The following is a 57,671-nucleotide window of genomic DNA, read 5'->3' on the forward strand; positions in this document are numbered from 1 at the left end:
GAGAGTGATTGAACACACGGTGAGCCAGGACGCCGGGGCCATGATCCGTGATGGCATCAAAACGCTCGCGAAACAAGGGGTGTGCACGGAAAAGCTCTGGCCTTACGACATAAGCCAGTTTGCCAATAAGCCTACACCGGCCTGCTACAAGGAAGCCTTGAACTACCAGATCCAGTCCTACCAGAGGATCGACACTGTCGATGAGATGCGCTCCTGCCTCGCTGACGGCTTCCCGTTCGTATTCGGTTTCACCGTGTATACGAGCTTTGAATCACAACAGGTCGCAAGCACCGGCGTGGTAAACATGCCGGGGCCGGATGAACAGACAATAGGCGGACATGCAGTCGTCGGAGTTGGTTACGACGATTCTCAGAAACGGTTCATTGTAAGAAACTCATGGAGCGACACTTGGGGCATGAAGGGTTACTTCACGATCCCCTACGACTACCTGGGGAACAGAAATCTTGCGGACGACTTCTGGACGATCCGCGCGGGAGAGCAGATGTAGACGGGTAGCCAGAGCTGCATCTACGCGAAAAAGGTCCGGGTCGCTGATCATTTTTGAGCAGGGGGGTATTATGGGAACAGCCGGACAACAGAATCAGATCGCGGGCACGATCAAGCATGTCTTCGTGCTGATGATGGAGAACCGATCTTTCGATCATCTGCTGGGGTTTGCCGGCCTGGCAGGCCCGGACGCAACAACGGGCCAGCCGACACGCGCGGATGATCTCGTGAGTAATCCCCGCTATAATGTCGATCCGGCTGATCCCGCCACGCAGGTCTTCGCTGCAACGCCTGCGGAGTTTAAAATCTATCCACCTGATCCGGACCCGGGCCACGAGTTCAAGAATGCTCTCATACAGCTGTGCGGCGCCAATGCTGTCTACCCCGACCCCGCCACCAAAAAATATCCCGCGATCGACAACAGCGGATTTATAGCGAGTTATCGGGTAAGCGGCGCACCACAGCCGGCCAAGATCATGAAATGCTTCTCTCCGGAGCAGGTGCCCGTCATCACCACACTGGCTCGTGAATTTGCGACCTGCGATCGCTGGTTCGCATCCATTCCGGGCCCGACGTGGCCTAATCGTTTTTTTGTTCACGCTGCTTCCTCCGGAGGTCTTGACGACAGCCCGTCCAGTTTCCACGATCTGACATCAACGCTGCTTTACGGTTACACGTTTCAGAATGGCACGATCTACGAACGACTCAATGCCAAAGGCCTCGACTGGAACGTCTTTATGGGTGATGAGCTGCCGCAGGTGTTTGCTATCCACGGCATGCATGAGGCAAGACTTGAGGGGCATTTCAAGAAGTTTGATCACTTCGAAAAAGCTGTAAACGACCCGCATTTCTCGCCCTCGTATGTTTTCATCGAGCCGAGTTACGGGAATATTCTGCCCATGACTCCCGGCGATTACACATGCGGAAGCTCACAGCACCCGCTCGATGACGTCACCCGAGGGGAGAAGCTTATTAAGAAGGTATACGAAACGATCAGGAATTCTCCGCACTGGAATGAAAGCCTTCTGCTGATCACCTATGATGAACATGGCGGCTTTTACGATCACGCCGCACCACCGTCAACAGTAAGCCCCGGTGACCGGATCATGGATGACGATAATAATCAAAATAACTTCGATTTTACACAGCTCGGTATCCGGGTGCCGGCTATTGCGGTTTCACCTTTGATTCCGCGAGCTACGATCGATCACACGGTGTACGATCATTCCTCTGTTCTTGCGACAATCGAAACCATTTTCGGCATCGTTCCCCTGACGAATCGCGACAGTCAAGCTCATTCTGTGAACCACTTGCTTTCGCTTGCCTCTCCACGGACCGACGCACCCGTCAGCCTTCCTGACCCTCCTGATTCCGGCTTTCGCTGCGAGGAGGATACTGAAGATACATCGGTCGCGGTTGACCATATGATGAGGGCCGGTCGTGGCCCTGCGAAACCGGGCCCCATGGAGCCGACGCTTCGCGGTTGGGCCCATATCGCCTTTCTGAGACACAGCCAGCTCATGCCGGAGCCCAACAGGGAAGCGCTCGCCCGGGATTTTCTGAAAATCAGCGATCGGGCCGATGCGCTCAAGTACATGAAGGAAGTCAGCGCCACTATACGGATGCTGAAGAGGTAGTGCGCGATGTAGGTACTCGTCCAAGCAAGAGGAGGTGTCGATGGCCACACAACGGGTACGGACGGTCGGTGAACTGGCTGAGCGAATTGCACGCGATCCGGAATTGGAAAGAAAAGTCAAGGAAGACCCCATCAAGATCATAGCCGCGCTCGCAGCCCCACCTCAAACCGATGTCTGGGTTTATCGTATAGTTGTCATTGCCCTTGGCCTGATTGTGCTCGGCGCTATGACCGGAGGTATTGTCATGGCGGCGCGCGGATCAGATCTTCCACAGTTCATCGTTGCGGTCGGATCGGCTGCGGTTGGGGCCCTTACGGGACTGCTAGCGCCTTCTCCTGCCGTTACCGTAGAGAGGCACAGGTAGTTGAGGGCTGGAGTTGAGGTTGACGCCTATTTTACCAGGAACCCAATCAAAGGGAGTGACCCATGCCTAAGAAAAAAATGTCCGACCAAGAACAGGCACTATTTAACTTGCTTGCTGATCTGTCCGGTCATCTGGAAACAACGTCCCGTCATGATGAACGTGCCGTCCGTTCACTCCAGGAGGCCCTGGCCCAGACGCTTTCCGACGAGACAATCACCGCGATAAAAAACAGTTCCTTCTCTATCGAGCAGTCAGATCTTTTCTTCACTGATGCCATTGCGGAACATGAAGCGACGCGTCTGAAGGCTCTGGCTGCCAGGACCGTGAAAGAAGCCGGCAAGGAGAAGCTGCGGGTCTTCGTGCGGGATGTGCCGGTACGCAGCACACAGATTGCAGGTTCTGTTCCCTTGTGGGCCGGTGGCGCAGCCGTCGATAAAACCCTGGGCCCCTTCCTCAACAAGGACGGACGAAAGCTCTGGTTCGACTTTTACAAGATTGAGGTGCTGGTCGCGCTCTACATTGCAGGGCAAGCTGATCCGGCAATCCTCTTTGATGTTTCTGTGCGCAAGAAGATCATCAATAAGACATTACCCCCGGTCGTCAACCCGGCGGCGAAATACAAACTGGTACCCGACAGCGTCTGGATCAATTCCCGGATATTCGCCGCCAACGCACCTGCCGGATTCTTCACACCGTTGCGCATCAAGGGCGGCGAACTTGCCTTGAGCGTGCCGCCGCAGATCGTGAACGGCAAACTGACGATTGCTCCCACAACGGTCGTGACGGTGAAACTGGACCTGAACCAGCCTGCAGTGACAGACGCAGACCCTTCGAGCCCTTACGGTCAGGACGCGCGCAACGAGATTCTCAATCTGCCGACGCACATCTCTTTTCATTTTTCCGGAAGCGCAAGCAGTATCGATGCAATTGCTGATAACCCGCACTGGAGTGTCTACGGTCATCTTGCTGATTTTAAATGGAACAAGAAGGGCGCATCCACGTACGATCCGGTATTGAACCGCGTTCTTCTTCCTTTCACCTGCTCCAGGAAGACATTTGCCATTCGCGATTGCCGCTCACCCTTCACCACGTTTGCCGGTGAAGCCGACATCCAGTGGGCAGCGTGGGCATTGCCCTGCGCGCAGGTCGACGTGACTAAGCCAGCGCCGGCAGCAGGCATCGGCGGCATGGCCATCGGTTGTGCACAAGGCGTAACCGTGCAATGGACCGGTCTCCAGGGCGGTGACATCAACCTCACCAAGCCGTATGTGCTCGCCGACGTGGGAAGAATCAACGTGACCGATCTCTCCGCGGGCAATCTCTTCTGTACGCAGGAATACAAGCTCTGGAAGGATGACGTCAATCCCTTCGGCTCCACCATCGATCTGCAGTACACCAATCTCTTCCCCTTTGTCTTTAACACATTCGCGAATGGCAACGAAGCCCTGCTCGCGCTCGTCAACACGAATCCTTTACTGGACAGGCCTGTGACCGTAACCGGGCAGCCGTTTGATATCCACTCGAAAAAGTCGGTGCTGGTCCTGGCTGTCAACAAGGCATTCAAGCTGATCTACCTCTACGATGATAACATACTCTTTGATAATTACGATCCCGGCAAACTGAAAGAGACGTTGCCGCAGCCCGTTGCTGTGGCGCTGCAGAATGCATTGTTCAAAGTGAGCCCTGTCAATGGCTGCCTGCTCTTCGGGTTCCTGGCCGATGATATGGTGCAGGTCGAGAGAGGAATTCTATTCCTCACGTTCGGCATGTACGCGTATCTGCCAACGCTGCCTGACCCGTATGCGGCGAACCTGAACAGGTTGAAGTACCAGTTCGGCAGGCGCGCAGTCATCGGAAACACCGTGCTCACCGGGCAGACGATATGGCTCTGGCTGGTCTGCCAGATCGCGTGGCAGCCGGCATCACCCGATACAGATACGGTTGATGTCTCCTTCCATTTCGCGCCGCTGGAGAATCAGTTCCAGGTGAGCACGCCGGCGGGAGGCCCTGTGCAGCCTGTCACGCAGCCAACCCGTGCGCCCTTTATCCGGACGGACCTCAGCAATCATCCTTTCGTGCGACTCTTCAGTGTGCAGGCAATCGACGCGCCAACGCAGGCTACAGAGCAGTCGGCGCAGGCTGCGGCCTCAGCAGGCGACGTAAAGCCGATGATGTTCTTACCGGGCCTGCCCGATTACCAGGCCATTTGGGATCGGCAGTTCTCCTTTCTCGAGGGGGATGTCTTTGCGCTGCTGGATGTGAGCAGTAATGCCGACCAGATGGGCGTCAGCTTCGCATGGTTCGGCGACAAACGGATGGCTATGCTGCAGACGTTCGCTGTGGTCACGAACGAAGCTGCCTCGGCAGCGCCCGCTGAGTTCCCGGTGCAGGTGAAAGGCCTCGATGTGGTGGCGCGGGGTTACTTCGTGCGTGCCTTTACTGTGCCGCTCATTTCGTGGGAGCCGATTCTCAATCTGACGGCACCGGAAAAACCCGGCGATCCGCCTGTGCCGCTCAACTACTATCCGGATGATGGCGGGCCCACGAAGATCATGAACAACAGCGCGCAATTCGTGCCCATAGCGCCTATCCCTGTGTCCGACTTTCTCATCCAGGCCTACAAGACAGAGCCGAATAATATCACAGCCGCGTATTCCACCCTGCCATTCGGGCTTAGGACACTCGCTTTTCTCTACAAGACCAATAAGAGCCAGTCGCAAAAACCTGACCTTCAGCCTGCACAGCCGTCGTTTGCTGATGATCTGAAAGGCGGAATCCAGTTTCAACTGACTGCAGGCTCCGGTTTCAACAGCGACGAAGACAACATGTTCCGCGGCTACACCCTGCAGACCAATAATGTGCTCGACTCGAGCGGACAAAAGACCGATGCGAGCACGCTGGGCTACGATGTCTCGGTCATATTCAACGGAGAATTTTTCGAGCCGGTGCAAGCGACGCTGGATGACCAGCGGGGCGTGCCCGTCACACGCATGGATGTGAGCGGCTACGGCGGCAGCATCATCAGCAACTGGGTCAATACCAAAGCGCAGTTCGCCAGCACAAGCCAGGCAAAGTTCGACGTGTTCGTGGGCAGGTGCAGCCACGAAGTCATACAGGTAAAAAGTATCCTCTACCCGTGGGGTATTAGGGTTGTGCGCACGATCACCCTGTTCCGTGTGGGTAGCGGTTACGTCTACCGCTATGACAGCGGCTGGAGAGCGGAAAGCGACGGAAAGTTCGACTTCACGTTCCAATATCATACCAACCCGAGCGACCCCAACGACACCCCGAAAACAGCCATGCCATACAGCATACATCCGGGTGTGGTACAGGGGCTCTTCAACGTACAGAACATACGGTCGGCGGTAAAGGACGTCGCGCCCTTTCTCTTCACCATGGACATCACCGGTTTTTATCAGGTGGACCCGGCGACCAACCGGATCGAACCGTACGTCAACGCGCCCACGCCGGTCGATGTTAACCTTCAGTCTGTCTATTTCGACGCAGACCTCCAGGTTGAAAATGTGGTGCAAGGACAGTCCGGCGGCCTTGTGCCCGGGAAGAAGATTCTCGGATTTGTCCAACTCGCTCCGCGCGGCATACCGCTTACACCTCAGGGCTTCCAGGCTCTGCTTGCGCGCCAGTTCGGTTCCATCGGAGGGCCAATCGACTGTATCGTCGACATCGGCAAGAACGGACAAAAAATGCGTATCAACTGGGTCGACGTGAACAATTCGACTGACGCAACCAACACGAAACCCGTATTTGCCGCGGCGATCCGCGGTAACGTGATTCTGCCCAAGGACGGATCGTGGAGCATGGTGACGCATGCGCAGGCTACAGGAGATGTGACGCCGCTGCCGGACGCCGTGACTGTGCCGCTTATCCGCATAGGCGAACTGGCCGCGGACCTGACGTATCCGGATACGGATCTTTTGCGTATCGCCAACCCCACGGAACTGCTGCGCGCACCGATGAATGACACGGTCAACTTCGGCTTCCTGCAAAGCACCAATACGCAGAAAGTGCTCTTCCTTACGCCCTCTTTCGCGAAGCAATTGACGGACACAGTCCCTGGCAAGCTCCTGAGTAAGACGCCGCCGCTCTTTGCCGATGCCTATCGGATCATCAGTTCTAAAGGCATCTTTCCCAATATCGGCGATGCGTTGAGCAACTTCGGTGATGCAATTGCTTTGACCAAGGATTTCGTGAAGAATCCTTTGACGGATGGCGGTACGCAGGTGCTGGAGCTGATGGGCATTAACACACCCGATGGTGTAACGAGGCTGCAGCAGGACGGTTACAAGCTGCTCAATGCTGCAAAAAACTTCGACCTGCCCAGCACAGCCTGGTACCTGATTAACGAAGACTATTTAAAAGTCTATGTAGAGTACAAGGCAGACACACAGAACAGGGACGGCTCAACACAGGCGAGGACGGGCAGTCTCAATTACGACGTGGACTCGTTTGCATCGAGCGTGGCAGACCGTTGGAAGAGCCGCCTCGACAATCTCGCGATGGTGGTCGATCTCGGGCCGTTCAGCCGTCTCATGCTCGTGAAAGGGAACTTTAATGCTAATGACGGTGCGGAAGCAAGCTACGAAGGCGATGCAAGTGATGCTGATTTTCCTTCGCCCCAGCTTTCGTTCAGCAAAGACCTTCAGCCGGTCATTGATATCCTTCAGATACTTGAGGATCTGCAGGGCGAGAACTATGCCGACGCGATCAAGAAGGGCCTCAAGATAGCCATGAGCAATGACGCGGACAGCTGGGAGTACAAATTCGAAGCGTCAAAAGAGATACCCGTGGTGAAATTCCCGGTTCCTGACGCTGTCTATAACGATCCCAACACGCCTTTCAAACTGGAAGCATCGCTCAAGGTAAGCATGTATTTCAATGCGGCGCTCTCCACCGCCGCGATTGGAGACCCGAAGAAACTGCTGCCGACCGCAGGCGCTTCCCTCGATTTCTACGGACGCCTCTCGGTCATGTGTGTATCGCTCAGCGTGGCGACGATCTATGCCGTAGGGCAGGTTAACCTGGGCATTGCCGCAGACACGAAGGTTGGTCCGTCGCTCACGATGAAATTCGGCTTTGGCGCGCAGATCGTGGTTGGCCTGCCGGTTGTCGGAAATGTGAGCGTGCTCTATATGGCAGGTGTCGAGATCTACGCTGACTCGACAAAGCTGAACGTCTCCGCATTCCTCCTGTTCCAGGGCCAGGCAGAGCTGCTCGGAGGCCTTGTCGGCGTCACCATCACCATTGAAGCGAAAGGAACGATCTCGAGAAGCAGCGACAGGACCGATTGCGCGGCACAGGTTACGTTCGGATTGGATATCAGCATCTTCCTCGTGATCGACATCAGTTTCAGCACGTCCTGGCAGGAACAGAGGCAGATAGCATGATGGAGCGAAGGAAACAGTTAGCAGTGAGCAGTCTTTATTTTCGGATGCTTCGCTCTTTCAGATCCAGGACCCGTGTCCGGGTACCCGCATGCGGGTGTTCCCATGACCCTATCTTTTCAAGGAGCTACTCATGGAACCGAACAGAAGATTTGCCATACTGACCTTTCCCCAGTTCTTTGACGGCAGCGTACTGAACGTCAACATTGTCTTCCTTCCCCGTAACCAGAACCCGGTGACCGCCGCCATTACGGCGGCGGCTCCCATGCCCGATGCGCCGGCATTTGCCGACGCAAAGCTCTCGTTCGTGGCGAAGATCATCACGGGGCTTTCAGGATTGCCGGGCACTGTGCCCAGCCTTCCTCCCGTTGCATTGTCAACAGCGCAGCCTGCCCAGGCAAGGCCTATCTTCCAGGCGCTCGCCGATCAGTTTCAGATCAGTAACCTGGGTGTGCAGAACACGAACCTCAACATCAACGCTTTCCCCGGGAAAGCGCCTGACCCGGTTGATCAGGATCATTCCGTCAAGAAATACCTGCCCCTCTCGTACCGCCAATCTTTCAACTTCGTCGCCCCAAGGACCCGCAACGCGCTCATCGATGACACGTACCATTGCGCAGTGCGCGGCGCCGGACCCAGCCCGGGTTTTACGCAATCACCGGAGGCGATAAGCTGGGGACAGGTCTTCGCGCATATCATGCGGCAGCCCCTCCTTGCAGAATCGGTCGGCATGATCTATCACGCGCAGCTCGCGATCGACGCAAGCTATTTCCCGAAAGGCGGATGGCTTTACATCGACCTCGCCGATTCCAGCGACTACAGGGCGCAGCAGAAGGTGGATGATACCTTCATCAGAAAATACGCGGCTCGTATCCCTGCGCTGACGATTGGCGTCGAGCGGAGCGTCTTCGCAGCCGTGCTCTTTCCGGTGCTGCCGGTTCCCGCTCCGGGCAATTACGATCAACTTTTCATAGAAGCCGGAGAGTATGACGACGGGTTCGCGAAGATCGTCCACGGCTTCCAGCCGGTGAGCGACAACCTGCTTCTGGAGGAGAGCGACGGTTTTCATCCCACCAAGGAGATAGGCATACGCCTCGGCTGGGATGACGAACAGATCCTGATCTGGTACATGCGCCAGCTCATGGAAGATCCGAGCGTGGGCCCGAACCAGCGGATCGACGCCCCGATCGGCGCATCAGGCTACAGGATCGATGTGAGGGAACAACCTGTACCGCCTGCACCTGCCGACCCCTGGCAATCATTGAATGAAGTGAGCAGCAAGGCGCCCCTCGTCGTTGCCGATCCGGTGACGAACAATGTTGTCACGCTCGGCGATTTCACTGATAAGGAGATCAACTATCAGGTATATCCCATCCAGCTGGATGGCGACACGACAAAGAACTATTGGCTCCCCATGTATTTTGCCAACTGGAACGGCAAATCAATGGTGCTGCCTGATGGCGATGCAGCAGCCATCTACCAGAACCAGGACGTAAAACCTGATCCGTCCACGAATGTAAAAGGCGGACCAGCCAACAACCTGAACAAGCTATATACGGCGGCACCCATCACGACGCCGCTCCAATACGGAAACATCTATCAGTTCCGCGTGCGCATGGGCGACATGAGCGGCGGCGGGCCCGCATCCGATAAGGACCCGGCGTACCAGAGCGTATCGCAGATAGCGACCGTACATTTCAAGCGCTTTGTCGCACCGACCACAATACAGATCGACAACCTGCCCGTGAATACGGATCAGCAGTACTACTCCGGTGGAAGTCTGGCCATCAAGAGGCCGCTCCTCGGCTACCCCGCGGTTGTCTTCACCGGCAAGTACGTTGACCCTGTCAGCCTGCTGAAGCAGGCCTCCATCGATATGGCAGGCAAGGAAGCCTTCGGCATTCCAGATCCTGATGTGGGGAGCGTTGAGATCACCGTAGAGCTTCAGACCCTGAAAATGGACAACCTGATGAGTGTGTCAGGCAAAGAAGCCTACATAAAGTTCTATACAACCACCAGGAAATTTCCGAACCTGTCGCCCACGTTCGACGATCAACTGATTATTTCTCTCGACTATAGAGATTGTCATGTGCTCAATTTCGGTGACCCGACCGACCTGGGTGATCTGGGAGTAACACAGGCCCAGATAGATGCCATGGATGGGCTGCCCCTGCCGACTGCCAGAACCATACGCCTGACCATACGCGCGCTCTGCGACGAGAGGGCCGGCTACTATGGGCTCGAAGAGCCCGATCCCGACTTCAATACCCGTTACGGCAGGACGATTGAGTTCCAGCTCTACAAGGAATCGACCGATGAAAGGGCGTTGTTCCTCAATACCGGCGCAGCAGCGCAGACTCAGGGAATCTATCTGCAGCCCGATCCGCCCGCAGTCTTCAACGGCAACCTTGCAAGCATCCTCTTCGGCAATGAAGTGGCCAAGCCACCGGATATGATCCAGCGTTTAGCGCAGCAGTTGGGCGTTGAAAACAACGGGCTGACGCTGGTCGGCAAGAAAGGCACACGCGTGCAGTTCGGCTGCTCGCAAAGGGTCCGCCACACACTCTCTCCTGATAATTCATCCATCACCTTTGCCAGCAAAGGAGATCTCGCAAACCACTGGCTCTCCTGCATCACTCTGGAACTGGACAGGGACTGGACCTGGGATGCACTGGAAGACTATAGCCTCGTCATCCAGAGGAAGAAACGCTTCAGGGATGATCCTGTGAGTGATACGGAAATTCTTGAAGTCGGTGCTGTGGAAATCAAGAGGACAGCATCACTCAATGCGCTGCAGGCGGCTGACCGCAGCAGCACCTTCATAATCTTCATCGATGCCGTGGAACCGAAGAGTACACTCATGCAGCCAGCCCCGCATGGTCATGATCCGCGCTTTCCTGACCTGATCGAACTGGAGTATACAATCCAGGTCCAGTTCAAGCAGAACCATGGCTCAGAAAATGATGGTGACCTGGTGCTGCCTCTGGAGTTGCCGATAACGCTTCCGCCGTCGCAGGTACCGAAGATCGTTTCTGCGGGCATTGCACTCTCTCCGTACACGCGCAATCGGAAATACTCTACGACCCAGCCTCGCAGAAGATTTCTCTGGATCGAGTTCGATTCTCCGGTGAATGACCCGAAAGATACGTACTTTGCGAGGGTGCTCGCTTATGCGCCGGATCAACTGCTCAGCAATAATGATCCTTCCCTGCTTGTGGTGCCTGACGAGCCCGCGCTGCCCGTCGATCCTGAATATATCCGGGTGATCACACCCGGTCAGTCGAATGACGACGCAGGGCTTGATGCGATGCAGCCAATGGAGAAGGCCACTGATTCAGATACCTATTACCTGCTGCCCCTTCCGCCGGGCCTCAATGCAGAATCGCCGGAGATGTTTGGCTTCTTCACGTACGAGGTGCGAGTGGGGCACTATCAGTACGCGGATACGAGTGGCGGCCACACCGACGGGGAAAGCGTGTGGACAACCGCGCAGGGGCGCTTTGGAAGGCCGCTCCGGGCAACGGGCATCCAGCATCCTGCGCCGACGCTCACCTGCACGGTGAACCGTGATGAAGAGAAAGTATACGTAACCGCGCCCTATGCAGTTGCGGTGCAGAACGGGAAGAGCGTCACGGCTGACCCGCCAAGGACCCAGCTCTGGGCTCTTCTCTATGCGCAGGTAAAGCAGGCGGACAACAAGGATTTCCGCAATATTCTTTTGGATGACAAGCTGCTGCACGCGAATCTACGGGTGGAGTATCAGGCGAATGTGAACTGGAATTTCACGCACAGTGATGTGCAGCTTGCCGAGCTGAAGCGCGTCGTGATCCAGGGCTGGAAAACGGAAACAGATATCGGCCGGCTCGCGCATCTTTACAAGCTGGCGAGCCCTGCCGGCATCAACGTGGATGCGACAAAGTACGGCACAGCGATCTGGACCAACATTGACGTCAGCGATCTCCTGGCCTTATACGGCTTACCCGCCGACTCTTCATTGAGCGTGCTGGTCGTAGAGATATTGCCGCACATCACGAATATCTATGAACACGTGAGCGGGCTTGATCGCCAGGACATAAGGAACAACCTGAGGAGCACGGTATCGAACGTGGAGTTTCCATCGGACGCGATGCTCCAGGAAGGCTTCGCAGCGCGCACTCTGGCCGCGCAATCGGTGAGCTTCTATGAGGACAGGCCGCTCAGCGATCAACTGGGCCAGTATCGCATCCTGCGAACGTCTCCACTTGCCGAAGTACCGTTCGTCTGCGTGACATAAAAAGGGCAGGTCCAATCCCCTGCAACTCCGGGTCGTGAGGCGGTGGCGCTATCCACCGACGATCACGACCCGTTTGCACCGCTTTCAGCACCGGACAGCTATTCTGCAGATCCTTTCGAGATTTCCCTCTTCAACCCACACCACGACCGTCAGCCGTTCTTTGCAGGCGCGCAACACAAGTTCGCCGATGCCTCTCTCTCGGCTCCTGAAAACATGCTCTTTACAGCATGAAGAGAGAACAAAACCTTCGAAGTCACCAAAGCAGTCGTAGAGCACTTCGCAGACTTTGCCGGTCAGTTCGCGCTTCTCCTCACGCACGCCTTTGACCGGAACCCCTTGCAGCGAAGGCTGGATCTCTTCAGAATTCCCGCCCAGTCCGTCGACTCGCGCGCTGATGTAAGAGATGTACCGTTTCAGCACTGGATACCATCTGCTTGTCGGGGAAATGGCCTGAAGCCTCCACTTCAGAATCGCGAGAGTAGTCTCCTCAGGGTACAGCATGACCTCTTTCGTGGTCACCGGTATCTTCACCTGGAAGGTCCCAACGACATATCTCCAGTTTCTCATCCACTTTCGATTGGATGCGGCCGCCTCTTTGAGCACGTTGACGACCTGGACCTCTCTGCCCGTCTGCCTCGTGGTAATGCGCCTGATCAGGATATTGTACTCCTGCCCCTTCTTCACCGTGGGAGGAAGATCGACGGTCAGCAGCCCTGCAAAATTCTGCCCGGAACCGGCTGGAATCGGAACATAGGTCACCCCCTTGGTGACTTTGCACTCAACGGTATTGTGGTCAGGCGCCGAGAGCAGATGCGTGTTATATAACTGCGACGCAAGCTTCAGGACCTGAGTTGTGTCCACTTGCGGCCAGTAGATACGCGCCGTGCTGCCAACGGGCGTACTCCCCCAATCAATCATCAGCTCGTCCGGGTAGTTGAGCAGAGCCCCGGCACTCTTCGAAACAGGAAGGCTCGGACGCGTGTCGAACGTTTGAGGTATACGATGCGTTGCTTCAACGCCGGGATTTGCGGAATACGTGATCTGAAGGTTGCGCTGGGCCAGTTTGTCGCTGTTTTCCGGACTCATGGTCACGCCGTTGGCATTGATGATCGGTGCGTCATCGTACGCGATCTGGGCCACAACGCAATGGTGCGTGCCGTTCAGCAACGCGGGTACCGGTGAACCATTGACGATGTCGCCCGAGTCGAATACGTTCAGAAAGCAGCCGAAATAGGCCCACGCGCCGTCGCCCGATGTTATTTGGATGGTCCGGTTGTTGATACCGCTCGATCCGTACTCAGGATTATTCGGATCGGTTAAATCCGGGCCGTTCCCTGTCGCGAAAAAGGGGATCGTATGGCCGTCGGTCGCGGGCAAGGGCGAGGCGGGCAGGTTCCGTGAATCGAGGTTGCTCAGATACGTGGAGCCAGGCTGATAATCGGTATCTGCCGATTGTGTGCTCCATAACCGGAAAAAGACTTTCACGTTCTCGGCTTTCGAACCTGACGTGCCGCGCAGCCGCACTCTTGCAATGGCGAAGTTGTAATTGTTGGCCAGGACCGGTGGGAAGAATGATTTCCATCGCAAGGGCGTTACCGATGAATCACCGGTCAGAGCGCCCGATTGGCCGGGAAGGACAGAATTGAAAGGATCGGCACCGGAAGGATTGGCGTACGTCGTATTGAGGTAGCTCAAGAGATTCTGGGCATAATCGTACGCCCCGGCGATGCTGTCCGTAGCGAACGTCGGGCCTCCGGCCACCGGTATACTATTTACCGCAGGGGCCGCGGAGAAGACGCGCAGATCCTGGCTCAGATAGAAAACGTTCTCCTGCGTGGGATCGACATTCGTGAAATAGGGATCCGCACCGGCAACGAGTTCGAAGAGCGTTGCCGCGGCCGTCGCGCTGCCGCCAATGGTCATCGAGGCGTCCAGCACTTCCTGTGCAGGAGGATCGCCTGAGTTGGGAAAGGAAGCGAGAGCTGCGCTCGTGAACTGAATGTCAAACGGGAAGCGGATTCTCTGGGGCGTGTAGAGATCGCCGGGAAGCTCATAGTCAGGGCCCGAAGCGTTCGGGCTTATGGTAACCCCGCTCAACGTGTTGAAGTGTCCCGCGAGCAGCGGTGTGAGCGGGCTTGGCTGATCAATAGACAGCTGATCGACCGTGAACCCTTCCAGGACGACCCAGAATGCATTGAAGAATTTGCCTCCGCCTGTCGCGATCACGTCATTCACTTCATCCTTGCCGAAAGTGCTCTTGTCGTTGACGAAGTACATGTCCTGCGTGATGTTCCTGTAGCAGAGATAGACGTCTCCGCCGGGCGAATCATCGCTGACAATGACACAATGCTGGCCGTTGTCTGTGACCGAGTCGTCGGCAATCCAACTCAGAGCGGCATCTGTGTCGATGACGGTGGGTGTCGTCTGCGTACGTAGCTTTATCTCGATGTCGTAAAAGGGTGTCAACGCAGTATCGGGATAGTCGGTAAATGCTTTGAAGCCGTAACACTCCAGCGTCACATTGGCCCAGTGGAGTTCGTCGATGTTGTTAACAGTCAGGTCTGCAGTCGGGTGTCCGCTGAAGGAAGAAAGATAACTGAATTGAGTGCCCGTCTGGCCGGTGAGTGTCATGATACCCTGTATAACATCGCCGGGGTTGACCTGGACAAGGTTGCCGTGGAGCGCGGTCCCGCCCTGGCCGTCGACATACCAGTTGGTGATGGACCAGTACTTTCCACCGCCGGCCGGAGAAGATCCCCATTGGAGAACAGGTTGCAGAATGAAAGGCCCGCCGCTGTTCTGCTGGATGCCGTTGAAGAGATATACGAGCTGACCGTTGTCGGTTCCCGGAGCAGGCGGAACGATCCAGCTCGCGCTGAAGTAACTGATCGGATTTCCCGATGTGTTCGTCCACTCCGTGTTGATAATCCATCCATCGGTGATAGGCGCAGGAGCCGGGATTCCTCTTCTCCTCTCTGCGGGTTTGACCCGAAGCGCGCGTTTGCCCGCTTTTTCCGCACGTGCCCTGGGGACCTCCCCGAGATCCTTTATTATCCTGCCCGTCGCCGAATGAACGATCTTGAGTCTGCCCCCTTCTGCGCTGACATGGTGGTCCGGTTCCACGTGATGGACCTTCGATCTCGGTCTCCAACCTCCCGGAGTCAGAACCAGTTCATCCTTCTCGTTCTTACCCGGGACTGTTTTCTGCGCTATCTTCTCCATACGGATCTCCTTTGGCCCAATCCGGGCCTCTCGCGTGCGCTTTCCGATTCTCTTTGTCTTTACTCTTTTCACATTTGCCGCTGATTTCCCTTTACAGAGTGATCGCTCCTTCCCGTCTATTTCTTCTTGCCTCGTCGTGTAGTGGCGCTGGAAGAAGTTTTCCTCCGTGCAGCCCATTTTCCTTTTGGCACTTCACCGAGATCCTTGACGATCCTTCCGGTTGCGTCGTCGACTATCTTCAGCCTTCCCCCTGCAGCATCGACGTGCTGGCCCGGCTCTACGTGATGTACTTTCGACTTCAGCCTCGGGCCTCCCGGCGTAATTACTATTTCATCTTTTTCAGTCTGTTTCCCCTTTTCCCCGGATGCCACTTTTTTACTGAGGGACAAATTTCGCTCACCTCCTCATCGCGCTCGGGAAAGCTTCCGGGAGCCGGGACGACAATCACCCCGGCCCCTCTGCACGCGACTCGCGTTACGTATCGTTACATGCCAAGCTTCTTCAACACCGCTGCAAGTTCCTGCAGCAACTGGATCGACTCCTCCTTCTGGAGGATCTCGGCAAGCTGCCTGAAGTGGGCCGGTTCGCGGATGCCGGGAGAGAGGCTTGCGAGCGAACGCGTCTGCGCTATTTCTTCGAGCAGCTGCCTGAAGTGGGCCGGCTCTCTGACGCCCGGCAGGCGAAGACGTGCCTGCATCCGGCTTGCGCCGATTCGATCCGCAAGCTTCAGTTCCGGATAGACTTCATCGATGGCAGAAATCAGCACCTCTTCTTCTTTCCCGAGAGCAATGCCCGCATCAAACCAGTGCGCAGGCTCCTGCACTTCCGGAGGAACGCGCGTGGTCAGCTGCTGAAGAATGTCAGACCTGATGCCCGCGCCCGGGAAATGCGCAGGTTCCATCCAGTGAAAGTGCGCAGGCTCCATGAAGTCAGTCTTGAGTTTGAGCTTCAATGCTTCAAACCAGAGAAGCTGCAGATTGTAATCGCCGGCTTTCACTTTACCTGCGGACCTGCCTGCTATCTCCTTGAAGACGGGTGCAAATTCGCGTTCGAAGAGCGTGCCTTCCAGGTTCTTGGCTGAGAACGCCATTTTGGTTATCTTGCCTCCCGCGCCTATCTGCACCGTGATCGGAAGTGTGGTCGTCACCACAAAACCGATATGGCGCGAGGCGGTGTCGAAGGTCGCGTCGATCCGCTCCTGGAACGCCTCGCGAATAGCGCGGTAAATGTTGACGAGGTCATCGAACTGTTCAACGATAACCGGATGGGCCGGTTCAACCCAGTCTCTATTCTTGATCGCCATAGCATCCTCCTTTTTGTTTATGAGTGAGATGGGCCCGGAAAAGACCGTCCCTGGATCCTTACCGGTGCGCCTTCTCCTTGCTACCTGTTGCTGTCCAATTGTCTTCGGAATTCCTCATAGGGGATGGGCCGCTTGAGCATCCCGAAAATGCTGTGATGGCCGGCGGACGCCCCATCTACCCAACTCTGTACCCCTTCGTACGGCACAAGCGCGCTTTCGAAAAGCGATACGGCCGATGCATCCTTCCAGGAGACAGTCTCTTTTTCTCCTGTCTCGCGTTCCGCGTACGCGTGCCGCAGACGCTGCAGGATCCACTCGCCTCTCGAACGAAGTTCCGCACTCCCCTGATCCACTCGCTGTCGCATGCTCGCCATGGCCCCTCTGATCGCTTTCTCGTCTCCGGGTTGAATGGCGGTGACGATATCATAAATACGGCAGAGGCAACGATAGGTATCGATGTTGGTCTCTTTGATGAAGGAGCGAACTTCACCGCGCAATTCCTGGCTCAGGATCTCGGGATAGAAGCGTCTGAGCAGCTGAAATGAGAAGTCGACTTCCATATTGAAGTAGTGGAGACCGAAGTCGCTGAAGTTCCTGTTGAAGAAGGCATAGTTCGCTATCCTGTGAAAAGTCTCGACTTTCGGATCCCTCAGGCGGTAATCGAAGCCGAAGTAATCTCCCACGAGGATGCCATAGTCGCGGAGCTTTCTTTCCAGACCTGTAAACGCGTACGCTTCAGCCCTGCAGAAGTTGAACGGGTTATCCATATGGCGTTCCATGAAGCGCAGATTGATCAGAATGTCGTCGAGCGTTGTATCAGGCTCAAACATCAGCAGATTGTAGGCGATGTGGACATCGAAATCATTGAGGATGGTGAGAGCGTTCTCGATTTGCTCACGCGTGCACTTGCGATTGAGATTCGCGAGCGCCCGCTCCGAAGCGTTCTCGACGCCGAGAAAGACGCGAAAAACACCAAGCTCGTCCAGAACGGAAAGGGCTGCCCGGTTTATGCTGTCGGGCCGCGCCTTGACAGCGATTGCAATATCTTTCACGCCGGCTGCAAAGAGTTGATCACGCAACTCGGTAAAACGTGCAAGGGCCTGATCAGGCTTCGGGAGAAAGAAATTATCGTCCTGGAAATTGTAGATGCGCACACCATGCTTGAAATAGAGCTCTTTCATTTCTGCCACAATGTTCTCGATGCTGCGGACACGAAACTTGTGTCCGCCACCGCTGCGGTACCAGGCATCGATGCTGCAGAACGCGCAGCTGCGCCAACAGCCGCGGCTCGATAGAATACTTGCGATGGGTTTTCCGAAATACGAGTGAAAGGCGCTGCGATACGGGAAAGGGAGCAGATCGAGGTTGGCAGGATTTCCAGGCGACGGGTTCACGCGGGGCGAACCGTTCGGAGGCCTGTAGCAGAAGCCGGCCACCTTGGAAGGATCATCCAGGTGCTGCGCCAGTTCACAGATCAGATATTCTCCTTCGCCGAGTGCGACCGAATCAAATGCGGGGAAGTCAGTCAGAAGCTGCGTACAGTTGAGCGCGGCGAAGTGACCTCCGGCAGTGATGTGACCCTTGAATCCGCCCGCACGGAGCGCATCCGCAAGACGACAGAATTCTTTGGCCCGTCCCGTGAAGACCATTGAGAGCCCCGCAATATCAGGTGCCAGCCTGGCCACCTGACTGACCACATTGGGGATCTCGGCTTCTTCGTTGAAAGGAACGATAGTTGCGGTATGGCCCTTTTGCGCTAGGGCCGACACCATGTAGCGGAGCCCAAGATTCTCCTCCAGTTCGGCACCAATCAATACAACGTGCATGCTACCCCCCTGTGTGGTAGAGCCGTATATTACCGACTCCGAGTAAAGTTAAAGATCAAGTCACCTAAACTCCACACCCCGCAGTGTTGCTGTTCCTCACTGGCATGTCCGTATACACCAAAGCATTAATACCTATTTACTAAAATTAATCTCGCATAGTGCACTCGTCAAGGTCGGCCATGTTTTATTCTCGAAAGCGGACGCCACTCTCCCGGCCGACCCTCGTCCGGGAATTGATTTGGCAGAAGAGGCATAGGATGTTAAACTGTTCGTGTTTCTCAGGAGTTTCTGGCGACGTTGCCTGGAACAACCATGATCCAAGGGAGAACAATAAATGGCAAGAAAGAATATGGTCTTTATCGCGATGGTTAGTTTTGCACTCTTGGTGACAGGAGCCATGTTGCACGGACAACCTGCTGCAGGTGCGAACCAAAAAGTGGAACTCGACGTCCCTTATGAGCCGACGAGTTATGGGATCGCGTCTGAGATGTTAACTATAGCAAACGTGACCTCGAAAGACCTTCTCTACGACCTCGGTTGCGGGGACGGCCGGATCGTGATAATGGCGGCCAAAGAGCGTGGAACGAAAGGGATCGGAGTAGACGTGGATCCGGAGCGTATCAGGGAAAGCAGAGAGAACGCAGAACGGGCCGGCGTCTCACACCTGGTCAGTTTTTACGAGCAGAACCTTTTCCAGACAAAAATCAGTGATGCTACGGTCATGATGCTCTACCTGTGGCCCGAGGTCAACCTGAAGCTGAGACCGAAACTTCTCAAAGAATTGAAACCGGGTACGCGCATCGTCTCCCACAGTCACACCATGGGCGAGTGGGCGGATGATGCCACGCGTGAGGTCGAAGGACATACGCTTCATTTCTTCGTAGTCCCGGCCAACGCATCCGGCAGATGGCAGTGGACGGGACCCGACAAGGAAACCTGGTCCCTGGAACTGACCCAAAAATTCCAGAAGATTAAAGGTTCGATCAGGGTTGGGAAGCAGACATTTCCTATCTTCAACTCTTCTCTCAGAGGTAATGAACTTATTTTTTCAGTAGAACGAAAGAGGCAGGAGGCACAAGACGTACTTTCCTTCAGTGGTCGAATTTCCGATGACTCCATCCATGGTGAGATTGCGGAGGGAGGGAAGGGCTATTCGCCGATTCGATGGAACGGCGCGCGGGTTCCGTCGACCATGGTGCCCATTGCGCAATAATTTAGGATTGTGGACTGTAGCAGGCTTCTCGCCTTGGCAACACAGCCGGATTGTGATAAGATAAAGGCGGTTTAAGCTACTTAGTGTTCCTTCCCCGGTGGCAGTTCTACGAGAACAGTAACTAGCTTGCTTTACCTGCACCAAGTACCGGAAGATTCGTGCAAGATTGACGCTGAGTAAAAAAGGGGAGAAGTATGCTCATCTCTGATACAAGACAAAAGCTAAAGGAGGTTTCACGTGTTGGTCGGAAAAATAGCAAAGAACTCTAAGCATAGAATAATGGTTACCGTGGAAGATCAAAAAGGGGCAAAGGTTGTGGACCTCAGGGTTTATCAAATCATCAATGACGGTGAACTCTCACCCACGCCCGAAGGCATCTCGCTGCAACCTGAAAACTTGAATGCAGTTGTTGAGCTTTTGAAAGACGCTCAAAAGAAATTAATGGCAGAATAAACCGCGAAAGGCGGAGTTCGGCGTCGCGCCTGACCTGGAGAGTCGCTGAATCACGGTTGCTAACGCATGAATCGAGGAGGTTGACTTGGCAAAACATCGCGGGCAATTTAAGGGTGAGAAGCGGAGGAAAGAATTGGTTCGGCTTCAGAAGCAGGAGGAAAAGAGGCAGCGGCGATTTGGCATCAAACCCCAAAACGAGCCGGGCAGTCCGACTGCAGAGACTGAGAACCTGGAGATTGAAAAATCGTCGACGGATGAGACTCAAGCGTAACTCCGCTAATAATGCGGGAGGATAGCCGGCATCTGATTTCTGTAACTGTTTGAGCGCGCTTTCCCGGTTTTCAGCCGTATCACCGGACAGGCATTGTTCAGTAGAATTGCCTTGAGCCTGTTGATGACCGGCTCGATCGCAGAAACCACCATATCAGGGCACTTCATTTGCGGAGCGGCACACGTGTTCAGGTTCTTCGGCCTCAGCGAAGAAGAAAAATACGAAATCACGAGCTGGGCTTTCAGCTACTTTATGACGAGAAGCCTGACCGTGACTGACGCAGTGGTCGAGGCGGTGAGGAAAGTCAAGCCTCACAAGGTGAGAGAAGATGGCTCGCCCAGGCTTTCAAAATCAGTGATGCGCGAGCTCGAGCTGAGAGTCAAGAATATGCTATAGAGCTATTCTGAAAAGATCTGGGCTGAGAAGACGTAGGTCTGTGCATCTTTTTCTTTCCACGCAGCTGGCGGCAAGCCCGCTTTGATGCATGTCTGATTAAGGAATTCCTCGCGATTCCAACCAGTGGAGCTCGCAACTTGAGGCAGCAGAAGGCCTGCGTTGTCGCCTTTGGTTATATAGAGGCCGTGCTGCCCTACCTTGATTTCAGCCGTATCTCGAACCCTCTTCATAGAGCTGAGGACCGATATCTCGATACGGATATCTTTGAGCTCTGCGGAATCGACCGCAGGAAAGCGAGGATCGTGGCTGCTTGCGGCTATGGTCATCTCAGATACAGCCATGGCCAGAGGCTGCACTGGCTTGACGTAGCCGATGCATCCCCGCAGCATAGCTTTCTTCTGTAGCGTGACGAACACACCCCGCTTCTCCATGAGCTTTTCAGCTACCACATCGATTCGGGGAATTCCATTACCCATGGCCTGTCCTTCGAGCGTGCGCCGGGCAATCTGAAGCAGTATCTTTTGCTCCTTTTCGCTCAGGGCAATGTTTGGTTCGGCAGGATAAAAGCCTACAACTCCGTAACCTACCACGCGCACCCTGTCTCCGCTGACGTCGCCCGAATTGGCGTATTCAAGAAGCCTTGCTCGTGCGCCCGTATTTTCCGCAACACGCATGAGTGTGGTGACCGCCTGAGAGCCGCAGAGCTCGCTCGTGCCCGACTCCATACTCTTCCTGAGTGTTCTCAAATCAACAGCTTCGATCAGTTTGAGGGTTGTCCTGTCCATCGCATTGGCTTCATGGTAGGGATGGTAGTGCGAGAGGTCGGAGGATGCAATGACGAGTACCCTGCCTGGGTTCTGCTCTATGCGGGTGGCGAGATAGTCGGCGAGCGAGCGCAATTCGGGCCCGCTCATCTTTCCGATTACCAGAGGCACGATCTTGAAATTCTCGAGCACTTTCTGAAGGAAGGGCAATTGCACCTCGACAGAATGCTCTCTCTCGAATGCAGGAGCCAGGTATCGCACAAAGCTGCACTGCTCCATGAGGGAGGCTGCCGATTGTTCGTCGATTGGAACCCTGCCCAGCGGCGTTTCCCATGCGCCGTAAGGATAGATAGAGACGCCCTGATAGGGGGCATAGTGGCTCGGGCCCAGGATAAAGACTGTCTTGTAGGGTTTACCTGCTATCTGCCGGTAGGCTACTGCAGCTACCCTGCCGGAGTAGTCGTAACCTGCATGAGGGACCACGAGGCCCAGGGGTGCTTGCGAATTCTTCTGGACCTTGCCTTCCGCCTCCTTCAGGAGAACGTCAATTCTCTGCTCAAGTTGTTTCTTGTCTGACGGGTAGAAGGCGCCGGCCACGACGGCTTTCTGGAGAGACGGCGGTTTGGCCTGTGACCAGGCATGGTGAACGCAAACAAAGACGAGGATGAACGCACAAAGAAATCTTATGTGGACCATAAACCCTTTATCACTGTCCCGCAGAATTTGCATTTACCCTTCTTTACCTCGTTCGCTACTACGCTGTAGCCCGCCCTTCTGATTATCGGTCGCTGACAGCCGGGGCAATAGGTGTTTTCACCAGCATTCCCCGGCACATTTCCCGTATAAGCATAATGTAATCCGGCCTTCAAGGCAATATCTCTCGCCCGTTCGATAATCGGCACAGGGGTGGGCGCAACATTTGTCATCTTGTACATGGGAAAGAAGCGGGAAAAGTGAACCGGCACATCAGGCCCGAGGTTTGTCTTTATCCATGAACACATCTCTGCAATCATGGCAGGATCATCGTTCTGTCCTGTGATGACCAGGTTTGTTATCTCCAGCCAGACTCCCTTTTCCTTCAAGGTCTTGAGTGTTTCGAGCACCGGCTTCAGCTCGCCTTCGCAGAACTTGCTGTAGAATGCCTGGCTGAACCCCTTGAGGTCAATGTCCGCTGCATCGATATACTTGCAGAGCTCTTTCAGTGGTTCCTGGTTGATGTAACCATTCGAGTGGTAGACGCTGAGGACGCCCCTTTTCTTGGCGAGCATTGCCACGTCCAGCATATACTCGTAGAAATTTGTCGGCTCCGTATACGTGTGGGCGATACTCTCGCAGCGGGATGCCAGCGCAGCCTCTATCACTGCCTCTGGGGGAAGCTGCTCGTTTAAGGTATCCGACGGCGACACCTGAGATATCTGCCAGTTCTGGCAGAATTTGCAGCGCAGATTGCAGCCGGCACTTGCGATGGAGAAGGAAGCGCTGGTGGGCCGCACGTGATAAAAAGGTTTTTTCTCGATAGGGTCGACATGCACCGCGCAGGGCAGCCCGTACCCAAGCGAGTAAAGTGTACCCTTGTTGTTTTTTCTGGCGCGGCAGAAACCCGTCTCGCCGTCAGGGATTGTGCATCCCCTCGGGCAGAGCGCACAACTAACACTATTTTTCGGATCGCTCAGTTTCCGGTAGTATCTGGCTTCCTTGGTGTAGCTTGCCGGCTTAGACAGTTCCTTCGCCTCTAACCTGAGGGCAAGAGACGCGAGGCAGATGGTCTTCAGAAAAAGGCGCCGACTGATCATGCCTTACTCATATAAGTATAGCTCGTTTGCGGTGGAGGAACAAGAAGATGAAGGTGCAAGCTTTGAGCAACACCATGAGAAAGAGAGTGCTGAAAAGTCCCAGTAGAGGGAAGAACAGAAGACCCACGAAAAGCCCCCCTGCGCAGCCGCCGACGAGATCAGCAGCATAAAGAGCACCCACCCTTCGCTGGAGGGGGCGGGCAGACCGGTAGATACTCGAAGCCAGGGGGAATTCAAGACCGATGAAGATGCCCGAAGCGAACAGCAGCACGAGAAAAAGGAGGTGCAGGGCTATAGGCCGTGCCGTGAGAGAGAAAGAGAGGAGATGAAAGATGGCGATCACAAGGACGACGTAGAGAGCAAGTCCGGCTTCGGTGAGCAGCAGGATGAACTCCTCTTGAACCCGGCGCAAGGACGCCGCAGCGAGGAGGCTGCCGGCTGCTATGCCGGCCATGAAAGCGGTGAGCAGCAGGGCTATCTCATAGAATACGTAGCCGTACACCACCTGAAAACCGAAGATGAGAAGCAACTCGAGGGTCATGCCTGCAAGCCCTGTGCTGCCGATGACCAATGGCAGCGAGACGCCTGGCCATCGCCTGCCTATAAGCAGAGCCGCACCGAAGAGAAGCAAGATAACGGCTGCGGCCAGATGAAAGGTGACCTTCTGTCCCCAGTCGAATAAAGGTTTCAGGAAGGGGGTCAACATGACGTTCTCGTAAGCCAACGCATAGAAGACGCCTGCGGGCAGGAAATCATGGTTGGCGAGGGCTTGGGCATTACCCAGCGCAGCATGAAACCAGTCACGTCTTCGTTGCTGGAGACGGTCCTCCAGATGTGTCTTTGTAATGAGATTGGTGGAAACGTGAGATGACATGAGCCTTGTGTAGAGCAGGCTCGCTGTTATGTCTGATACCTGGGCCGATCGAGAGGCCAGCACTATGTTGGTATCCCCCGGGATCACGTACTGGTACGGGAACGGTGATCGCAACGAATGCAGGGCCGATGTGTTGAGGCTTTTAAGTTCAGAGTTGTAATAGGCCAGGGACCCGGGCAGCCTGAACGCAAGAATACCAGATTGGTCAAGCCTGTTCCTGACAAGTGCAAAGAATTCCTCAGTGAAGAAGCGGTTCTCTCGAAGGTTTGATGGAGAAGCCGTAGCGAGTAAAATGACATCGTACGTGGAATCTGTTTCCCGGATGAATCGTCTCCCATCGGCGTAATGCAGATGCACGCGCGTATCGGTCAGCTCCTCTTCAGTCAACGGCGTAGAGAAACTCCTGATGGCCTGCAGCATCGCCGGATCCAATTCTACGTAGTCTATCCTCCTGACCGATGGATACTTGAGCGCTTCATGAACGGCCCCGCCGGCCCCTCCTCCAAGGAAAAGAATTCTCTCGGGGGAAGGATGCGCAGCCAACGAAAAATGGACGAACTCCTCGACGGATACAAGGTCGGGAACGGGTGTCGTGACCAATGGTAGCCCGTTGCTGAAAAAAGTGTACTGCCCCTGTGTCCTGGCTACAGCGATGTTCTGGTAAAAGGAATTCTCGTAGTAAACGAGGTCACGGCCCGCGAAGCTCTTTTTCACTGTGAGTTCGTGCAGACTATCTGACCGTGTCAGCAGCACAAAGGCCGGCAGAGCTACCAGGAGCCCTGCTGTCAGCGCATACGTGAGAGTAGATTTCCTGATGCGAGCACGTGAGAGCAGGAAAAGAGAGCAGATGCCATTCAGCAAACAGATCCCAAAAGCCGTATGGAAAGCGTGCACATGGGGAATGCACACGTAGCTCACCACAAATCCGCCGAGAATAGTGCCGACAGTTTCGTAAAAGTACACCCTCCCTGCGGGAGAAGGCGTTGTGGGGTTAGCAGCGGCGTACAATGCGCACGCCAGCGAGAACAAAAAACCATGCAGGAAGCCGGTGGGCAGGAGAAGGACGAAGGAGCCCCAAAGGACAGACGCAAGACCGAGGGCTATCTCCGGAGGAATGCCTGTGATTACCTTGAAGAGGCGGGTGGCATAAATGCTTAGCGGAAAGGCAGCTGAGAAGAGGAGCGTTGCCCACGTGTACAGTTTTACATCGACAACTCTTTTTTGTGACCAGATACCGGCTATGAACGCTCCCAGCGCCTCGGCAACAACCCACGAACTGATCACAACGCACAGAGACAATTCATTGCCCGAAAAAAGAATGAGCATTTCCCGTAAAAGCAATGTCTGGGCAACAATACCGCCAAGCCCCAGTACCAGCAGCGCGATGATAAGCATGAAAGAATAGTACCACGAATTACAACGCGGGTAGAAAAGAGAGTGGCTTCATCAATGAGCTGAGCTTGTTCTTGACCTGGCCCGCGTGTTAATATGCATGAACTGAACCGCAGTAAAGGGAGAATAGTGAGGAGACGCTCCTATGCATCGTGAATCTGAATACAGATATCAGGACTTCGAGCAGGGCAAGGTACCGGGTGTGGAGACGGGCATTGAAGTCCGTAAAACCATCTGTTCTATCTGCAATCCCCTCTCCCACTGCGGCGTTGACGCCTACGTGAAGAACGGAATGGTGGTCAAGGTTGAAGGAACGAAGGAGAATCCCCACAGCGAAGGGACGCTCTGCTCCAAGGGCAATGCCAACAGGCAGTACATCTACCACAAGGACAGAATTCGCACTCCGCTCATCAGGAAAGGCGACCGGGAATCAGGCCATTTTGTTCCTATCTCATGGAAGGAAGCGCTCGATTTCGCGGCGAGCCGATTCCTTAAGATAAAGGAAGAATCCGGCCCTGAAGCGGTTGTCTTTTATGCAGGCTTTCCCAAGTGGATGAGGCCTTTTCTGAAGCGCCTGGCGCATAGCTTCGGCTCACCAAACTACTGCACGGAGTCAAGCACCTGTTTCAGGGCCAGCTTCATGGCGTGTGCACTCACGTATGGAGCCATGGGGCCGGCTGATTTCAAGCGCGCAAACTGCCTTCTTGTGTGGAGCACCAACCCCTTTTATACGAACACTACTCTCGCGAGGAACATTATCAAAGCTCGAGAGAGGGGGCTCAAGATCATAGACGTGGGGCCTCTGATCACGCCAATGACGGCTCACGCAGACATACACCTGCGCATAAGGCCGGGCACATCCGGTGCGCTGGCGCTCAGCATGGCCAATGTGATCATCACAGAAGGCCTGTATGATAACGAGTTCGTGCAAAACTACACGCTTGGATTCGAGGAATACCGGGCATATGTCGCCGGTTTTTCCCCTGGTGTGGCAGAGGAGATTACCGGTGTCAGTGCTGAAAAAATAGTTCAGGCCGCACGACTTTACGCTACCACAAAACCGGCTGCCATGATGAATAGCGCGAGCCCTACGACACATCATACGAACGGACTGCAGAACCATCGCGCCATAGTGATGCTTGTCGGCCTTACGGGTAATTACGACGTTGCCGGAGGTAATCCGGTTGTGCCTCCTGCTTACCTTTACCAGCAGAGTCCGGGGCTTGTCACACGTGAGCCTGAGTTTGAGGAACCTCGCTCCTGGAATGAGATGGCGCCGCGCATAGGACAGGATGTGCATCCCGCCTGGTGCAGGGTTGTTCCCGAAGCACAAGCCATGTATCTCCCGTTTCAGATCGAGAGTGGTAAACCGTACCCTGTACGGGGAATGCTCGGCTTCGGTCTGAATTACCGAATGTGGCCGGGTCAGGATTTCATGGCCGCGAGCCTCAAGAAACTCGACTTCCTGGTGACGACGGATATATTCATGACTGATACCACAAGGCTCTCCGACCTGGTACTTCCGGCATGCACTTCTTTTGAAAGGAGTGAACTGAAGTTCTATCCTGAGCAGCATGTCATATGGACGCAGCCTGTGATCCGGCCTTTGTGGGAGTCCCGCTCCGACGCTGAGATCATCTTTGATCTGGCGAATCGTATGGTGCCGCATGACGATCTTATGCAGAAGGGGTACGAAGCCTGTATCGATTGGATGCTTGAGCCTACCAGGCTGACACTTAAAGAGTTGAAGAAATATCCTGCTGGATATACTGTCAAGAGCGCGAAGGCGCCTCCCTTTCAAAAATATAAGAAGAATGGCTTTGCCACTCCCTCGGGAAAGATGGAGTTTGCTTCAACTATCCTGAGGGAGACAGGATACGATGCTCTGCCGGTTTACAAAGAGCCGAAGCTGAGCCCGCGGTCAACCCCGGAGACAGCAAAGGATTTTCCCCTTATCCTTACAACGGGCTCGCGGCTTCCCATGTTCGTCCACTCTCGGACCTTTCGTCTTGAGTGGACGCGAAGTCTGCGTCCTGACCCTATGGTAGACATAAATCCACAGGATGCACGAACGAGAGGTATCGCTCAAGAGGATTGGGTCAGTCTCTCGACATCGCGAAACGCAATCAGGGTGAAGGCTAACCTCACAGAGATAGTGCCTCCCGGTGTGGTGAACATGTACCATGACTATCCCGAAGCGAGCGTGAATCAGCTCATAGAGGCTGATTACCGTGATCCAGTATCTGGTTTTCCGGGATTTAAATCACTATTGTGTGAAGTGAAAAAACTCACGGAAGGTAACGCATGAAAACGCCACAGCTCGGATTTTCCTTCGATCTTTCCCGCTGCAGCGGGTGCATGGCATGCATGTCGGCTTGCTTTGACCAGAACGACATGCCGGGTGACGGTTCCACTTTCAGGCACGTAAGCAGGATAGAGACGGGCACCTATCCAGCGGTCAGTATCAGATATGTCTCCCTGGCATGCATGCATTGCAGCGATGCGCCGTGCGTCACGGTCTGCCCGAACGAGGCAATTTCAAAAACAGCCGAAAATGGGATTGTGGTAGTAGATAGAGACCGCTGCATAGGCTGTCATGCGTGTGCTACCGCATGTCCGTTTGGCGCACCCCAGTTTCCTGAAGGCAGCTTCATGCGAAAGTGCGACTTCTGCGTTGCCAGGGTTACCCAGGGTCTCGAGCCTGCCTGCGTGCGTACCTGTCCCACCAAGGCGTTGGGCTTCGGGCCGATCGAAAAGCTGACCGAGGAAAAAGCGAAGGCGGCTTCTGTCAAGATCGTGTTGTCTTTTAATCCTAACCTCACTGCACCGGGGTAAGACTCGCAAGTACCGGAGGACGGCGTTGAGACCACCACCGCACGCTCGTCGTCCGGAGTAGTGATGGCATTCGACCGCCACCGATACGCTATACGCAATGAACACCCCGAATTCAGGAGGCATCTATGCTTTTCAGTTTTGATGGAAGAGTTCCGAGCACCGGTGACGACACGTACGTGAGCGAGACCGCGCAAGTTATCGGGGACGTGCGGATAGGCAACAGCTGTTACGTTGGCCACGGGGCAATTCTCCGCGGCGACTACGGCACCATCCTCGTCGGCGATGAATCTGTGATAGAGGAGGGCGTGGTTGTTCACGCACCACCCGGTGAGAGATGTGCCATAGGCAACAGGGTCGTTGTGGGCCATGGGGCAATTGTCCACGCGCGGTCAATTGGTGATTCAGTCACAATCGGCATGGGTGCTATCCTGAGCATCAGGTCAGAGGTAGGCAGCCGATCCATCGTGGCCGAAGGCGCCGTGGTAAAGCAGGAACAACAGGTAGCTGCCTCTGTTGTCGTGGCGGGCAATCCCTCAAAGAAGGTGCGGGATAGCACCAAAGACGATATGGATCGCCAGAACTACAGCGTGGAGCTCTATGCGGGTCTGGCAAAAAAGTACCTGAGTATAGGCATGCATAGAACTTGAGCCGTAGCGACTGTCCACAAAAACCTGCAAACGCTGGGAGCGGAGCAGGACGGAAACCTCCAGACCGGTACGTATGTGATTACAGATACTTTCGACGTGTGTGGTTACGGTCGCCCCTTCCGTGATGTAGGAAATACCCTTCATGTACGTTCATCACAAAATCGCGATGTGAAAAAAAATCCTCTGATTTCGGTCAGATAGTGGAGTGGGAGCAATGGCCCGAGCCTTGCTGTGATTTTCGGTGCGATAGCAGAGGGGAGAGGCGCATCAAGGTCGAGGAGAGTTTGCGTCCTCATGCGATCTGACGTCAGAGGAACGACTGCTGCACGCGTTAAGGAATAGGGTGTGGCCACGCCTGAAACGAGTATTTCTGGAGGGGTATATGCTCAGTGAAAACGTTGAAACAACGCTCAGCCAGAGAGAGAGGGAAGTGGTTCTACTGGCAGTGGATGGTTTAACTACGGAGGAAATGGCTCAAAGTCTTGAGGTGAGCCCTTCCACCATAAAGGCACATCTTCTGAACATCTACCGGAAATTGGGTATCAAGAAACGCGTACAGCTTATCAGATTTGCCGACACGTTCTTCAGGTCCTAGCGCCTTCCACGCTAAAGATCGCACTATGCACCCGCCGCGCCCGGCGGTCACTTCACTGCTACAAGCTCGACCTCGAATATGAGCGTCGCGTTCGGGCCAACGGGACCGGCCCCCTGCTCACCATACGCGAGTTCTGGCGGGACAAAGAGCTGCCACTTTGAGCCTTCTTTCATCAACTGCAAGGCCTCAGTCCAGCCAGGTATAATCGCGTTGACCCGGAGCGTCATCGGCTCGTTCCTTCGGTAGGAGCTGTCGAACTCTGCACCATTGATGAATGTTCCCTTGAACTGGGTAACCACTGTATCAGTAGCCTTCGGTGCCCTGCCTGCACCCTCCTTGAGCACTTTGTACTGGAGGCCGCTGGGCAGGGTTTTGACGCCTTCCTTCTCCTTGTTCTTAGCCAGGAAGGCAACCCCCTCCTCTCTATTCTTTTCACCAAGTTTCTTTCTCTCTTCAGCAAGTCTCGCGGCCTTCTCCTTCTGATACGCCGCGACGAAGTCCTTTGCTTCCTTATCCCCTATTAAAAGCTCATTGCCGAGAAGCAGATCCTGCAGGCCCTTGGCGACAAACGCAGGATCAAGCTCGATAGACTCCCTTTTCATATCGTTACCGAGCTGAACGCCGATGATGTAGCTGATTTTCTCCTTGGGTGTTTTCGGGATCATCTCGTCTGCAGCGTACACGCTGGACGCAAAGAAAAGCAGAGCGACTGCGACTGTAGCTAATCTCACTTTCATGGTTACTCCTTTTGCTGCTATTGAGATGCTGGCCACATTCTACGCCCGGGATGCTGACAATGCAAGGCGTTGTGCGAATAAGGAAAGGAGCAAAAAGGCACAGCCTCTGGCGGCGGAAGGGGTCATTTAAACGAGTGGGACGGCCGATAAAGCTACGGAATGGCCGCAAGCACAGGCGCGGAGAAAAGTGGCAATCCCCGGGTTAAATGCATAAATTACTTGCGGGGTTACACACTATACAAGAATGGGCGAAATGAAAATACTTGTCGTGGATGATGATCCCGACCTGCTCCTGCTTACGACTCAACTCTTGAGAAAAGCGGGTTACGAAGTCGGGCAGGCCTCAACGGGCAAAGAATGTCTCGAAATCCTGCTAAGGGATCACCCTGACTTGGTCCTTTTGGATGTGATGCTCCCAGATATGACAGGAATCGAGCTGTGCAGGCACATCAAATCGGACGAACGTCTGAGGAGTACGTTCGTCATTCTGCTATCCGGAGTCCAGACCTCATCCGAGTATCAGGCGGACGGGCTCAACGTCGGGGCAGACGGCTACCTCGTGAAGCCTGTTTCCAACAAAGAACTCCTGGCACGTGTGCAGGCTATGCTCCGTATCAAGCGGGCAGAGGATGCGCTGCATGCGTCGGAGCTTCGTTACCGGAGACTTTTTGAGACAACCCAGGACGGTATCCTGATCCTGAATAGCGACACGGGAGTAGTAGAGGACGTGAACCCGTCCCTGCTCTCCATGCTGGGCTACACGCGCGAGGAACTCCTGGGTAAGAACTGCTGGAAGACCGGTCTCTTCGGAAGCAGCGACGAAGGCGAAACGGCTTTCAGAGAGCTTCAGCAACAAGGAACGCTCCGTCACCAGGACGTGACGCTTGTTACCAAGCAGGGACAGGAAATAACGGTACAGTGTGTGAGCAATCTCCACGATGTGGAAGAGAGAAAACTTGTCCAGTGCAATGTTCGCGACGTGACCGAACGGAAACGACTCGAAGAGAAGCTCCAGAGGATGTCGTTGCTGGATGACCTCACCGGCCTGTACAACCGACGGGGTTTCTTTGTGCTTTCCGAGCAACAGCTTAGAATAGCCGAGAGGGCAAGGCAGGAGCTCCTTCTTTTCTTTGCCGACTTGGATAACCTGAAAGAGATCAATGACGCATGGGGTCATCAGGAGGGTGACCAGGCGCTGATTGAAATTGCGGGGGTGCTGAAGGAAACGTTCAGAAAATCAGACATTATCGGACGCTTGGGAGGGGACGAGTTTGCTGTCCTCGCAGTAGATACTGCCGATGGAAAGGGAAGCGCGCTCATTGGTCGCCTCGAGAACGCTCTTGATGCGTGCGGTAGGCGCAGCAGGAGAAGGTATCCTCTGTCGCTGAGCGCGGGAGTCGCGCGCTATGACCCGGGAAACCCGTCTTCTCTCGATGCACTCATTGCCCAGGCAGACGCCTTGATGTACGAGAAGAAACGGACCAGGCAGGGTTAGATTCCCGGGGAGCATAAGGTATTTGACAGGAGACCGGGGAACATTGTACTGTTGTTGCAGTAGCGGAGGCGTTGAGTATCCTGGAAAGTGCTGCCTGATTGGTCCTCCGCAGAAGGCATGAGCAAATCACAGCGTCTTTACGGGCCTACCGAGCATACAATCCGCGAGTCGCGTGATACGGATACTTCCGTATACCCGCAATCTCAGCGACATTCTGGAGACGTCGCAGCCGATGAGGATAGAGAAGTTTACGCAGAGCAGGTCAGGCAACTTTATAGCAATTCAATGCCGGGTCTGCTCGCGTCAGCAATTAATGCTCTCCTTATTGTTGTCATCCAAAGAAGTGTCACACCGCATTCTAATCTGATAGTGTGGATCGCGTTGCTGGCGGTGATAAGCCTTTTGCGGTATCGCGATATTCGTGCATATTGGCGAGAGCCACCGGAAGCAGCACAGGCCGCCCGCTGGGGTAAGAGGTTTGCCATCGGGCTGGCATTATCGGGTGTCGCATGGGGTTCCGCGGCTATCTTCCTCTTTCCGGTCGAATCCCTTGCGCATGAAACTTTTCTCGCCTTTGTGGTCGGGGGCATGGTGGCTGGTGCCGCCGCGGCATTCTCCAGCATAATGACTGCTTTTCTCGCCTACAGCGTACCCGCCCTGACTCCGATCATCGTTCATTTTGCGCTGCTCGGGGACGAGCTTCGTCTGGCCATGGGCGGTATGACCCTTCTCTTTGGGATCATGATGTTCGTTGTCGCTCAGCGGGTTCACACGGTCAGGATCGCCTCGGTGAGGCTGCGGTTCCAGAACCGTGGTCTCGTGTGTGATCTCACGGAACAGAGTCTTGCCAAGGAGGCGCTCAAGAAAGCCCGTGACGAACTGGAGGGCCGGGTCAGGGAACGGACTGCTGAGCTCAACAACGCTTATGAAGTTCTCCAGGTTGAAGTAGAGGAGCGCAGGAAGGTCGAGAAGGAACTGCGCCTCCTTACGACGGCAATCGAGCAGGCCGTCGAAGGGGTTTTTGTGAATGCCCCTGACGGCACCATTGTGTACGCGAACAAGGCCTTCTGCAGGATGCTCGGCTACCGTGAAGAAGAGCTGATCGGGCAGCGCATCTGGAAGACGCGTGCCGACGACTCTGGCCAGAGCTCAACGCTGATCTGGGCGACAATCAATGCCGGGAATGTATGGACGGGACGCATCACGAGAAGAAGAAAAGACGGCGGGCTTATCGAAACGGAAACGTCCGTCGGGCCGATCAAGGACGATACAGGGAAGGTTATTAACCAGGTCGGCGTTTGCAGGGACATTACCGGACAGCTGCGCTTGGAAGACCAGCTCCGCCAGGCGCAGAAGATGGAAGCGCTTGGTACCCTCGCAGGAGGCATCGCCCACGACTTCAACAACATACTCGCCGCCATGCTCGGGTTCACCGAGATGGTTATCGAGGACGTTTCGGACAGACCGGACGTACAACATAAAATGGAGCGGGTGTTGAAAGCGGGACTCAGAGGCAGGGACCTGGTCAAACAGATACTCGCCTTCAGCCGCAACGCCGAGGGGGAACTGAAAGAATTGAGCCTCACCTCCCTCATTAGAGAGACGCACGCGTTACTCCGGGCGTCTCTGCCGAGCATCATCGAGATGCGCCTTGCCGTTGACACAAAGGACGACTGCGTCCTTGGTGAACCCACGCAGCTCCAGCAGGTGATCATGAATCTTGTTACCAACGCGGCCTACGCTATGCGGGAGAATGGGGGGCTTCTCACCACACGGCTCTCTTCGACTACCTTTCCCGAGCGCAATGTTTCTCTTGATCCCGATATGAAGCCGGGTACGTATGTGAAATTAACGGTGAGCGATACCGGAACCGGCATGACAGACGAGGTACGCGAAAGAATCTTCGAGCCCTTCTTCACGACCAAGGAGCCCGGGCAAGGCACCGGCATGGGCCTTGCGGTGGCCTATGGTATAGTCAAGAGCCACGGAGGCACTATCACGGCGCAAAGCCAACCAGGACAGGGATCGACCTTCGAGGTGTTCTTACCTCAAGCGCAGAAACCAAGGACCACGAAAGAGGCAGCAACGACTGACGCGCCACTCAGGGGCACAGAGCGGATACTCTTTGTCGACGATGAGGAACTACTCGTGGAGATGGTGTCGCAAGTGCTTGGTGACCTCGGGTACCACGTGACCACTGCGCGTAACGGTTCGGAAGCCTGGGACCTGTTCCGCGAAGACCCGTCGGAATTCGATCTCGTCATTACCGATCAAACCATGCCTGATATGAGTGGCATGAGTCTCGCCCAGAAGATGCTCAAGGTGCGAAAGGAACTGCCTGTCATTCTCTGTACAGGGCACAGCGAAACCGTATCACCCGAGACAGCGCATGAAGTAGGTATCTCTGCCTTTGCGATGAAGCCTGTCCTGAAGCGGGAACTGGCGGAGACTGTGCGGAGAGTGCTGGATGGGGCAATGGTCAGAATTTGACCTTGGCGTTTCGCTTGCTGTCCTTTCTGTCCGGATGATGTCTGCCTATATCCTTTTAATAAAGGCAGCACGTGCTGTATTATGTGTCCATGCGGGAATCAAGGCGGAACCGGAGACTTCAAGAAGCACTTTGGATAAGGGTCGCAAGAGCGATGCGTTCCGTTGTCCTGCATGGTACGCTGTCAAATCCCTTCGTGGCGAAGGCTTCTCGTTCGCCTGACAGCCTCCCAATTCCGCCCTGGTTAGATACTAAGCATCAAAGGCTCCAAGCGCAAGCGTCCAAGGGGTGTCCCGTGCAGGAGAAAGGTTCACTGGTACCCACCCGCACGAAGGAGTTGAGGGGGTTGCAGAACTGTGGCGAGGAGAAGATGTGCGTAATGTTTTAAACTGGAGCGGCGAAAAGTCAGACGCTTGAATGCTCTTATGAACTGATCATTGCTGTCGCCTGCCCGGCGTACACAACAACCCACCTGAGGAAAAAGCCGCCCGCAAGCACAGCGAGGGTTGCCGCTCCGGTCAACCAGCCTTTGTGTGCGTGGTGCCGTGTGGTCTTGGAAAAATGAGGAGCCGTTTCGTAAAGCCCGATGGCAAGAGGAAAGAGAGTACCTGCCACAATCACCAAGCCCCAGAAGAGCAACGTGTATGCTCCTCCCATTATAGGCTGCGCTGCTTCTCCCGAGCTCGTCGCAGGGGTATAGAATCCGAAGATGAAAAGAGCAATAGTGATGATCGAAAGAATCACCAGGACCATATCGACTGTAAGCATCATGAGGGTATTCGTCAGGATCCCTTGAGAGCGTGGGCCTCCGGACCTGCTCACATATAGATTGGCCAAAGAGATGGAAGCACTGCCAGTCTTCAACGCTGAAATGAGAAAGAGCATGGGCAGCATGGGGTTATTCCAGAAGGGTCTTGCAGAAACAACGCTCAAGAGAACGCCGGTGTATATGCCGACCAGCAGAGCGACAGGTATGCCCAATACTCCAATCCAGCCCCTGAAGCGGTTGAGGCTTTGCCGTCCGAGTGCTCTATGTGGCGCAAGCAACCGTACGAGGCCCAGTGCACGCAGGCGCGCGGGCAGCAGACGAGTCAATTGCAGGATGTCGAAGCGCTCCGGCAGCCACAGATAGAAGTAGACAAAGCTGAGTCCGGAGAATATGAGCAAGAGCCATGCACCGTAGGACATGACGGACGTGGTCCGCAGCGTCACCACCAGTTTCCAGAAGAGCCAAGGCCTCTCGAGATCCCAGATGAGGCAGATGAGGCCAACGATCAATGGGAATGGCGCAATATAGGCGCCTGTACGGATGATATCCAGGTACTTGTCCCGGTCGATCAGATATGCCAGTGCAGAGACAGTGAACGCGCCGGCGCTCACGCCTGCAAGAAAAAGATATACGACCACAGTCCAGTTCCAGAATAGAAATGTGTTTGCTTCCATGGTGTGCTCCTTGCCAGCTTGGCTTAGCCTGGCGTACCGCGTCAGCCCGATCCGCCTCCGGCGGATCCTGTCTCTAACTTCACCCGCCGCCTGTTTTCGGTTTGAAGTTGGGGTCTGCTTTACCGAAGGATGCGTCGCGGAAGAGCGCAGGCGTATTCTTTGCATACGCAAGATCGACCGGTTCGTTGAGCTTTTCGGAACCAGCCGCCATTCTCCATAACCGCTCCTCATTACCGAGTCTTGGCGCATCCTCTCTTCTGCCACAGCCGCCGATCATGGAAAGGCAGCCTGTTGCGATTGCACCAACAGCAAACAGAAAGAAGTTTCTTCTATCCATGCGCTTCACCGTTCCTGACTTTTTGTTCATGCTGCATGAAAAGGTGGATGAGTTGAATGCTGTTGCGATAAAAATCGTGCGGACCGGCTTTCTCCAGTTCGGTTTTAAGGTCGGGGATCCAATCGAGGTGGTCCTGGATGAACTGTAAGAGCTGGCCTTGTGATCCGCTCCTGTACAGAAGCCCGAGGAATTCAAGCTCCAGCACGAGGTGGTCGGGCTGGCTCCGGAACTCATCCGGAATTGCAATGGCCGCGTCCTCGTAGAGCTTGAACATATGGAGTGCAGGATCGCCCATGAGAAGACCCCTGGATGTCGCAAAAGCCATTGCACACGTTTGGTCTGCTGTCCATGGTTTGTAGGTCGATTCCACCAGAGAAATCCTCTCCCCTTCGTGCTGGTCGAAAAGGCGCAGGTACTCTCTTTTCAGGCGCAAGAGAAACTCCGGCTCATCCGTGCCCTTAAGGAAAGGTGTAAGGATCTGCCTGTCGGCATGTAATGCCCGGACCAAAGCATCGAGCTGAGCACGAAGCTCCCCCTGTTTCAGGTCGCTCACCAGCGCACCGTCAGGAGGCGAGAGCAGAGCAGCCGCTAAAAGACAAAATTGTTCCTTCTGTTTCCCGGTCATCACTCTCAAGCCTTCCTGTAAAATACTGCTGGCCCCGTGCGTAACTCGCCTTTCAATACTCTCAGGTTGCGGCGATTTTTAGCGATGAATTGCGCAATGTCGCTTGCGGGGTCATCCAGGTCACCAAAGATTCGCACGCCGGTCATACATGTGGTCACACAGGCAGGCGTGCCGCCCGACTCCACCAGCTCGATACAGAAGCGGCACTTGTCTACCGAGCCATTTTTTGTAATGATTCGCGCGTTATAAGGGCAGGCCGCAATACAGTACTTACAGCCGATGCAATCCTTTTCTTTGACGATAACAACGCCATCACTCCTCTTCCGGGAGGCGCCCGTCGGACAGACTGAAACACAGGGCGGTTTGTCGCAGTGCTGGCACTGCGCGGGAAGGAACCCGCGGCTGAAATTGGGAAAGGTACCTGATTCTTTTTCCACGAGAAAGTTGAAGGCGTCGTTCTCGTGGAGATTGTTTTGATTCTGGCAGGCAACGCGACATGCGTGACAGCCCACGCACTTTGTCTCATCGATAACCATGCCGTATCTTGCCATAGAGCCTCTTAGACCTTCCTGACGCTCACGATCACCTCGGATGCCATGGCATGTCCAACAGAGGGATCAAACAACGTGGGAAGGAAGTCGTTATAGGAAAGGCCGTGATCATACGCCGTTGTCAGGCGTTTTGAGAAAATCCCATAACCGCTGGGGAGCCACACGCAGGAAGGGTGCAGGCCCTCGGTTACTTTCACGCGTATTCTGCCCTCCCCGATAAACGATTTAAGTTCAACGAGATCGCCGTTCTTGATTCCCAGCCTCTCGGCCCGCGCTCGATTCATCCAGAGGCGGATCAGGTCGTAGCGGTGACTGACTTGCATAAGGTAGGGCTGATTGGCAGTCATTGCATGCGTATGTATTGCCTGTTTGCCGTGCAGCAGACGGAACGAATGCGCGTCTTTCTCGTCCGGGGACACAAGCGGGGCTTCCCAGCGCGGGATGGCCGGGTAACCGAGGTTTTCAAGCGTCGATGACGCGATCTCTACTTTTCCCGAAGGCGTTTCCAGTTTCTCGAACCCTTCTGTCCAGGGTAGGCCGACCTCCAGCAATCCCTTCGCTTTCAGGTCCTTCAAGTCCGCCCCGAAAGGCTTGAGGCGCAGTTCGTTCGCCTCATCGAGGCTGAAATTGAAATACTTGCCTACGCCCAGGTGCTTTGCCAAATCAACGATGATCTGGAAGCCGGAACGTGTATCAAAGAGAGGATCCACGACTTTCTGCTGTATGGTGACCTGCGCCCGCTTGCCCGAATGCTTGTTGTCTACCGCCTCATCCGCTTCGAGGTAGAAAGAAGCCGGGAGCACGTAGTGGGCGATGGAGGCTGTTTCAGAAAGCACCGGGTCGATCGCAACCAGAAGCTCCAGCTTCTTGTATCCTGCTATGACACGTTTCGGGTTGGGGTTGGTTCTGAGCGGGTTATGGTGGTACACAAAACCGCATTTCAACACGCCGCGAAGTGCCAGTTCGGGTATCGCGTGTGATATGCCGTCTCCGTAGGAGCCCAGAGGGTACCGACCGGGTATGCCGGTTCCATCGGCTTTGCCGACTGAAGGGCCGGGAGGCACCGGATGAGCCGGCTGCAGTTCGCCGAACTCTGCCGACTCGGAGAAATAGATGCCCCCTTTGCGGTTTATGTTACCGAGAAGGGCGTTGGCAATGGCAATGGCGCGGGCGGTCTGAAAGCTGTTCAGATACTGTGCGCCAAAAGCGCCGTGGTAGCCGCGGTGGATGAGCGCCTGCGGTTTCTCGCGCGCAATTTCACGCGTCAGGCGTATTATTGTCTGTGCCGGGATGTCGCATATCTTCTCCGCCCATTGCGGCGGGTAGTTGATGATTTCGTCCTCCAGCTGCTGAAAACCGACAGTGCTGTTAGCTACAAAATTCCTGTCGTAGAGTTTCTCCTCGACCATCACGTTGATCATGGCGAGCAGGAGAGCCAGGTCTGTGCCGGGTTTTACAGGCACCCATTCATCTGCGAGGATTGCTGTTTCGCTGTGGCGCGGATCAATGACGACCAGCTTCGCGCCCTTCTCCTTTGCCTTCACGATACCTTTGACCTCGCCTAAATCGATGCCGCCGGCGGGATTTCTTCCCACGATCATGATAAAGCGGGAGTTGGCGAGGTCGTTGGAGGGAAGCTTTCCCACGGTGAAATTCCATCCGGCGTTGCGGGCGGTGTAGCAGGTCGATCCGTGCGTGAAATAGTGGGGACTGCTCATGGAGTGCATGAGCCGGAGAGCGTACGCCTGGTTGGGTTGCGGGTAGTTGACCCAGAAGATTGACTCGGGACCGTTATCGAGCAGAATGAGGTTAACCTTTTGTGCGATCTCTTTGTATGCCTGCTCCCACGTAACCGGCTCGAATTTCCCGTTCACTCTTTTCAACGGAGAACGGATCCTGTTCGGATTGTACAAGTCATGCAGATAGCCATGCCCCTTGGGACAAACAGCTCCCTGGTTGCCGTTCGCGTCCGGGTTGCCTTCCACTTTCCAGATGCGTTTGTTCTTGACCGAAACGAAGAGGGCGCAGCGGTTGCCGCAACCATTGCAGATAGTAGGAACGCGCGTCACCGGGGCGGAAGCCGTGGTTTTACTCCACGCTTTCAACCCGAACGTCCCCGCGGACAGGGCAGCGGCAGTCAAAGCCGAACCCTTGAGAAACGTGCGACGTGATGTCTTGAAAAGGTTATCGTTCACGTGATCACAGTATCGCATGGTCGAAGGGAATAAGGGCAGCCGGAATGTCCGTATGCCCTCACGATCCTCCGCTTATCCGGATCCTTAACGCTCTACAGGATACCCGGCTTTGACCCAGTCAGCATACTGCACGTCGACCAGGACCGCATTCTTATACCCGAGGTCGTTTAAGGTTCTTGTGGCCAGGGTCGAACGGCCTGTAGTCTTGCAGTAGACGTAAATTTTTGCATTCTGATCGGGGATCTGGTTGAAGACGACGAATTCCAGGGTTCCGCGGGAAATATTCATCGCGCCGGGAAGGTGGCCGGCCGAGAATTCCCCGGGATCACGGACATCCAGAAAAATGACCTTCTCTTTCGCATCGAGTACTTTTTTCGCATCTTCCGCCGAGACCTTCTTTATCGAGGCCTTAGCTGAATCCAGCTGTGCCTTAACCTTCGGATTCATCGGCGCGGCAGCAGGTGCATCGGCTGCCATCACCACGTGAACCGTTGAAAACAAAAGCGCCAGCCCTACCATCACAACAAACAGTCTTCTGTACATGGTGCAATTCCTCCTTTAAGCTAGATTGATAAAATCCGCACAAATCAGTAATAGCAAAGTGTATACCCCATTCTGCTGATGCTGACCGGCACCTGGATTTCCCATATATATCAATGGGTAAACAGCGATTCGCTGGGTTGGGAAGATACTTGACACTCTGTTAAAATTAACGTATGTTAACTAACATATGTTCAGCTACAAACGGTGATCGGGAATGGGAGGGTGCAGTGAGAGACAACCTGCAGGAGTACTGGAAGACGGTTATCGATACTATGATGGACGGTGTCGTGGTGGTGGATCGCGAAGGATCTATACTCTCTGTAAACAATGCACTTGAGCGGATCATGGGATATACGGCAGCAGAGCTGGTGGGACGGCAGTGCGAAATCCTTGACTGTGACACCTGTTTTTGTCTCGACGAGGATGGCCGGCGAACAAAGAAATGCGAGCTCTTCAGAGCAGGTGCAGTAGTGAGGCGTCGCTGTCGGCTGCGGAGAAAAGATGGCCGCCCGCTGGACCTTGTGAAGAACGCTGCTGTGCTCAGGGATCGTCACGGAGAGGTAGTGGGTGGAGTTGAAACGCTCACGGACATCACAGATCTGCTGGCAAAGGAGCAGACTATCAAGGAACTCAAGTCACTTCTTTCGCCCAGCGACGGATTCGAGGGGATTATCGGGAGAAGCGCAAAGATACTTGGCGTCTACGAGCTCATCCGCAACGCTGCCGCATCTGATGCTCCCATAATCATTTACGGCGAAAGCGGAACCGGAAAGGAACTTGTCGCGAATGCCATCCATAGACAGGGCAGGAGGAAGAGGGGTCCTTTTGTTAAGGTGAGCTGCGCGGCTTTGAACGAGTCGCTGCTGGAAAGTGAGCTTTTCGGCCATATCAGAGGTGCCTTCACAGGCGCGGAGAGAGACAGGCAGGGGCGCTTCGAAGCCGCGCATAAGGGAGACCTCTTCCTGGACGAGATAGGTGACGTACCGCTTTCAACGCAGATAAAACTGCTCCGGGTGTTGCAGGAAAAAGAAGTGGAACGGGTAGGGGACCATAGGCCCATTCGTATTGATACACGCATTGTGGCTGCGACGCACCGGGACCTAGTCGAACTGTGTCGCGAGGGACGCTTCAGAGAAGATCTCTACTACAGGCTGAATGTGATACCGATCAGTTTACCTGCCCTCAGGGAAAGGGCCGAAGACATCCCGTTGCTGGTTGACCATTTCGTAAAGGCTATCCGCATGAGAACCGAAAAGCAGATTCGTGGAGTGACGGAAGCGACCCTGGAAAGACTTATGGCTTACCAGTGGCCGGGTAACGTGAGGGAGCTTATAAACGTACTCGAGTACGCCTTCGTGGTCTGTGAGGGAGATCTCATTTCTCTTAACCATTTGCCACCGCTTTTTGCCCACGCGCACCGGGCGGGCTCACTGAAGAAAGGCGATGTCACAAAAATCGATCAACGCGGGCAGCTCATTAGAATCCTGGAAGATGCGGGAGGCAACAGGCAGAGAGCTGCAGAGGCTTTGGGCGTAAGCCGTGTTACGCTCTGGAAGTTGCTGAAGAAGCACGACATAAAAGTAGAGACGCACTTCAAGACATTGTCGTGAGCTTCTCCAACGGGAGTGCTTCAGATGAAACGTCTCTGGTGGCAAAAGATTCTCCAGGTTAGTGGATGAGGGCGATCAGTAGATTGACCGGATTCTTCCCGACCTCTTGTCCACAATAGCCGTATCGATCAACGTGCCGCTGCGGTCGAGTATCTCCACCTGAAAATAGAATGTGTGCTCTTCGATCTTGCCAGCCTGGACTTCCCGGCCGAGATTTGTAAAATACGTTTCGATCACGACCTTGGCTTCGTCAGGCGTTCTGACTGGTTTTCGCGCCCCATAGGGTCCCCACTGCATGCCCGGGCAGAACTGACCATAGGGCATGCCGCGATAACCCCCGGGCCCGCCCGGTTGAGCCGCTGTCTTGGCGGGAGACACAAGCGTTGCGACAGACAGGATAAAGAGTGCGACTACTACTATCCGCATTAAAGGCTCCTCTGCGGGTATCGGGCCCCGGTCAGGCCGGGACCCGACGAAGAGTTGTTTACCAACCAGAGCAACCGCCGCAACCGCCACCCCAGCCAGCGCCGTGGCCGCCACGGAATCCACCACGACCCGGACCTGGTCCGTTACCTGCACCCGGGCCAAAGCCACGACCGTAGCCTGCACCGCAACCGCCACCGGCCATCATCCATCCGCGGCCAAAGGCGGGCAACCCCTGCTTCTGCGCCGCGGTTTGGATCTTTGTCCGCAGGTCGATCATCTCGTGCTGGATCTTGGCAATCTTAGCCAGGTCGGGAGTCGGCTGCGCATATTCATTCCGGAGCTCCAGCCTTTTGGCTGCCATTTCATCGCGCAGCGGGAGCGTCTCCTTCTGGAACTGCCTCAGTGCATTCACGTCCACCGGCTGATTCACACCCTGGCCGGATGCCTGCGGTGCAGCATGTGCTGCCATGCCCAAGAGAAGTGCAACCGCTACTGCCATAACCACTACCGATACCTTCTTCATTTCCTTACCTCCTCTTACTTGGATTTTCCAGAAGTATAAAGGAGGAATGTGAAAACACCACGAATGAATTATGAAGAATTGTGAAGGCGGGCAGGAAAAATAATGGTGAACGCAGAGCCCCTATTCACTGCGCTCTTTGCCTCAATCCGCCCTCCCTGTGCCTCCACCAGCTCTTTCACGATCGTGAGGCCGATGCCGAGACCCTCGCCGGCGGCGTGATAGAACCTCTCGAAGATGAAAGGCAGGTCTTTTTCGCTTATGCCGCAGCCGCTGTCCTCTACGACGATCCGTAGTTCTGCCTTGCCCGAGGCTACAGCCACCGTAACCTGTCCGCCATTCTCCGTTGCTTTTAACGCGTTGCTCAGGAGGTTCAAAACTATCTGGCTCATTTTTTCCGGGTCGGCGTAGAGTTCCTCGGTGTCGCTGCAGGCAAGTTCTAGCGTCAGTCCCTTTCCTTCGAATCTGCCTCGCAGCCGTTCGATGATATTATCGAGAAGCGGCTTCAGAGCGATCCTCTGCGGCCGTAGTGTCAGACTGCTTGCTTCTGCCTGATTCAGTTCTTCGATGCCATCGACCAGATGCTTGAGGCGCCCTGTTTCATCATAGAGTGATTGTAAACGCTGTTCGTCAGTCTGGATCAATCCGTCCATCATGCCTTCTAATTCGCCGCGCATCACACCAAGTGGAGTCCTCAGTTCATGTGCGACATCGGCAATCAGCTTGCGCCGCAAAGATTCCTGTATCTCGAGGTCCTGCGCCATGCGGTTAAACGTGCTGGCTAGCTCCCCGAGCTCGTCCTGTCGCGATATCGTCACGCGGCGCTTCAGGTCACCGCGGCTGATAGCTGAGGCTGCCTGGGAAAGTTCTTTCACGGGACGGGTCAGGCGAAGTGAAAATAGCACACTGATAAGGATGGCGAGCCCCCCGACGGCGAGTACCGACAATGCCAAAAAGAGATCGGTCCTTCTGACGAAGAGAGCCGAATCGGTCGGCTGGAGCGGGTGCAATTCGAGCGTACCTATTTGCTTACCTCCGAGAAAAAGCGGGTAGGGGGCAAATTCGCCGGTACCGCTCGAAACTCTGAATTCCGAAAGGGCGCTCAGCCTCCTTTTTACTGAGGGAGACGCGTTGCGGATTGCGTGTTCTGTGTCGACGATCATCTCTCCTTGCTGGTTCAGGAGCCGCATTTCGAAGCCCAGTGTTAGTGCCCAGAGTACGTCTTCCGCCTGAGCATCGATTTTCCATCCGCCATTGCGCTCATAGGCTCCTTCGAGTGCAGCTTGGATCCAATAGGCCTTATTTTCCGATTCGCCTTCAAGATATGCGGCGAAGTCGCTCAGCATCAATTCTCTGAGAATGATGGTGCCCGACAGGGCAACTACCGCCACCCCGAGAAGAAGTACGAGGAACTTGAGCCTGAGACTTTTAAGCATCTCTGCTCGCGAGGAACCGGTACCCTATGCCGTAGATCGTCTGGATAAAGGTCGGGTTTTGAGGATCATCATCCAGCTTGCGCCGAATATTCTTTATGTGCGCGTCAACGCTTCTTTCGTATCCTTCGAATTGGTACCCGAGGGCTTTTTCCACGAGTTCCCCTCTGGTAAAGACTCGTTCCGGAGCCACGGCAAGTGTGAAGAGTACCTTGAACTCGGTGGGCGTGAGGTCCAACGCCTTCCCCTTCCTGGTGGCTTTGTAACTCTGTCCGTCGAGAATCAGGGCTCCACGATTAAAACTCAAAGGTTCTGTCCCAGCAAGGTCTTTCTTTTCGAAGCGCTTCAGGACTGACTTGACCCTGAACACCAGTTCCCTCGGGCTGAAGGGTTTTACCACGTAATCGTCGGCTCCGAGAGCAAACCCTGCGACTCTCTCCTCTTCAGAGGCTTTTGCGGTGAGCATGATGATGGGTATGTCGGCCATTTCTTTAAGTTGGAGACAGACATTCTCACCGCTCATATCGGGAAGCATCAGGTCGAGGATGGCGAGCAGGGGGGATTCTTTCTGGGCCGCTTCGATCGCATCCTTTCCCCGGTCGACGTGCACCACTCTGAAACCCGCACCCTCAAGGTAGACTTTAACGATACGCGCTATCTTGGGGTCATCTTCAACGACAAGTACCGGGTAAAGCATGCCGCAAGTTTATACTATAATGAACACCGGGACAAGCCTTTGCCGGGCAATCATAAACCAATCGCTTCGATACCCGGTGGCTTGACAAAAAGAATGCGGGTGCATTGTAGTGTTTATATTATGCGAGACAAAGAGACAATGAAACGACCTGAGCCACCTCTGAAGTCAAACGCTTTGAGCCGCAGGCAGATATCTGTCAGACCCTCGCAAACCCCAAGAGGCTTCAGATACTGAGTCCGTTGAAGCAGGGGGAGCTCTCAGCCGGCCGGATCGTGAGTACCATGCGTATAGCCAAGGCGAACCTTTCTCAGCACCTCGCGCTGTCGTTCGATATGAGGTCGGATGCGCGAATCAGGTGAAAAGCATAAGGGTTATCGCATAGAATTAAGTGCGCGGTATTATTTTTAGTAGTGGAACCATCCCGGGTAGCGACAGCGCTGAGAACAGCCTCGCTCCTTTTTCGAATGGTGAATTGTGGCCCTTGACATGATTTCCCTTCTCCTGGTTTCACTGCCGGTCGGGTTTGTTGGTTCTCTCACCGGCCTGGGAGGAGCCAGTATCCTCGTGCCGATTCTTGTTTTTCTTGGATTGCCCATAAAAGAAGCTATCGCGTCAGCGCTTGTCAGCGTCATCGCTACATCCAGCGGCTCGGCATCCGCATACGTGAAGGATAAACTTGCTAACGTTAAGATCGCCATGTACCTCGAAATGTTCACAAGTGTCGGAGCCATCATAGGGGCGACGATCACGACCCTGATCGCACCCGTCTATCTCTATTTCTTCTTCGCGCTTTTTCTGATGACCTCATTCCTGAAATTGCGCCACCGGCCGATTGCCAGTTCTGCAACTCCCGCGCATATACGCCTTTCGCGATGGCTTCAGCTGGAAGGGAGCTATTTCGATGAGGCAAAGAGGGAAACCGTCGACTATACGGCGGAGCGGCCGTTGCTTGGCGGGTTGGGTATGATGGTTGCGGGTCTCGCCGCAGGCATGCTTGGCATCGGAGCAGGGGCTTTCAAGGTGACGGTGCAGGAGAACATACTGAGGCTTCCGCCAAAAGTAGCGAGCACCACGAGCAATTTCATTGTGGGCATGACGGCGTTGGCCGGCATCAGCGTCTACTTCTTCAGCGGCCTTCTGAATGTGACCTTGATGGCGCCGTTGGCAGTAGGTACCACTCTCGGTGCAATAGCAGGGGGCAGGGTATTGAACAGGCTCAACGATCATACGTTGCGCCTCCTTTTCTATTGTATTGTCGTCCTGCTGATTGTGCAGATGCTCTATAAAGGGGTCAGACTCTTATGAATCGAAGAGCGACAGGCAGCGGAGAGACCAAACTGGAGATGCTGATCAGCTACGTCCTCATCGGGGGCGTCATAACAAGCCTCCTGTTTGTAATCGCAGGTATGGTTCTTTTTTATCGTGAATACGGCAATGTGGCTGTTTCTCACAGCAGCCAGATGTTTCTCCGGGGGGAAGATTTTTTTCTGTTTTTTGTGCAACTCTTCAGGGAATCAAACTCCGAATTGTCTATCAGGGTGATTACCATCGGTATCGCGGTGCTCATCCTGACGCCTTACATCAGGGCCCTGCTTTCGGTCATCTATTTTGCGGCCAGGGAAAACGCGAAATACCTGGTGATCACCTCGTTTGTCCTCGTACTCCTCACGATAAGCCTGCTGCTGCATTGAATTTCTTGTTAGTGAGGATCGCCTATTTCGAAGGCGCTTTTTCGGCTTGCTTTTCGAGCGTGTATCCGCTGGGATAGCTGGCCGGAGCGGTGCTCTGTCCCGGTCCCGGGCCGCACGACGTTGCGCATGCGTAGGCGAAAAGCGACGTGCCGATGAGCAGCAGGCTCAATTTCAATCTTTTCATCTCTTTGTCCTCCTCTAGACCCTACACTTTAAGAAACACACGTGCTGCGCACCTGTCAATCCCGAAGATAGAATGAAAGCGCGTAAAAGCGAGCGCCAGGAAAAGGAAAGAAAAAGGATTGACAAGAGCAGTCTGAAATGGACAAATATTGGCGATGGATTTTCTGCACGCCATAATCTTCGGAATAGTTGAGGGCATCACCGAGTTTTTGCCCATATCATCGACCGGCCACCTGATGCTGACAGCCCAGGTTATGGGACTGGGCCAGACAGAATTTCTCAAAACTTTCGAGATTGCTATACAGCTTGGCGCTATTCTCTCCGTGGTGGTTCTCTACTGGAGATCCCTTTTTGTGGACAGGGAAATCGCAAAACGTGTTCTTGCAGCCTTCCTCCCCACGGCGGTACTGGGGCTTCTCTTCTATAAGATCATCAAGAAATATCTCCTTGCGGGCACGGGTGTCGTGCTCTGGTCTTTATTCATCGGAGGTATATTCCTGATTATCTTTGAAATTCTGCATCGCCGAAGAGTAGAGCCCTTCGATGAGCTATCTTCCATACCGTACTCCACCGCACTCGTGATCGGCGTGTTTCAGTCCATAGCGATGATTCCAGGAGTCTCGAGGGCTGCTGCGACTATAGTCGGAGGTCTGCTCCTGGGAGTCAGGCGCAAGACGATCGTCGAGTTTTCCTTTCTGCTGGCAGTACCCACCATGCTTGCGGCGACCTGTCTTGATCTTTACAAGAACGCCGGAAGTTTTTCCATGGCGCAGCTTGGGTCCCTGGCAGTCGGATTTGTTGTCTCCTTCGTTGCGGCATTGCTGGCTGTCAAGTTTCTGCTCAACTTCATCAAGCACCACACATTTATCCCGTTCGGGATATATCGTGTTGCGGTTGCGCTTTTTTTCTGGGTTTTCCTTGTACTGAAGTGACACAGTCCGAACGCGAGTCCGATGCGTATCGCAGTCCCGGTGAGGAGGGGTGAACCAGATGCCGGAGCTCGAACTCCCGAATATGGAAGAGCTGGAAAAGGAGAAAGAAAAGAGCTTTACGAAGCGGGTGGCGCTGGTCACGGCTGTCTTTGCTGTATTCCTGGCCATCACCTCATTGGGTGGCAGTAAGGCCATGAAAGAAATGCTGCTTGCGCAGCAGGAGGCATCCAACCAGTGGGCCTACTATCAGGCGAAAGTCATCCGTGAACATCTGTACAGGTCGCAAAGCCTGATGCTGGAGGCGCAGCTCCTCGATCGCGACAACACTATGACCCATCAGGCCAGAGAGAAAATCCAATTATTGATAAAGAAGTCGAGTGACGAGGCAGACAGGTTCGCCGCGGAGAAGAAGCAGGTTGAGGAAGAAGCAAAGAAGGTAGAGAAGGAGCGGGACACCTATCGGGCCAAAGACCCTTATTTCGAGTATGCAGAAGTATTGCTGCAGATCGCGATTGTCATGGCCTCCATAGCAATTCTGTCTGCATTTCGTCCTATCTTTTATTTTTCCCTCGTGAGCGCTGCAGCCGGGGTTCTTCTTTCTCTTAACGGGTTTCTGATGGTATTCCGTGTGCCGTTTCTGCATTGATAATGGCCCTTCGCGTCTTAAATAGCTCTGTAGTGCCTTTTTCCGCGGATTGAAATAGTGATTGGTTAGTCGGATTTTTGGCCGGCTGTTTGCATTGGGCGATGTTGTAAGACAACGCAGCTATGCTGGAATGCTAAGGGGGGGGGTCACACGTACATGGTGGATGTGAAGAAGGTCGATCTCATTCCGTCGGAGCTGGCCGCAATAGAGACTCATAAATACTTTATGTCCGTAAACCAGGGCCGGGAGGTCTCTATCGAGGAAGCCATCGAGGACTTTGTCGAAAAATACAGGGCAGGCTGGCTTCAGGAGAAGCAGCGGCTGGACAACGAGGAGCAGATGAGGGAGATCGAGAGACATAAGTATTTGCGCTCGACCGAAGCCGGATACGATATAGGGAGGAGGGTGGCCTCACAGGAATGGATCGTAAAGTATGCCCATATATGGAGGGAGGCGAAGGAATCGCTCCAAGCCCACGGCTTCCTGCAGGTCAATCTGATTGTTCAGAACAAGGAGGGCCTCCACATGGGTCCTGCGTCACGGCTTTCGGAAATTGCCAGGAGTTGTGACTGTGACATCTATGTTCACAGAAAGGGGATGGAATACTACAACCTGGTTCTGAATGGAAAAGAATACCTGAATGTAAAATCGGTTATTTCAATCCTTCAGCTGGACGCAGCCATGGGAGAAGAATTGCAGTTTATAGCTACCGGAGCACAGGCTAAAGAGGCTCTGGACGAGGTCACACTCCTCCTCAGTGAACCGGATACGGAGTCACCCTAGGCGTTTCGGCTACCGCGGACGTTTCCTAACCCGGTGCCACCCCGTCATAGTCATAGACCAAATTTTCCAGTGATCTTCGTCGTAGCCAGCGTCTTGCCTTCCAGTGCTTTCTGAAAGGCCTGGAGTGAAACGTTTGTGTCCAGATCAAGTTTCTCGACGCTCAGGGCGTAGAGGGTGATCACGTAGGGGTGGTCGCCCGAACCTTTCGGTGGCTGCGGTCCTCCATAGCCGGTTTCCCCGAAGGAATTCTTCAGTTCGAGGGATCCAGGGGGCATTTTCTTTCCGGATGTTCCCGGTTCAAGTGCGGTAGTCGTCGCAGGGATATTGATCACGAGCCAATGGACCCAATTCCTTGCCACCGGATGAGGATCAACCATGGAAAGGGCAAAGGACTTTGTTCCCGCAGGTGCGTTCTTCCACGCAAGAGGGAGTGAGACGTTCTTCCCTCCTGCTCCCGGCATAACATACTGAACCGGGATTTTTTCTCCATCCTTTAAGGCGGTCGATGAAATCTCCATGTCACTCCCTCCTTGCCCCTGCGCGTGTGCAAGGGCCAGTAGCACAAACCACACCGCAAGCATTGTCCTGCGGGTCAATTGGAAGAGTTTTGTGCTGAAACACGTGCGCCGGAATTCTCTCATTTGTCCCCCAGTATATCGTAACCTAAGTCTCGCCCGGAGGCCATGTCAACGAGGACTCCGTCAAGATCTCTTCAGAAGATTCCGCCAATACTCTTGGCGTAACCTGTCATCTCGATATAGCCCTCACAGGAGACTTCTTTCCCTCCCGATGTCCCGGTGCCGATGACCGTACCTTCCCAATAGATGATGCCCGTAGAGCCTTCGGTGAGAAGTTCCTGGTCCGCGACAAGGGGTTTCACACTGACCTCTATGCGCTGCGAAGGTATGCTTATGCGCCAGTGGCTCGGATAGACCGCTTCACTCTTCTGGCTCTTCCAACGATCAAGCACTTCCATCTGGATATCTCCAAGCCTGAGGTGTGTTACCCGTCCCGAATGGTCCACAAGAGTCCCCGATGACGAGGGCTCCACAGTGCCATCTTTGCGTCTCAAGAGGTAGATCATCAGATCCCGCCTATCTGACAGATGAATACTGAACCAGTCCCATCCGACCTGGTCGCCAGCCAGCTGATTCGAACCGAACTCGTGGTCGAACCAGCTTGTCCCTTTCACTGGGAGGGTGTGTGGTGATCCAGGCGTCTTCAACGTGCCAACCGTCTCCAGATCTGTAAATGAATAGTAGTAGCTCGCTTGTCCCCCCCGCGGTCCTTTCCTGCTCAATCCATGTTCACCGTGGAGCACAACCGATTTTCGCGGCGCGAGATCAAGCGCCAGGCTCATCTGATCGTTGCGTGCCTGGATGTGTATCGTGTTGTTCTCCATTGTTGCGGACCAACTGAGGAGCCACACCTGCATGCGATCCTGAGCGGCTCCGGCGAGTCCCGGCCCACTCCTCGATACCCTTTCGTCATAGGAGAAACGTCCGGCTGCGGCGTCGGTAAGAGTAAAATGGGCGAGATAGAGGTCGCGCAGGGACCAGGCATTCTGCGGATCTTCGGGATGTTTAAGAACAGCCTGGCGAAAGAAAGTGACTTGGTATCCGTAGCGTTTTCCCGTAGCGTCCGCCAGGTTGCCGGTGAAGTACCACCATTCCGTACGGAATTGGGGGTGAGAGCCGTGATCACGGGGGAAAGCCCACTGCCACGGCCCGATCGCCTGTTTCCAGTCTGCATCAGTGACTGCCGACTCTGTCAGCACCAGTGAGGGTACTGCGAGCAGAACGGCGGCAGCGAGAAGCGTAGCAGCCTTGCGCCTTGCGCCTTGCGCCTTGAGCCTGTGGTTGATGCTCGTCACTGTCTCTCACTCCTCCCGTATCTGCATCTGGGGATAGGTTCTGCACACTTTCCAGATGGGGTAGGCGGCAGCCCCTAAACTTGCGACAAGGGCCGTCAGCGCAGTCCACACATAGGGACCCGGCTCAGCATAGAAGAATATGGTCCAGTTAAAGCTTCGCAGATTGATCACGTTGATCAGGAGAACGGCCAGAATTGTACCGACGCCGGTGCTCAGAAGATAGCTGACCGCGCCCATGCCCAGTCCTTCCAAAAGCGTCATTGTGGCGATCTGAAATGTTGAGAAGCCGAGGGAGCGATAGATGCCGAAATCGCGACGTCGCTCCATGAACAGCGTGAGCAGCGCACCTGCGATGCCGAAGAAGGCAACGACAATCGCCAGAGCACGCATGGAGCGGGTGACCGCAAAGGTGTTGTCAAACACCTTGAGGATACTGGCGCGAAGCTGTGACTGGGTCTGAACGGGCAGGCCCCTGGCCTCAGCTCTTCTTTTTATGTCATGAATAATTTCTGCCCGGTGAGGGTTGTCAGGATCGATAAACACCGCAAGGCTGTTGATGGTATGGTCTCCAAAGACGCGAAGGAACGTGGAGCGATCCATCATCAGAAGACCGTGCTCTGTTGTGTAGTCGTAGAAGATACCGCCTACCATGAATTTTTCGTGGCCGTGCGCTCCCTCGAGCACTATCGCGTCGCCGGAATTAATATGAAAACGTCGCGCGAAACTCTCGGAGATAACTACGCCGCCGTGCTTGACCGGATCCCAGTTTTCGCTTCCGCCTTTCAGCCATCCAAAGCGCGTGAATCGCTGCACCACGGCAGCATCGACAGAGGCGACGTAGACAGGAACGCCGCGGTATAGTACCTGGACATTCCGGTAGGGATCTGCCCCGCCCAAGCCGGGAATCTGCTTGACCTCTTCATAGAAAGATTCGGGTACATCGGCCTCGCCTATCTTGCCTATATAGATCTCACCGCGGAGCTGTGAGTCCATCCACCAGACAAGCGACTGGCGGAAGCTGCCAATCATGGCGCCGAGACCGACAGACATGGAAAGAGCTACCATGAACGCAGCAACCGCAACAGCGGTACGGCCAAGATTTTGCCGAATGTTCCCGGCGGCTATTTTTCCAGGAAGTCCGCCCAGGAAGCCCAACAGCCACTTCAGGCTGGAGTGGGCCGCGACGAGGATCGTGCCTGTGAGGAGACTGGCCCCGATTAGAAAGGCAAAGACACCGGTAAATCCCACATAAATATGCGTCCGCGGCAGGGCGAGAAGAAGAGCGCTGATAGCCATGATTGCCAGACCGGCAACCGATGTCTTGTGGGCTATGCGTCCGCTCTTGCGGTCAACTACCCGGCCTGAGAGAGCTTTTATCGGCTCGGTGCGGACTATTTCCAGCAGCGGCAGGGCGCCGCCCAGGATACTGGCTCCGCAGCCAAGGCCTATCCCGGCAAGCAAAACCCAGTTCGACCAGACGGCAGGTTCGGGTCGGAGAAAAAAGTAGAGATCGCTGATGCTGGTGCCGATAAGCGCTGTTAAGAATCGGGTCAAGATAAAACCGATAAGACTGCCGAGTACACCCCCGGCCACGCCGAGTATGAGAATTTCCGTCAGGAAGGCTGTTATGATCTCATATCTCCGGGCGCCCAGGCTGCGCAGAATCCCGGAGTCGCGTCTGCGGTTCACCACCGCAAACATCGCCGTATTGTAGATCAGGAAGACACCTACAAAGAGGGCGAGAAGGGAAAGGGCCTCGAGGTTAAGGCGGAAAGCCCCGAGCATCGCAGACAGTGTCACGCTCCGCTCCTGCCCTGACTGTATGAGAAAGCCCTTTTCCCATCGTGTGCGAAAGCCCGTCTGATCATTGAGAATGAGATCCACTCTATCCACCAAGCCCTTTAGTCCAAAAAGCTCCTGAGCGTGAGCAATGTCCATGAGCACGAGCGGTTCGCCTGACAGATTCGAGAACGTGCCCATGACCCGGAGCGTACCCTTTGTGGTCGGAAGCAGCGAACCTGGTGATAGGTTCAGTTGGAGGGCCAGTTCCCTGTCGACAAGCACGGTATTGTTATCCAGAATAAAGGAAAGAAGAGTAGTGCGGCCGCCTGTTTTGTTTTTTGTCTGAGAGTCGGCGATCTCGGGACGCAGTGCACGATCCAAAAAAGGATCGATGCCGAGGAAACGTACAAGGTCGTCGTTCCGAAGTCGCAGCTTCCTGTCAATTACGGGCGAGAACCTTTCCACTGCCGGATCGCGGGCGAGGGCCGCAAGTATCTGTTCCTCCATCGGCCCGGCAGGCCGCTGCATGGAATGGGTCGCTTTGCCGCTCAAAAAACCGACCGCCTTCGTGAAGCTGGCTAGTGCGGTGATGGCCGACATGGTCATGCCCACCACAGCGGCAACCCCGCATGCTACGCCCATCAGTTGAAGGAAGCTGAGACTCAAGCGCCTCGGCAAATAACGTAGAAATGACTTGGTGACGGATTTCAAGAAATGATTACCCCGGATGCTGCATCTTCGACAACGATACCATCTACCATCTTGAGCACGCGGTCAGCATAACGGCAGGTGAGAGGTGCGTGGGTTGCCATAATCAGCGTTGTCCGTGATTCACGGCATTTTCGAGTGAGGAGATCGAGGATCATATCGCCGGTAGCCGTGTCCAGATTTCCGGTAGGCTCGTCAGCCAGGATTATGGATGGTCGCTTGACCAGCGCTCGCGCTATGGCGACACGCTGTTGTTCACCTCCGGACAGCTCGTTAGGGTAACGGTGCTCTTTACCGCCAAGGCCGACCTCGGTTAAAACGCTTTGGGCCCGCTCCGGATCCGGCTTGCCCACCAACTCGAGCGACAGAAACACATTCTCGAAGGCGGTGAGCGTAGGCAGGAGGTTGAAGAATTGAAACACGAATCCCAGGCTGAGCCTGCGCAGGTTTGTTCGTCCCTTCTCGCCAAGGAGCCTGAGATCTTGTCCGGTAACTTCTATGAGGCCCTTCGTGGGATAATCCAAACCGGCGATCAAGTTGAAGAGTGTGCTTTTCCCCGAGCCGCTTTTTCCGTAAAGCGCTATTACTTCACCTGCAGCTATTTCAAGACTGCTGCCGCGCAGGGCAGGAGCATTGGTGAGATCGTCCGCGTAATCCTTCCAGAGATCGACCACGCGAATTACTGTCTCGCTCATTCTTTTAGCTTCTCCCGGATTGCCCACCTGCCGGCCAAATGGAGGCAGGCTGCGAAGTTTTAGCACGCATCTTCCACGACAATCAAGCCGCAATAGATGTAGAAGCGCTCATTGCTTCAGTTTTATCCGGACCCTTTGAATCCTGCTGGGTTAAGGAAAGGAAACCTGATACATGGGAAAAGGAAAGGGAACAGTGGAGAGGGTTAGAACGTCTTCATGAACTTAATTCGCCAGCCCATGTCGTAGACGTGGCCAAAATTCGTGTCCCCGTCGCGATCCAGCTGTACCGCACGTCCAAAAAGAATGCTGCCATAATTACCCCATTGGTAGCCGACGAGCAGTTCAGTGTCTATATTGCTCTGATACAACTTCTTGAGCTCCATTTTGTCTGCGTTGCCGATGTTGGCCATGCCGACGAGTGTGCTCTCTTTGTTCACGTCGTACGACAAGAGGTAGGAACGGGCAGGGGTCTCCTGACGTGCTTCCGGTTTTGCCGCGGAGAATGACTGCGGGTAAAGCGAATAGGTCCGAACCTTGCTTTGTCCGTCGGCATGTTCATCAGTAGTACCTAGCTTTGAGAGATCGAGGCGCTCCCAGAAGACCTCGGACTCGCTTTTTGAGCCCGGCTCTGTACTCTGAACGCTTGTCTGGTTTTCATTCAGGAGAGGGGACACGCTACTAGAGGCATTATCCTGCGCATGCGAACCTGCGACAATCCCGAGGAGAAAAAACACCGAAAAAAGAAGAATCACCCGAATCGTTTTCATGGTATATACCATAATTTCTTTTTTCTACTTTCGTCTATAATTATAAGGCTTTATTGGGGCAAAATCAATGTGGCCCGGCCGAGAGATCACGCTTGACATCAGTGAAAATCAGAGTCGTGGAAACGCGGCGATGGGCAGCTGAAAATACAGGCTCCGCAGTGTGGCACAAAGGTGAACTGGTTCAAAGCGATATCAAAGGGATGAATTTTTGCGGATCGCAGCGCCTCCTGCCAGTCCTCATTTGTTGGTTCCGGCGGCATGGGAATTTTGGTTCTGCGGAAGCCTTTTTCAGGATAGAGCCACTTGCACTTGACTGTATGCAGCTTGGCATGCTCGAAATTCCTGTCGCCAATGGCCAATGATTCTTTTCCCCTCATCGCTGTGGTGGGGCACGCTCTAAGACATGCGTAGCCGCAATGATCAGGCTGACACAGCCTGGTTCCTTCATACATCGACGAGGGTTTCAACGGCGCATCAGTGATTACAGAGACAAGCCTCTGTCGGGGTCCGAATTCAGGGCTCAGCAGAAGGCCGCTGAAACCCAATTCTCCAAGACCGGCTGCCACAGCCGCATGTCGGTGGGAAAAGTCAGCTACAGTCCCGTATTTGTAGCTCAATCCCGTGGGCGGAAAGGGTAGAGCCTTGAAGCCTTTCAATTCGAGAAATCTCACCAACCGGTTTGCTGCGGATGAAAGATTCCAGTTTGCGATGACATAGCCGTACCACATGTAGGGCCCGAGCGTCTTGCCCGCTTCGTCATACCGGCCGGCGACCTCGACCGCCGCATCCGGAATCTTTATTGCGCACACCACGACCGATCTGGCGCTGGAGAGATAATCATTAGGCCGTCTTCCCTCGGGTGCGCCTTGAAGCCTCTCCGCCGGCGCGATGCCGATAAGGTCGATGTCCAATCTGGTCGTCGCAAATTCTGTTACGGCTTGCGTCAGTTCCTCGTCATGATTCATAAAATACCGGCCTCCTATCCACGGCTGAGAAGATTTTTCCAGCAACCCGTCACGCTCGGGTGCAGATGCGACTTACATTCCAAGCTTGTCACTCGCTCTCTTCATGGCGTCGAGACAGGTGGTGACAAACTCTGCGAGGGGTATGCCGATCTTCTCGCATTCAAGGATGTTCTCATATTCGGGCATGGCCCTGAAACGCTCCGAGTGAATTCTTTCCATCACAGCGCTGACCGTCACGCCGTGCAGCATCTTGTCGGGGAGCGCTCTTCCGACTGATATTATGACAAAGGTGAGTCGGTCGCTCGCGGCCAGGGCTTGCTGAAACTCAGTAGTCCGTTCTCTGCCGTGCCACGATTCATTGTGCATGAGTACCGCATCGATTAGTTCGTGATCGAGTCCGTGCCGGGTGAGTATGGAGCCGGCTTGGCTGCCATGGATCGTAAAGTCGCGCTCCACCACTTCTATATCGATGTCGTGGAGCAATCCGGCAAGCCCCCATTGCTCCTCGTCCCTGCCGAGCTTTCGTGCCAGTGCGCGCATGACTGCTTCCACGGCGAGAACATGGCGTATCAGCCTCCGGTCCGTGATGTACTGTTTGACGAGGTGAAAAGCTTCTTTCCTTGAAACGCTCATTGCTCTTTCCTTATTTCCACGTAACCTGGGCGCACTCGCGGTCGATCCACCGCTTAAACCGTATAGCAGGATACCCGAGAGCCAATCCTCCGTAGATGCTGTGTCCTTTGGGCAGTTCGACCAGACGCGGCAGAAGGGGTTCGTGCGCGCAGGCTGTTACGATGTATCCGGTATAGAAGCCGCCGAGACCCAGTGATGAGGCTACCAACGTAGCGTTGTGGAGTGCGAGCGTTGCATTCACATCAGCCGAGCGCATAGTCTGGTCGGCGTGAAAAAGAAGGAGGAGCGGGGCTCCGAAGAGGACGAGGTCAGTGCCCTGGCGCATCTTGCTTGCCATTACGTCAAGCTGGCTGATCCATTGTCGGACCTGTTCGATATCCTTGGTTCCGCGCAGTATGTAAAGCTTTCTCCAAAAAGGGTTTTTGAGTCTCTTCGCCACCTTGCCAAGCCATTGGGCCGTATGGGAGGCAATGGCACGAAGCAGGGTCTTGTCCTGGATTACTATGTATCGCGTGCTTTGGCTGTTCTTAAGGCTGGGAGCAAAGCGTGCGCCTTCGATCACTTTCTCGACAATGTCCCTCGGCACGGTCCGTTCCTGAAAGGTACGTATGGAACGTCTGGAGACGATCATCTCGCGTACCTGCTCGTAGGAAGGAAGGAGGTCTGTCCTCACTTCATGGATCTTTTCAGGCGGGGAGTGGGCCTGGCTGACAGCTCCCGAAGGACACACCAGGACGCAGTGGCCGCAGGAGTTGCATGATTCCTCGTGGGCCACGGAGGGAATTCCCCCTTCTGCCTCCAGCGAGAATACTTTCTGGCAGATGCGCTGGCAAAGACCGTCTCTCTTGCAGCGTTCCGGGTCAATGGCCACGAGCGGCATACATCCTCCTTGAAACAAAAATGGCTACAGAGCGCATAGCGCTCTGAATAGTTGTATCGTTACGTCGTTCACTGCGGAACCGCTGCATCAAAGGGTGATTAGTACAAGCTCGTTGCGGCTGAGCTCTTCGTATATCGCGGTCAGCTGTTGTTGGTTCGTGGCGATGAAGGTTGCTGTTATGGACATGTAGGTATCGTGTGAACTGACCCGGGTAGTGTATGTGACATTCTCGCCTTCGGCAACATGTTTTTCTATGATGGCGCTTA

The 57,671-nt window shown here is 54.7% G+C and carries 49 protein-coding genes (1 of these 49 running past the window's edge); 21 read left to right on the forward strand and 28 right to left on the reverse strand.

The genetic code is table 11. From position 1 onward, the window contains the following. From VMT71_11075 to VMT71_11095, 5 genes are all read left to right on the forward strand, one after another. On the forward strand, window positions 1–508 hold a 508-nt coding region (locus VMT71_11075), incomplete at its 5' end, for a C1 family peptidase (protein ID HVN24504.1). A gap of 70 nt (window positions 509–578) precedes the next feature. Continuing rightward, window positions 579–2,144 carry an alkaline phosphatase family protein gene (locus VMT71_11080; GenBank protein ID HVN24505.1) on the forward strand — a complete coding sequence of 522 codons (1,566 nt, stop codon included), beginning with the start codon at window positions 579–581 and terminating at the stop codon, window positions 2,142–2,144. A gap of 40 nt (window positions 2,145–2,184) precedes the next feature. Further along, entirely contained in the window at window positions 2,185–2,508 is a 324-nt protein-coding gene (locus tag VMT71_11085; protein HVN24506.1) for a hypothetical protein, read from the forward strand. Between the two features lie 62 nt (window positions 2,509–2,570). Continuing rightward, entirely contained in the window at window positions 2,571–7,913 is a 5,343-nt protein-coding gene (locus tag VMT71_11090; GenBank protein ID HVN24507.1) for a hypothetical protein, read from the forward strand. A gap of 130 nt (window positions 7,914–8,043) precedes the next feature. Beyond that, window positions 8,044–12,183, forward strand: a complete 4,140-nt coding sequence (locus VMT71_11095) for a hypothetical protein (protein HVN24508.1) — start codon at window positions 8,044–8,046, stop codon at window positions 12,181–12,183. A gap of 84 nt (window positions 12,184–12,267) precedes the next feature. On the opposite strand, the gene VMT71_11100 is transcribed toward VMT71_11095, so the two are convergent. From VMT71_11100 to VMT71_11115, 4 genes are all read right to left on the reverse strand, one after another. Further along, window positions 12,268–15,405: a hypothetical protein gene (locus tag VMT71_11100; GenBank protein HVN24509.1), complete on the reverse strand. Its 3,138-nt coding sequence runs from the start codon at window positions 15,403–15,405 to the stop codon at window positions 12,268–12,270. Between the two features lie 116 nt (window positions 15,406–15,521). Beyond that, window positions 15,522–15,794: a hypothetical protein gene (locus tag VMT71_11105; GenBank protein ID HVN24510.1), complete on the reverse strand. Its 273-nt coding sequence runs from the start codon at window positions 15,792–15,794 to the stop codon at window positions 15,522–15,524. Between the two features lie 95 nt (window positions 15,795–15,889). Next, window positions 15,890–16,708: a hypothetical protein gene (locus tag VMT71_11110; GenBank protein HVN24511.1), complete on the reverse strand. Its 819-nt coding sequence runs from the start codon at window positions 16,706–16,708 to the stop codon at window positions 15,890–15,892. A gap of 80 nt (window positions 16,709–16,788) precedes the next feature. Continuing rightward, window positions 16,789–18,534, reverse strand: a complete 1,746-nt coding sequence (locus VMT71_11115; protein HVN24512.1) for a radical SAM protein — start codon at window positions 18,532–18,534, stop codon at window positions 16,789–16,791. Between the two features lie 334 nt (window positions 18,535–18,868). Here VMT71_11115 and VMT71_11120 point away from each other — a divergent pair, with 334 nt between their 5' ends. From VMT71_11120 to VMT71_11135, 4 genes are all read left to right on the forward strand, one after another. Beyond that, a complete protein-coding gene (locus VMT71_11120; GenBank protein ID HVN24513.1) occupies window positions 18,869–19,747 on the forward strand; it encodes a class I SAM-dependent methyltransferase in 879 nt (292 codons plus the stop codon). A gap of 237 nt (window positions 19,748–19,984) precedes the next feature. Continuing rightward, window positions 19,985–20,200 carry a transcriptional coactivator p15/PC4 family protein gene (locus VMT71_11125; GenBank protein ID HVN24514.1) on the forward strand — a complete coding sequence of 72 codons (216 nt, stop codon included), beginning with the start codon at window positions 19,985–19,987 and terminating at the stop codon, window positions 20,198–20,200. An 85-nt stretch (window positions 20,201–20,285) separates the two neighbouring features. Beyond that, a complete protein-coding gene (locus tag VMT71_11130) occupies window positions 20,286–20,471 on the forward strand; it encodes a hypothetical protein (GenBank protein HVN24515.1) in 186 nt (61 codons plus the stop codon). Window positions 20,472–20,594: 123 nt separating this feature from the next. After that, on the forward strand, window positions 20,595–20,867 hold the full coding sequence (locus VMT71_11135; GenBank protein ID HVN24516.1) for a hypothetical protein: 273 nt from the start codon (window positions 20,595–20,597) through the stop codon (window positions 20,865–20,867). 2 nt (window positions 20,868–20,869) lie between these two features. On the opposite strand, the gene amrB is transcribed toward VMT71_11135, so the two are convergent. The 3 genes from amrB to VMT71_11150 are packed head-to-tail and all read right to left on the reverse strand — an operon-like array spanning window position 20,870 to window position 25,693. Further along, window positions 20,870–22,360, reverse strand: a complete 1,491-nt coding sequence (gene amrB / locus VMT71_11140; GenBank protein ID HVN24517.1) for an AmmeMemoRadiSam system protein B — start codon at window positions 22,358–22,360, stop codon at window positions 20,870–20,872. After that, window positions 22,315–23,424 carry an AmmeMemoRadiSam system radical SAM enzyme gene (gene amrS / locus VMT71_11145; protein HVN24518.1) on the reverse strand — a complete coding sequence of 370 codons (1,110 nt, stop codon included), beginning with the start codon at window positions 23,422–23,424 and terminating at the stop codon, window positions 22,315–22,317. Before amrS ends, amrB begins: the two co-directional genes overlap by 46 nt. 7 nt (window positions 23,425–23,431) lie before the next feature. Beyond that, window positions 23,432–25,693 carry a hypothetical protein gene (locus VMT71_11150; GenBank protein HVN24519.1) on the reverse strand — a complete coding sequence of 754 codons (2,262 nt, stop codon included), beginning with the start codon at window positions 25,691–25,693 and terminating at the stop codon, window positions 23,432–23,434. 142 nt (window positions 25,694–25,835) lie between these two features. Here VMT71_11150 and VMT71_11155 point away from each other — a divergent pair, with 142 nt between their 5' ends. From VMT71_11155 to VMT71_11170, 4 genes are all read left to right on the forward strand, one after another. After that, window positions 25,836–27,998: a molybdopterin-dependent oxidoreductase gene (locus tag VMT71_11155; GenBank protein ID HVN24520.1), complete on the forward strand. Its 2,163-nt coding sequence runs from the start codon at window positions 25,836–25,838 to the stop codon at window positions 27,996–27,998. After that, window positions 27,995–28,525 (forward strand): 4Fe-4S dicluster domain-containing protein, encoded by a 531-nt coding sequence (locus VMT71_11160; GenBank protein ID HVN24521.1) that lies wholly within the window; start codon window positions 27,995–27,997, stop codon window positions 28,523–28,525. Before VMT71_11155 ends, VMT71_11160 begins: the two co-directional genes overlap by 4 nt. A gap of 125 nt (window positions 28,526–28,650) precedes the next feature. Then, window positions 28,651–29,172, forward strand: coding sequence for a gamma carbonic anhydrase family protein (locus VMT71_11165; protein ID HVN24522.1), 522 nt, complete (start codon window positions 28,651–28,653; stop codon window positions 29,170–29,172). A 382-nt stretch (window positions 29,173–29,554) separates the two neighbouring features. Beyond that, complete coding sequence (locus VMT71_11170; GenBank protein HVN24523.1) at window positions 29,555–29,767, forward strand: helix-turn-helix transcriptional regulator; 213 nt, start codon at window positions 29,555–29,557, stop codon at window positions 29,765–29,767. Between the two features lie 47 nt (window positions 29,768–29,814). Here VMT71_11170 and VMT71_11175 read toward each other — a convergent pair whose 3' ends face one another. Next, entirely contained in the window at window positions 29,815–30,504 is a 690-nt protein-coding gene (locus VMT71_11175; protein HVN24524.1) for an FKBP-type peptidyl-prolyl cis-trans isomerase, read from the reverse strand. Window positions 30,505–30,757: 253 nt separating this feature from the next. Between VMT71_11175 and VMT71_11180 the strand changes: the two genes are divergently transcribed. Beyond that, window positions 30,758–31,999 carry a diguanylate cyclase gene (locus VMT71_11180; GenBank protein ID HVN24525.1) on the forward strand — a complete coding sequence of 414 codons (1,242 nt, stop codon included), beginning with the start codon at window positions 30,758–30,760 and terminating at the stop codon, window positions 31,997–31,999. A 117-nt stretch (window positions 32,000–32,116) separates the two neighbouring features. After that, window positions 32,117–34,489: an ATP-binding protein gene (locus VMT71_11185; protein HVN24526.1), complete on the forward strand. Its 2,373-nt coding sequence runs from the start codon at window positions 32,117–32,119 to the stop codon at window positions 34,487–34,489. A 421-nt stretch (window positions 34,490–34,910) separates the two neighbouring features. On the opposite strand, the gene nrfD is transcribed toward VMT71_11185, so the two are convergent. From nrfD to VMT71_11215, 6 genes are all read right to left on the reverse strand, one after another. Continuing rightward, window positions 34,911–35,930, reverse strand: coding sequence for an NrfD/PsrC family molybdoenzyme membrane anchor subunit (gene nrfD / locus VMT71_11190; protein ID HVN24527.1), 1,020 nt, complete (start codon window positions 35,928–35,930; stop codon window positions 34,911–34,913). A gap of 79 nt (window positions 35,931–36,009) precedes the next feature. Next, complete coding sequence (locus VMT71_11195; protein HVN24528.1) at window positions 36,010–36,267, reverse strand: hypothetical protein; 258 nt, start codon at window positions 36,265–36,267, stop codon at window positions 36,010–36,012. After that, on the reverse strand, window positions 36,260–36,892 hold the full coding sequence (locus VMT71_11200) for a molecular chaperone TorD family protein (protein HVN24529.1): 633 nt from the start codon (window positions 36,890–36,892) through the stop codon (window positions 36,260–36,262). The genes VMT71_11195 and VMT71_11200 overlap by 8 nt, the downstream gene beginning before the upstream one ends. 5 nt (window positions 36,893–36,897) lie before the next feature. Beyond that, the gene (locus VMT71_11205) at window positions 36,898–37,443 is read right to left on the reverse strand and encodes a 4Fe-4S dicluster domain-containing protein (protein ID HVN24530.1); all 546 of its coding nucleotides are present in this window, start codon (window positions 37,441–37,443) and stop codon (window positions 36,898–36,900) included. An 8-nt stretch (window positions 37,444–37,451) separates the two neighbouring features. Further along, the gene (locus VMT71_11210; GenBank protein ID HVN24531.1) at window positions 37,452–39,638 is read right to left on the reverse strand and encodes a molybdopterin-dependent oxidoreductase; all 2,187 of its coding nucleotides are present in this window, start codon (window positions 39,636–39,638) and stop codon (window positions 37,452–37,454) included. Window positions 39,639–39,722: 84 nt separating this feature from the next. Next, window positions 39,723–40,181, reverse strand: a complete 459-nt coding sequence (locus tag VMT71_11215) for a rhodanese-like domain-containing protein (protein HVN24532.1) — start codon at window positions 40,179–40,181, stop codon at window positions 39,723–39,725. 227 nt (window positions 40,182–40,408) lie between these two features. On the opposite strand from VMT71_11215, the gene VMT71_11220 reads away from it, so the two are divergent. Continuing rightward, complete coding sequence (locus tag VMT71_11220; GenBank protein ID HVN24533.1) at window positions 40,409–41,791, forward strand: sigma 54-interacting transcriptional regulator; 1,383 nt, start codon at window positions 40,409–40,411, stop codon at window positions 41,789–41,791. A 75-nt stretch (window positions 41,792–41,866) separates the two neighbouring features. Here the strand turns inward: VMT71_11220 and VMT71_11225 are convergent, their stop codons facing one another. The 4 genes from VMT71_11225 to VMT71_11240 form a co-directional block, all read right to left on the reverse strand. Next, window positions 41,867–42,217, reverse strand: a complete 351-nt coding sequence (locus VMT71_11225) for a hypothetical protein (protein HVN24534.1) — start codon at window positions 42,215–42,217, stop codon at window positions 41,867–41,869. A gap of 58 nt (window positions 42,218–42,275) precedes the next feature. Continuing rightward, a complete protein-coding gene (locus tag VMT71_11230; GenBank protein HVN24535.1) occupies window positions 42,276–42,740 on the reverse strand; it encodes a hypothetical protein in 465 nt (154 codons plus the stop codon). 68 nt (window positions 42,741–42,808) lie between these two features. Then, window positions 42,809–44,173: an ATP-binding protein gene (locus VMT71_11235; GenBank protein HVN24536.1), complete on the reverse strand. Its 1,365-nt coding sequence runs from the start codon at window positions 44,171–44,173 to the stop codon at window positions 42,809–42,811. Then, on the reverse strand, window positions 44,166–44,867 hold the full coding sequence (locus VMT71_11240) for a response regulator transcription factor (protein ID HVN24537.1): 702 nt from the start codon (window positions 44,865–44,867) through the stop codon (window positions 44,166–44,168). Before VMT71_11240 ends, VMT71_11235 begins: the two co-directional genes overlap by 8 nt. 474 nt (window positions 44,868–45,341) lie before the next feature. Between VMT71_11240 and VMT71_11245 the strand changes: the two genes are divergently transcribed. Then, entirely contained in the window at window positions 45,342–46,172 is an 831-nt protein-coding gene (locus VMT71_11245) for a sulfite exporter TauE/SafE family protein (GenBank protein ID HVN24538.1), read from the forward strand. Further along, window positions 46,169–46,558 (forward strand): DUF1634 domain-containing protein, encoded by a 390-nt coding sequence (locus tag VMT71_11250; GenBank protein ID HVN24539.1) that lies wholly within the window; start codon window positions 46,169–46,171, stop codon window positions 46,556–46,558. Before VMT71_11245 ends, VMT71_11250 begins: the two co-directional genes overlap by 4 nt. A gap of 22 nt (window positions 46,559–46,580) precedes the next feature. Here the strand turns inward: VMT71_11250 and VMT71_11255 are convergent, their stop codons facing one another. Continuing rightward, complete coding sequence (locus tag VMT71_11255) at window positions 46,581–46,742, reverse strand: hypothetical protein (GenBank protein HVN24540.1); 162 nt, start codon at window positions 46,740–46,742, stop codon at window positions 46,581–46,583. 154 nt (window positions 46,743–46,896) lie between these two features. On the opposite strand from VMT71_11255, the gene VMT71_11260 reads away from it, so the two are divergent. The 3 genes from VMT71_11260 (at window position 46,897) to VMT71_11270 (ending at window position 49,102) form a co-directional block, all read left to right on the forward strand. Further along, complete coding sequence (locus VMT71_11260) at window positions 46,897–47,673, forward strand: undecaprenyl-diphosphate phosphatase (protein ID HVN24541.1); 777 nt, start codon at window positions 46,897–46,899, stop codon at window positions 47,671–47,673. Window positions 47,674–47,731: 58 nt separating this feature from the next. Beyond that, entirely contained in the window at window positions 47,732–48,319 is a 588-nt protein-coding gene (locus VMT71_11265) for a DUF4337 domain-containing protein (GenBank protein ID HVN24542.1), read from the forward strand. Between the two features lie 156 nt (window positions 48,320–48,475). Then, complete coding sequence (locus tag VMT71_11270; protein HVN24543.1) at window positions 48,476–49,102, forward strand: HPr family phosphocarrier protein; 627 nt, start codon at window positions 48,476–48,478, stop codon at window positions 49,100–49,102. Window positions 49,103–49,152: 50 nt separating this feature from the next. Here VMT71_11270 and VMT71_11275 read toward each other — a convergent pair whose 3' ends face one another. The 9 genes from VMT71_11275 to VMT71_11315 all read right to left on the reverse strand — a co-directional run. Further along, on the reverse strand, window positions 49,153–49,620 hold the full coding sequence (locus tag VMT71_11275) for a YbhB/YbcL family Raf kinase inhibitor-like protein (protein HVN24544.1): 468 nt from the start codon (window positions 49,618–49,620) through the stop codon (window positions 49,153–49,155). 194 nt (window positions 49,621–49,814) lie between these two features. Then, window positions 49,815–50,975 carry a lipocalin-like domain-containing protein gene (locus VMT71_11280; GenBank protein ID HVN24545.1) on the reverse strand — a complete coding sequence of 387 codons (1,161 nt, stop codon included), beginning with the start codon at window positions 50,973–50,975 and terminating at the stop codon, window positions 49,815–49,817. A gap of 6 nt (window positions 50,976–50,981) precedes the next feature. Then, window positions 50,982–53,423 (reverse strand): FtsX-like permease family protein, encoded by a 2,442-nt coding sequence (locus tag VMT71_11285; GenBank protein HVN24546.1) that lies wholly within the window; start codon window positions 53,421–53,423, stop codon window positions 50,982–50,984. 41 nt (window positions 53,424–53,464) lie between these two features. Then, window positions 53,465–54,160, reverse strand: a complete 696-nt coding sequence (locus tag VMT71_11290; GenBank protein HVN24547.1) for an ABC transporter ATP-binding protein — start codon at window positions 54,158–54,160, stop codon at window positions 53,465–53,467. A gap of 203 nt (window positions 54,161–54,363) precedes the next feature. Beyond that, window positions 54,364–54,927 carry a hypothetical protein gene (locus tag VMT71_11295; protein ID HVN24548.1) on the reverse strand — a complete coding sequence of 188 codons (564 nt, stop codon included), beginning with the start codon at window positions 54,925–54,927 and terminating at the stop codon, window positions 54,364–54,366. A 98-nt stretch (window positions 54,928–55,025) separates the two neighbouring features. Then, entirely contained in the window at window positions 55,026–55,892 is an 867-nt protein-coding gene (locus VMT71_11300; protein HVN24549.1) for a hypothetical protein, read from the reverse strand. Between the two features lie 72 nt (window positions 55,893–55,964). Continuing rightward, a complete protein-coding gene (locus VMT71_11305) occupies window positions 55,965–56,525 on the reverse strand; it encodes an HD domain-containing protein (protein ID HVN24550.1) in 561 nt (186 codons plus the stop codon). Window positions 56,526–56,535: 10 nt separating this feature from the next. After that, window positions 56,536–57,405 (reverse strand): nitroreductase family protein, encoded by an 870-nt coding sequence (locus VMT71_11310; GenBank protein ID HVN24551.1) that lies wholly within the window; start codon window positions 57,403–57,405, stop codon window positions 56,536–56,538. A gap of 87 nt (window positions 57,406–57,492) precedes the next feature. Beyond that, on the reverse strand, window positions 57,493–57,671 hold the 3' portion of the coding sequence (locus VMT71_11315) for a DUF493 domain-containing protein (GenBank protein HVN24552.1). It continues 91 nt past the right edge of the window; 179 of the gene's 270 nt are visible here — the last part of the coding sequence; its start codon lies off the right edge, out of view — the gene reads right to left on this strand; the stop codon is at window positions 57,493–57,495.

The sequence above is a fragment of the Syntrophorhabdales bacterium genome (assembly GCA_035541455.1).
Classification (GTDB): Bacteria; Desulfobacterota; Syntrophorhabdia; order Syntrophorhabdales; family WCHB1-27; genus JADGQN01.

What these genes read in the sequence shown, in the direction of transcription:
- amrS (HVN24518.1), bottom strand. Translation starts at nt 23,424, where the DNA reads ATGATCAGTCGGCGCCTTTTTCTGAAGACCATCTGCCTCGCGTCTCTT.
- VMT71_11085 (HVN24506.1), top strand. Translation starts at nt 2,185, where the DNA reads ATGGCCACACAACGGGTACGGACGGTCGGTGAACTGGCTGAGCGAATT.
- VMT71_11175 (HVN24524.1), bottom strand. Translation starts at nt 30,504, where the DNA reads ATGAAAGTGAGATTAGCTACAGTCGCAGTCGCTCTGCTTTTCTTTGCG.
- VMT71_11275 (HVN24544.1), bottom strand. Translation starts at nt 49,620, where the DNA reads ATGGAGATTTCATCGACCGCCTTAAAGGATGGAGAAAAAATCCCGGTT.
- VMT71_11295 (HVN24548.1), bottom strand. Translation starts at nt 54,927, where the DNA reads ATGAAAACGATTCGGGTGATTCTTCTTTTTTCGGTGTTTTTTCTCCTC.
- VMT71_11100 (HVN24509.1), bottom strand. Translation starts at nt 15,405, where the DNA reads ATGGAGAAGATAGCGCAGAAAACAGTCCCGGGTAAGAACGAGAAGGAT.
- VMT71_11305 (HVN24550.1), bottom strand. Translation starts at nt 56,525, where the DNA reads ATGAGCGTTTCAAGGAAAGAAGCTTTTCACCTCGTCAAACAGTACATC.
- VMT71_11255 (HVN24540.1), bottom strand. Translation starts at nt 46,742, where the DNA reads ATGAAAAGATTGAAATTGAGCCTGCTGCTCATCGGCACGTCGCTTTTC.
- VMT71_11265 (HVN24542.1), top strand. Translation starts at nt 47,732, where the DNA reads ATGCCGGAGCTCGAACTCCCGAATATGGAAGAGCTGGAAAAGGAGAAA.
- VMT71_11165 (HVN24522.1), top strand. Translation starts at nt 28,651, where the DNA reads ATGCTTTTCAGTTTTGATGGAAGAGTTCCGAGCACCGGTGACGACACG.
- VMT71_11250 (HVN24539.1), top strand. Translation starts at nt 46,169, where the DNA reads ATGAATCGAAGAGCGACAGGCAGCGGAGAGACCAAACTGGAGATGCTG.
- VMT71_11290 (HVN24547.1), bottom strand. Translation starts at nt 54,160, where the DNA reads ATGAGCGAGACAGTAATTCGCGTGGTCGATCTCTGGAAGGATTACGCG.
- VMT71_11160 (HVN24521.1), top strand. Translation starts at nt 27,995, where the DNA reads ATGAAAACGCCACAGCTCGGATTTTCCTTCGATCTTTCCCGCTGCAGC.
- VMT71_11095 (HVN24508.1), top strand. Translation starts at nt 8,044, where the DNA reads ATGGAACCGAACAGAAGATTTGCCATACTGACCTTTCCCCAGTTCTTT.
- VMT71_11310 (HVN24551.1), bottom strand. Translation starts at nt 57,405, where the DNA reads ATGCCGCTCGTGGCCATTGACCCGGAACGCTGCAAGAGAGACGGTCTT.
- VMT71_11170 (HVN24523.1), top strand. Translation starts at nt 29,555, where the DNA reads ATGCTCAGTGAAAACGTTGAAACAACGCTCAGCCAGAGAGAGAGGGAA.
- VMT71_11205 (HVN24530.1), bottom strand. Translation starts at nt 37,443, where the DNA reads ATGGCAAGATACGGCATGGTTATCGATGAGACAAAGTGCGTGGGCTGT.
- VMT71_11185 (HVN24526.1), top strand. Translation starts at nt 32,117, where the DNA reads ATGAGCAAATCACAGCGTCTTTACGGGCCTACCGAGCATACAATCCGC.
- VMT71_11240 (HVN24537.1), bottom strand. Translation starts at nt 44,867, where the DNA reads ATGCTTTACCCGGTACTTGTCGTTGAAGATGACCCCAAGATAGCGCGT.
- VMT71_11080 (HVN24505.1), top strand. Translation starts at nt 579, where the DNA reads ATGGGAACAGCCGGACAACAGAATCAGATCGCGGGCACGATCAAGCAT.
- VMT71_11300 (HVN24549.1), bottom strand. Translation starts at nt 55,892, where the DNA reads ATGAATCATGACGAGGAACTGACGCAAGCCGTAACAGAATTTGCGACG.
- VMT71_11115 (HVN24512.1), bottom strand. Translation starts at nt 18,534, where the DNA reads ATGCACGTTGTATTGATTGGTGCCGAACTGGAGGAGAATCTTGGGCTC.
- VMT71_11225 (HVN24534.1), bottom strand. Translation starts at nt 42,217, where the DNA reads ATGCGGATAGTAGTAGTCGCACTCTTTATCCTGTCTGTCGCAACGCTT.
- VMT71_11155 (HVN24520.1), top strand. Translation starts at nt 25,836, where the DNA reads ATGCATCGTGAATCTGAATACAGATATCAGGACTTCGAGCAGGGCAAG.
- nrfD (HVN24527.1), bottom strand. Translation starts at nt 35,930, where the DNA reads ATGGAAGCAAACACATTTCTATTCTGGAACTGGACTGTGGTCGTATAT.
- VMT71_11110 (HVN24511.1), bottom strand. Translation starts at nt 16,708, where the DNA reads ATGGCGATCAAGAATAGAGACTGGGTTGAACCGGCCCATCCGGTTATC.
- VMT71_11200 (HVN24529.1), bottom strand. Translation starts at nt 36,892, where the DNA reads ATGACCGGGAAACAGAAGGAACAATTTTGTCTTTTAGCGGCTGCTCTG.
- VMT71_11180 (HVN24525.1), top strand. Translation starts at nt 30,758, where the DNA reads ATGAAAATACTTGTCGTGGATGATGATCCCGACCTGCTCCTGCTTACG.
- VMT71_11270 (HVN24543.1), top strand. Translation starts at nt 48,476, where the DNA reads ATGGTGGATGTGAAGAAGGTCGATCTCATTCCGTCGGAGCTGGCCGCA.
- VMT71_11260 (HVN24541.1), top strand. Translation starts at nt 46,897, where the DNA reads ATGGATTTTCTGCACGCCATAATCTTCGGAATAGTTGAGGGCATCACC.
- VMT71_11230 (HVN24535.1), bottom strand. Translation starts at nt 42,740, where the DNA reads ATGAAGAAGGTATCGGTAGTGGTTATGGCAGTAGCGGTTGCACTTCTC.
- VMT71_11150 (HVN24519.1), bottom strand. Translation starts at nt 25,693, where the DNA reads ATGCTTATCATCGCGCTGCTGGTACTGGGGCTTGGCGGTATTGTTGCC.
- amrB (HVN24517.1), bottom strand. Translation starts at nt 22,360, where the DNA reads ATGCAAATTCTGCGGGACAGTGATAAAGGGTTTATGGTCCACATAAGA.
- VMT71_11090 (HVN24507.1), top strand. Translation starts at nt 2,571, where the DNA reads ATGCCTAAGAAAAAAATGTCCGACCAAGAACAGGCACTATTTAACTTG.
- VMT71_11215 (HVN24532.1), bottom strand. Translation starts at nt 40,181, where the DNA reads ATGTACAGAAGACTGTTTGTTGTGATGGTAGGGCTGGCGCTTTTGTTT.
- VMT71_11195 (HVN24528.1), bottom strand. Translation starts at nt 36,267, where the DNA reads ATGGATAGAAGAAACTTCTTTCTGTTTGCTGTTGGTGCAATCGCAACA.
- VMT71_11135 (HVN24516.1), top strand. Translation starts at nt 20,595, where the DNA reads ATGACCGGCTCGATCGCAGAAACCACCATATCAGGGCACTTCATTTGC.
- VMT71_11120 (HVN24513.1), top strand. Translation starts at nt 18,869, where the DNA reads ATGGCAAGAAAGAATATGGTCTTTATCGCGATGGTTAGTTTTGCACTC.
- VMT71_11235 (HVN24536.1), bottom strand. Translation starts at nt 44,173, where the DNA reads ATGCTTAAAAGTCTCAGGCTCAAGTTCCTCGTACTTCTTCTCGGGGTG.